The sequence below is a fragment of the Tumidithrix elongata BACA0141 genome, from assembly GCF_036349135.1.
In the GTDB taxonomy this organism is placed as follows: Bacteria; Cyanobacteriota; Cyanobacteriia; order Pseudanabaenales; family Pseudanabaenaceae; genus Tumidithrix; species Tumidithrix elongata.
Window position 1 is genome coordinate 1 of sequence record NZ_JAZBJZ010000020.1, and the last position, 57671, is coordinate 57671.

Here is a 57671-nt window from a genome sequence, read left to right on the forward strand (position 1 = left end):
TTTCATTTAGCTCACCTTCTATAGGGTAGCCCTATTTCCGCCCTGCTGTACTAGGTTTGCGTTCTGCTTGGTAGCGCTCCCAAGCTAAGGGAATGTTGAAATTCATTGCAGCGGAGACGATTCGCAAAGTCTTTAACTCAGGGATATTGGGATTTAATGCGATGGCTTTCTCCAAAGCTGCTTCGGCTGCCTGAGGCTGAAAGTTATAGAGATGCACAAACCCTAAATAAGCCCAACCCCATGCATTGGTGGGATCGGCAACTTGAGTGATTCGGGTGAAGGTGGCGATCGCTTGTGGTGCTTTACGTTGCAAAATATAGCTAAATGCCAGATTGTATAGCGAAGTAAGACTGTTGGAGTCAGAAGCTGAGATTTGCTGCAAACGGTAGGCTAAACTTTGTTCTGCCTGTAAGACATAGTTCTGATCGGGATCGTATTGATTGATAATCGCCAGTTGCTTAAATACTGGATCGATTTTTCCCAATGGAAGTTGCATGGACAACTGGCGCAGTTGTGTCAGCAGATCGAGCTCTGGCATAGGGGATGCTTTTGCCATAGCTGAAATCTGGGTTTGAACTGAACGTTGAGTTTGCCCTGAAAGCTGAATTGGAACCGATGAAATTGTTAGGGGCGAAGCGGCTCCTGTTTGACGATCTAAAACTGTCGCCTTGAGCAGATACATCCCATCGGGAAGCGACTTGGGCGGCAGCATAGCCGTGCTTTCGACCACACGAAATTCTCCCGTCAACGGCTCGGCTTTTAAGTTTTGCTGAAGATTACCAAAAGCGATCGCATGGTCGTGAATCCAATAGGCAGTACCATTTTGCTGTTGCCATGTCAGTAAAACGATGCTGTTTTTCAGGGTTTTCCAATTCCCTTGCCATGTGTAAGTGATAGGAATCGGCTGACCGCTTTGTGCCTGCTGCGGAACATTGACAGATATCAATTGCAATTGTGCGCTCTCAGGATTCCCCTGCAAAGGCGTAACGGTAATGGGTAGTTGCGATCGTCGATGTAAGCGTAACTGACTGCCATCAGGTAATTTCCACTGCTGCACAATTTGGAGATCTGAACTGCGCTCCAGTTTTTCTTTGAGCGCAACCTGTCCTGCTTCGATGCTGCCATAGGCTCCCTGATCTTCCGTTTTGGTAACATACCAATTGAGCGATCGCGCATCTTGTTCTGCTTGCTCGGGGTGAAAACCAATCTGTCTACCATAGACCTGAAATCCCATCGATGCCCCAAAAAAATCAAAATTCATCGGGTTCAGCTCCGCAGTATTCGTCAAAACGCCCAATGTCGAACGGAGATAGGGCTGCTGTTGTTGAATCGTGCGAATGACTTCCGCATTGGGATAGGCTGCTCCTGTATAGGGAAAATGGGTTTGACCAACGATGCCCAAACCAGCGGAGATGGGAAATTGATGGATAAATACCGATAAGGTGGCAAGAGCCACAGAGAGCCAGCGAAAACCCCGCCACCATATCCCTACCCCCAAGGTAAACCCATAGGCTAAAACGATCGCGAGAATGGGTAAGTAAGGTAAGAGTAGCCTTGGCTGCTTATTTGCGCCAAGACTACCCAACAGATAAGTACCAAGAACCAGAACTGCCAGCCATCGCCAAGTTCTTCTTTTTGGGCTTGCTGGTTGGATAGCTTCTAATGCTGTGGCATCTTTTGACTCATCTTCGATCGCAGGTTTTGATAGAGGAAACTTCTGCCAAACCCAACGCCCCAAGAAAATACCCCAACATCCCAGGCAAGCAAAGAATAATACGGGAGAGAACATTTCAGGGAGTACTTGAGCGTAGTAGATCCAACCAGACAGGCTATTTGCTTGAGGATCGTTGCGGTAAATTTTTCCATGGGCATTCGACTCCACAGTTGTGCTAACAATCGTCAGCCAGTTAGTTGTAAACCAACCGCTAATCGTCCACCAAGCGATCGCAAACAATAGCAGTAACTGCAAGCAACGTCCCCACTGTCGCCGCCAGATTGTCCCCCCCACCAGCCAAAGCAGAGGAATTACCACAAAAAGTATGCTGGAGGTTCGAGTCAGCAAGCAACAACCCAAGGCAACACCTGCGATCGCAGTCCATAACCAGCGCTGCCAATGGCGATCGGCATCTCGCCATTTGGTGAAACTCAAGTAAGTAAATGTGACAACTGCAGCGAGTGGATAGTCGAGTAAATAGTCGGTGCGCAAAAAGACCATAATCGGCGCGATCGCACAAAAAATTGCTGCCCAAACACCCACTTTAGATGAGAAGAAATGCTTGCCCAAGAAATAGACCGAAACGAGCAAGATTCCTGTAAACAGAAAATTCACACAGGTCGCAATGGGAAAACTTTGTCCAATCCATTGCAAAATTGGAACTGTGAATAAATAGACAAGAGGAGCGCGTTGGGTGGGAGCCTGCTGCCAGAGTTCTGTCCACCATGTCGGTGAAAAGCGATCTGTAGATTGCCAGACTCGCCAAAAATTCATCGCTTTTGTGAGGTGATCGCCTTGATCCCAAGCAGGGGGAGCATTGTGCAGAGAAAACCAAGCAAGATCGCCGCTCACCACCAGTAAATACAGCAGGCACAGGATGCAACCTGAAGATAAGAACCAAGCGAACCAACGATTTGCAGGCTTTAACATGTGAATTTTTACTTTACTTGATTGCAGAGCGAAAGGCTGGATAGGGAAAGAGTGCTTTAAAATCGGATTGGCGCTGAGCGATCGCTTCTGGGCCGTAGTCCCAAAGACTCTTGTAGTAAAAAAAGGAAATCCCTAGACCGCGCTCTTGAGCAGCACGAACCTGCGAAAAGATTTGTGGCATTGAAGTGGGACTATTCCTTAAACCCGTGAGAATCCCAACACCTGTGGAAATCTTTTTCTGTGATTCTTGAAGTTCAGGTAGGGTAATCTGTTCCAAAAAACTGTAGAAATCGTTCCGATATACCTGCATTACAATCTCATCTACAGCATTTTGTCGTACCCAATCTGGCCAGTCCTGTAGATATTCATTGTAGGCTTGGACATAGTGGTTGGGTGAGACAGAAAAAATCGCTTGGGGCTTCTTCGCTTTCACAGCTTTGCTGAGTTTCACCATAAATGCTGTAAGTTTATTCGCCCGCCACTTTACCCATGCTAGATCGCTGGGATTCGCTGGAGCATTTTTATGCGTTTCTTGGTTGTACAAAGCGAGCGTGTAGCGATCGTAGCCAAATTCTTTGGGTAGAGCCATGTGATCGTCAAACTGAACACCATCGGCATCATATTGGGTAATCGTCTCCAGTACGAGGTCAGTCATAAACTGTTGCACCTCTGGATGAAATGGATTGAGCCACATCACTTCACCAGCACCACTGATGGATGTGTTGGTACCATCTCGCTTTTGGGTAAACCAGTTGGGATGCTGCTCGACCAGTTCGGACGTTGGTGGAGCCATAAATCCATACTCAAACCAAGGAATTACCAGCAGATCTTGGCGATGCCCCAATGCGATCGCTTCTGCAAGAATATCCTGCCCATCTGTGCCGCGATAGACAAAGGGCTGATTGCCAACACGTTGCGCCACCGCGCTGGGATACATGACATAGCCACTATTCCAAACCACAGGATAGATGGTGTTGAAATTTAGCTGCCGCAATTGGGTCACGGCTTCCTGTAATTTGGTGCGATCGGTTAAAACATCAAAGTCATTTGTGGTCAGCCAAACACCGCGAATTTCTTGACGAGGAGCCTGTGCAAAAGCTGGAAAGCGATCCTGCACAAGTGGTGCAAAACTACTCGTCAGCAATACAGCAATGAAGGATAAAAGGAAAAGCAAGAGCAGAAAAGGTTTAAGCGGTTGCCTCAGACGGACTAGGCTTTTATGCAAGATTTCCCGAGCATCCATAAAGACAGGTAGACTAATTTTGCTCATTCTGGCACACGATCGCGATGAAGCAAAGAGCGATCGTGTGCGAAAACGACAACTTTTATAGCTTGACATCGGAAAAAATTACATCAAATGAGTTGCGATCGCTAATTTGAACGAGGCTTTTTGGGAAGTTCCAGTCCGTACAAAAACAAATGTAGAATCTCAAGTGGAGTCATTGGAGGACTATGAATCATAATGTCGTCACTACTCGGATGCGCATGGAAACGCATTTGTCGTTCCTCGTTGTCGTGTCCAGGTAGGTTTAGATCGAATCTTAGGAAAGAAGCAGAGCAACTTTCGGGGAAGCGAATTTCAAAGTCAAATCCAATAATCTGAGCAGGAGATTTCGTTTCGTCAATCGTAATTGCGAAATCAAACCAACAGCCATCATGTCGTTTAAAGTGTGGAATATTGCGATCGCGGTGAAAATTCTTGTCCCCTCCCATAATCTCAAAATAGCCTTTGCTTGGAATTTCACTAGACTCCCGCAATTTGAGTAATCTCTCAATGTCATGCAATTTGGCAGTCAGAATCCCCTCATTGCTAGCCATTGTAAGACATTTTAGAATCTCAGCCCGTAGGCGTTTTGAGCTTTTTATTTCTAGACATATAGCGCTTTGGGAACGCTGTTGAATTTCTGCACAAAATTTCTCCCAACTATTTTTGCCGCTCAAGCAATTCCCCCCGATTTAACAAAATCAACCATTCTCCATATTCAGGATCGGTAGGGAGTATTTGGTTCTCTGCCATTGCAATCACCTCTGCATCTGACTTTCCAGCCCATTCACGTAGAGCAACAAGCCTCTTTTCTCCTTCTTCCTGCGTCAATATTTCTACATCCTTAGCAAAATCATAGATGTTAGCCCCCAGCCAACTGACAAAGTTCGGAGCATTCGCAAGCATAGTTTTAGCAGTATCTAAAGAGAGAACTAGCAAGCCTCCTTTTTTCCCTTTATCAAGACGACTTCTCAATGCATCAAAAGCTCTCCATTCCTCAGGTTGCCACATTTCTAACTGCCAGAACAACAGATAGTCTTGTGTAGCATCAACAACGCGATCGATCAATTCACGCGCACCATTTTCACCAGAGATAATTCCTGTTTCGCATTCAGTAAAAATCTCTATCGTGTCTTGCAAATCATCAACTGCTACTTGAATATCTTTTGAATCAACGACAAGCGCAATCCAGATATTACTGTCAGATAGAGAACCAACCCTTTGCAAAAATTCCCCTAAAGAGACAGGCTTAAGAAGCAACATGGGAAGCACTTGAAGTTAAATTTTGAATTACTGGCACTAGAATTGGATGAATTACAAAACCTCGCTTTGGATATCTATACTCAAGAATATGACCAGTTAGTAATAACTGAAAAGCTTCTTTTGTCCTAGGATAAAATACTACATCTTGCATAACTTGCTGCAAGATTTCTAAGCTCGGATCAGATAAACCAAGTATTTTCGATCTAGCAAGTGACGAGGCTGCATTGGTAATATGTTTTTCTTCAATGGAGTCTGAACTATCTACATAGGCTTCCTGAATAGCAGCCTGTGTTAAAGACATTAAATCGCGCAAGACACCACCTGATGATGTGATGAGAAGTTCTCTAGCTTCTGGAGTAATAACGCCCTCTGGATCTCGAACTGTAAAAATATTCTCAAAAAACTGTTTTGCTTCAATATCTTCAGTTACATTTAGGTATGACAAATAGTATGAATGACTTGCAAAACGTTCAATATTCTCTCTATCTTGACTGTAAACTGTGGGGGTAGACCCAACGACAATCACTCCAACACCATCTTTTGCAAGTTCGAGAACATCATTCAAAGCAGAATGAAGAAAGGTTTGTGTATTATTTAATCGATCTAGTCCATCAAAGATAAAAACTATTTCCCCTAATCTTTGTGAAGCAGCATTCTTTAGATGTAAGAAAGCTTGCAAGAGTCTGCTATCTGTTTCGCGCTTTTCGGTAGAAAGTAACCCTTTATGATGAATAAGTTGTTCGCCTCCATTAATTACCAAAGATAACGAACTAGTTATTGAGTTAATAAAACGAGTTTCCTTATATCCATACGCTCTTTTTTCAATTATTTGCCTACTTTCCTGCAATTCTGGATCGCTATTCGCTCCTAAAAGTTGGGCAATTTCTAGTCCAGCGATTACAACTAAAGCTCTAGGTTGAAGATCTGAAATATCAGTGTAGAGACTAACATCAATATATATGGCATGAATGTCTTCTATTTCATTGAGGCGATCGCGCACGACAAGCAGTTGGGTTGTTTTGCCAGAGCCAATACCACCAAATAGTAAATGTGCGGAAGAAGGACGAAGCGCACAGCGTCCAGCAATTTCTTCGGCAATCAAATTATGCGGTGGTGCAATATAATAGCCCTTTTCGATCGCACGACGAGGATCGGCAGTGCCTTCAAAGGCTGCCATCAGCTTGCGAAAAAACTTCAGGCGTTCAGACATAACAGATTTAGAGTAAGGTGCAATAGCTTTATCTTAACCAAAGAATCAATCGCGAGATCCTAAAATTCTATAAATCTAAAAAACTAGCAGTTTCTTGCCAGATATAGCCCAGCATCTCGCCACCAAGGCTATGATCGCTTTCCACCAGCCGCAGGGTCACATCTGGATGAGACTCTGCAAAGGCTTGACTGAGTTGAAATGGAATCACCTCATCCTGCAAGCCGTGAATAATTAAAATAGGGATATTACGGTTCAGAGTCTTACCAGCATAGGTTTGAGCATCGGCAAAAAACTCATACTTCAGGGGAAGTTGGCGATTTAAACTATAGTGAAAGAAGTCTCGACTCCCAGTTGCTTGCCATTGCGCGATCGCTTCTGCACCCAAGCCCTCCGCTAGTCGTTGCCCAAACTCAAAGGCAGGGGCGAGTAAAACCAACTTCTCAATCTGGGGATTCGCAATCGCCATTTGTAAAGCTAAAAAACCGCCTAAACTCGATCCGATCGCAATCAGTGGGCGATCGCCAAACTCTCGATTTAAATATTGCAACTGCGCTGAGAGCGTGATTTGGGTAAAATCCCCCAGATTCAGATCGGGGACAGGCAGGGTCAGACCGATTTTGGCGAACTGGTTCTGCAAAAACTTAGCTTTTTGAGATTGTGGTCCCGAAGCGAAGCCATGTAAATAGAGATAGTTCATGCTTAAACAAATAATGGCAACTAGTAATGACAACTAGAATAAAGGCGAAGTAGAAATCAAGATCAGTAACCCCAATAACACGATCGCCGAACTCAGGATGTTATTCCAAAATTGATGATAGCTAGTCAGCGAGTTGCGTTCTTGTTTTTGTTCTCCCAAAATCGGCTGCAAAATTGACAGATCGACAATCGGCATACTACCGCGCCGAAACCAACCCGAAGCAATCACAGACTGATCGATCAAGGTTTCCATTTTCTGAATCATCAGTTTGTCACTCGAAAACATAGAGCGGAAATTGGGTAGATAGTGAATGTACATCATCCCGCCCTGATCTTCTAATTTGAGCGCGTAACCGATATAGTTCTCATCGGAGCTATAGCCAATCAGTTCTCCAGGAACTTGTACGGGTAACCCATGCAGGGAACTGGCATAGGGATCGATCAGCAAACTCACCAGATCGGTATCGACGACCCGCCGAAAGTTGGGATATCTAAGACTGCCTTGAAACATCCATCCCAAGCCCAGCCCGATCGCAGGGAAACTCAGCACTAGCCAGTTGTTGTACACCCACCAATAGAGGAGCTTGGCGGCAATCAGGCCCACAGTAACCCCTGTATAGGGAGCCGTTTGAATGAAGAGGTCGCGGGCAAAGTTACGATAGAGTCTGCCTTTATCCAATTTGCTGCCTTCTTTGAGCAATTGGGGGAAATCATATTCGCTAATCAATCCTAACTGTTTGGTGTAACCAGTCAGCACCTTAATCCGCCGCCCAATCAAAGGATGCGTAGAATGGAATTCTATCCACCGACTCCAAGGATTAAACAATTCCCATAAAAATACACGGTAGACATTTTGATCCGATTGGCCTGAATGTAGAATCTCTTGCGCGATTCCGATCGCTGTCGTGGTTTGATAGTCACAAACACCTAAAGCTCTGGTGGATTCTAACAAGCGATTGGGGGGCTTACCGAGTTGATTTTGTTGGACCAGACCACCCGCAATTTTGGTCAAGGCGCGGGATAGAGCATTGGGATTGCCAGTGACCTCAGCAGCAAAGCGATCGCAGGGATATGTACTGCTCTTGGTGATAAACAGAAGTAAATAGGTGCTGCAAGCATGGATGAAACTGGCGATCGCTGCCAGCACCTTAAAGACATTCTTAGCTCGTTTGGCTTGATAACTCTTGCGGCTGAGCGCCACATAAATCAAATAGAGAATCTGGATTGGTGCAGAGGCAAAGGTAATGACAGAGAAGCTCCAATTTTGGATATGTGCGAGCTGCTGGGCATAGACTGTGGCAATCTCATCGTCATCGAGATTGAGAAACAGACCGCGACTGACAACAAGCCGAGCTGAGTTAGGCAGAATGCCATAGGTAAAAGCCACAGGGCTATCGTCTTCAATCCATCCCAGTCTCGGTACGAGAATATTCTTAGTTTCGCAGAACTTCTCAATGATTTCTACCGCTTCAGGACTCTTGAGATCGAGGTCAGCCAAGGTAATCCATTGGGTGCGTTGATACTGCTTTTGGGTAATCTCGATAATCCAAGGCGACATGAAAAACAGCAAAATGCCCATGACGCCAGTACCGATACCAGCAACCATCCACCAACCCGACGTAATCGTCAGGCTAATGAGGCTAATGCCCCATAACCAAGCACCCAAGATCAGACCAAATACCAGCAGCACTGTCACAAACATTGCTAGGATAAAGATGTAGGTCGCCTTGCGATCGAAGGCAAGGGTAACGTTGGTTTTACGATAGCGACTGGCACTGGATTTAACCACCGAGGCAACATCATAATTGCGCTCCAGACGATCTTCGGGCATGGCTTCGAGTTGAGATCGCAGGGTGACAATCGATTTCTTTGACCACTGTTGTAGCTGTGGATCGGGATTGTCTTCAAATTGTTCGCAAATCGCGATCGCTTTATCGGCTCTGCCTGATTTCTGATAGGCTTTGACCATCCACATCTGCGCTTGGATGTAATCTTTGGCAGTGCGATCGGGGTGACCATGACAATATTCTGAGAGGATCGCGATCGCCTCGGTGTAGCGCTTCCGTAATAGTGCTTCTTTTCCTGCTTTGAGTGACATAGTGATTTCCTAGCCCCTTGCTATTAGGCTATATTTTGCCACCGATCGCTTGAATAGTTTCTTTACAGTTACAAACTGACTTACTTATGGCTTCAGTTCGACTTCGCTCGCTGACCGATACCGAAGTTACAATCCAATAAGATACTTACGCCATTCTTGATGACCGCCACTGCGCAAATATTTCGTTACCTCAAAATAAAGGCCGCTATGAGGGCGGCGCGGAGCTTTACGTAAAGGCATGGAGGCTTCTTTGGGCGTGCGATTGCCTTTTTTGACATTGCAGCGCACACAGGCAGTCACGATGTTGTCCCATGTTTCACCACCACGGCGCGACTTGGGAATGACATGATCGAGGGTCAGGTCATCACCCGTATAGCCACAATATTGGCAAGAATGATTATCGCGGTGCAAAATATTGCGGCGGGTCAGCGGCACTTCTTTATAAGGAAGCGTGATGTAGTGCAGCAGCCGAATCACAGTGGGTAAGGGGAAGTCTGGATAGAGCATTTTGCCATTGTGCTCGACTTGCTCTGCTTTACCCTTAATTAATAAGACCACAGCCCTTTGCCAGCTAGTAATGTTTAGCGGCTCGTAGGAAGCATTGAGTACCAAGACCTTAGCCATTGCGTAATCTCAAACAGGCTTTTCAAAAGATGCTAGCACAGGAAATCAAAATCATCCACAAATAAGTTTACTTTTCATGTCGTTTTGTGAAGACAAGGTTCAATGCTAAACTCTAGGAAATCAGAAAATTTTCAGGAGTCAGTGTGGGCATTCTTAGTTCTTGGTTTTCTAAGTCAGGGAAGCAACAACCAGCCTCAAGCGCTAGTCCCTCTCCAACCACCAGCAGCCACCCTTCGGCTGCACAAACTTCATCAAATTCTCCAGCCCCCAGTCCTGCCCCGATCGCCCCAACCTTAGCTCAGTTGGAAGCAGAACTCCAGCAAGCATCCGCATCACAAGTAAAAAACACCAAGCCAATTCCTAAATCTAGCCATAAGTGGCTAAATAAGCTGATCTGGACAGGAGTTTTGCTCGGAATTCCTGCGGGTGCGATCGCGATCGCCAACTTACCCTACCCTGCAATTCGCCAGCCTGTGGCAAAAAATGCTCCAATTTTGCTAGTGCCCAGCTACATGGAGATCGAGGCAAACTATAAAAAAGCCCTAGCAAACATTGAAGAAGCAAGACAACTGATTGAATCCCCTACAAGTCCACAGGATCTAGATCGTGGTTCTGAAAAGTTAAAAGAGGGAAAAACGGCTCTAGATGCAATTCCACTATGGTTTGTGGCTGATTGGGCAGAATATTCTAGTACCTATCGATGGGTAGGATATGATTGGCGGTTTAGTCCCGCAGGATTGCAATCAGCCCGTGTCAAGGTAGGTCAACTAGAAGCAAAAGTATTTCAAGAGCAAAATGCTCAGCAAACATTGGTGACCGCCGATCGAGGTTTAACAACTGCTAAATCCCAGTATCAACAGACACAATCAGCAACAGATAGAAAGATTGCAGTTCAAGCATGGCAGGCGGCGATCGACCAGTTAGCCCAAATTCCTTCTACTACCTTGGCAGGTAAAATTGCCCAACAGAAAGTTGTTTCTGCCAAGCGTGAGTTTCAAGAAATTGCTGGTTTGTTGGCAGGTAACGAACGCACAAATGCTTATCTCACGGCTGGTTTAGAGTTATCCACTAAAGCGGCTGAACTTGGGCGCAATCCACCACATAGTGCTGATAGATGGCGCGAAATTTCCACATTATGGGAGCAATCTATTCGACAACTTGAACAAATTACCCCTCAAGATCCTGATGGATATAAAGAAGCCCAAAGATTACTGTCTGAATATCGTGCCAGTTTAATCGAAGTCCGAATTCGCATAAAAAATGAAGAGGAGGCAATAAGGGCAGTTGAGTCAGCAAATCGACAAATTGCCGATCTTTGGAGAAACTTCCCCACTAAGCTCAGCCCAGAAAATCGTAATCGCGCGATCGCGTCATTGTTCTCGATTAATGCCGAACTGGAAAAAGTGAAAAGCGGGACAACCATTTACTTAAAAGCGCGTGAACTACAATTAGATGTCCAGCAAAAGCTAAAAGAGTTACAAAAAGCGCCATGATCGCTCTTTCTTTACGATATCGAGATTGGGTCTGGCGAGGATGGCAGACGCGATATACATTTCAACGGGCTGAAGTCCTTACCCCCCATACAGTGCCGATTCTTTTGCTCCACGGGTTTGGTGCATCGGGCGATCACTGGCGCAATAATATGCCCACTTTAGCTCAGCATCACAGTGTCTATGCCCTTGATTTGGTGGGATTTGGTGCTTCCGAAAAGCCCCCCACGGACTACAGCATTTACCTCTGGGTAGAACAAGTCGCTGATTTTTGGCAGACCTTTATCAATCGCCCTACAATTCTTGTCGGTAACTCCATTGGCTCTTTGGTGGCAGCGATCGCTGCCCATACCCATCCCGAAATCGCCAAAGGCGTCGTCACGATCAGTTTGCCCGACATCGAAGCCCTACAGGCAATGGTTCCCAAGCCAGTACGCCCGATCAAAAGTGCTTTAGAAGCTTTCGCCTCGGCTATTTTTGCCAAGCCAATGTTTCAGATTATTCGCCAACCATCCGTGATTCGATTTGTGTTGGGTCAAATTGCCTACCGCGATCGCACCCATATTGATGACGAGCTGGTAGAAATCATCGCCAAGCCCGCCCGCGATCCGCAAGCCGCCGAAGCCTTTGTCAGACTAGGGCAGAGCTTAAATCGTCCAGGATATTCTCCGAGCTTAACCCAAGCGCTCACCGAGTTAGAAATTCCCATACTCATGCTTTGGGGCACGCAAGATAAAGCCATCCCCCCCTCAGAAGGGGCACGACTGGTGCAATATTCCAATTTTGCCCACTTAGTCTATCTAGACGATATGGGGCATTGCGCCCACGACGAAGCCCCAGAAAGAGTCAATCAAGAAATTTTGACTTGGATCGCCGCGATCGGGTCGTAAGGCTCAGACATCCATATCTAGGGAGAAATTCTCTATATGTCTTTAATTGCCTCGTTCGATGCCCCCTTGAACGGGTGTCACTCCAGAGGAAGGCGTATCTGTCCAATTAAAATCGCTAATCCGAATCACAAACTCACCAATCCCCTGATTGGGGTTATAGCGCACGATCACAGCATAGGTGCGACGGTCATATTGCAGGGTATAAACCGAGTCAAACAACTGACCAGTGCCCACGTTCCAACTTTGCTGAATCCCAAACCGAATCGGTCCATAGATCTGTTGTAAGAACCCTAGGGTAACCACTTGAGTATCTGCTACCCGATCGAACAGGAAAGGTGACTGACCGCTGACAAGCGCTTGGGTATAGCTAAAATTAAGCCCTGTATAGTCAAAAAACTCTTTGGAGAAATTGCCAAGAACTGCCGATAGACCAACCGTACCAGATAAAGATCCCTGATTAGCCCCATTGGAATAGAGGGAATATACGCCAGAAACGCTGACATAGGCATCTAAACCGGGAACAATGGGTCGAGCTGAATATTTTAAGCCCGTATCTCGCTCCTCAGGTAGGGCAGTTCCACGTAAAAGAGGAATCGATTTGCTCAATACGGCGGCACTTTGTACTCGCCCCAAGGTATCAACCGTATTGGGCTGCAAGTCTCCACGCGTAGCACTAATAAGTTGCGCCCCAACTTGATAGTTGAGCACAACCCCAGTATCTCCAATCACGCGATCGGGAGAAAATAAATTGACACTCAACGAATTATTGACATCCTGAAAACCAAGCGAGCCATTAAACAAGCGATCGCGATAGGCATATTGAGCAATGAGCGTGTGATCTCCCAAAACTTGAGCTTGATACCTTGCATTTGCCCGCAATTGGTTTTGTAGATCGGAGAAATCTAAACCCGACAAATTTGCGTTTGCCGAAAAGGACTGTCCCTCACCTAGATTTGTTTGCAAATTTGCCACCAAACCGATTGCGTCAAAGGCTAAGAGTCCTCGCTGGCTGCTAAAGGCTTTTTGGATCAGCAGTTGCGGCGCTAGTGTCAAACTAACATCGGGCTGAGCCACCACATTAAAGCTTTGCTGATAAAATAGCCCGCCTCGATCTTGGCGATCGAAACCAAACAAAGCTGGAGCAGGTCTTTGAAAGCGATCGAGCACCACGCTATTAACAGGAAGTGGTAGCGAAAACACACCATCAAACAACAGAGTCGGAGATTCTGCCTCTAGTCGATCCTGGGTGGGTGAAATCGGCTTGAGTGTGGCACGGCTGGTAACGAGTTGCAGTTCGGGGGGTGTAAATGGATCGTTGGTAATGCTAAGGTTCTCGGCTACCCAAGTATCATTTTCTAGAATAATGCGTTCGGCAATAAACCCAACGCGACGCACTTCCCCTTGCACTCCCTGCGACGAACCAAGCACATTTACCACTGCCGAACCTGAGGCTCGATCGGAGGGCAAACGACCAGCATCCCCACGACTGAGTGTCCCTAGGTTGACTGAGCCTGAAGCCTTGAGTAAAACGCCCTTGACTGTTCCATAGTTATAGTCTAGGCGCGTGCCACGCAATTTTTGATCGCCGCGTGTAAAAAAAACATTACCGTCAGCCGTAGTATCCTGGGTATTCACATTCACTTGAACGCGATCGGCTCTCAGTTCTGACTGTTTGTAGCGAACAATCACATTGCCTGTGGCAACAAATACCTGCGTGTTGATGTTGTATTCTTGCTTGTCGGCTGTGACGCTAATCAGATCGCCTTTGGGGGGCAATGGGGGCGGTGGTAGTTTATCGGTAGGTTTGGGTAAAGGCAACCCACCGGGCTTTAATATGCCCCTTTGAGCGATGAGGTTGTTAGGATTTAGCTCGATCGCAGGCAGCGATCGCATGAAAACTTGCAACTCTTCATATACATGCGGCGGAATCTTAGATGAGTCGGAGGGTGAAACAGATGCTAACCGCAAATCTGTCGCCTTCTGTCGAAGCGGCTGTGGTGATGGTATTTGCCTTACATCTTCGTAAGAGACCTGATGCAAAGGCGGTGCAGGTTGTGGTGGAAGATAGGGCATATAAACAATTCTAGAACGAAGTCTATGCTTTTAAAACCTTTTGAAGTCACAAGTATTTAAAAGCCTGACGCATAAACCCATAAAAAGTTACAACTAAGGACTCAAATCGATCCTGTTTGGTATGGCTTACAACCTATCCTTGCAGTAAATCACGTTAAGTCACTAAAACTTCGATTTTTGCCAGTACATCTCTAATAATTTCATCACTTGCCCTTTCGATAAAGGTGGAATTTCTTATACGCAAATCTAAGCTTTTGATTCGATCGGTTAAAATTACGCCGCCTGTCTGCAAACCAACTAATTTCACCTCAAAACGCCAACCCTTACTTTTACTAGTGACGGGACAAGCGATCGCCAGATGAGAAATCTTGTTATATGCTTGGGGAGATACAACAAAAGCGGGTCGATGGCCTGATTGTTCTTTACCTGCCTGCGGATTGAAATCCAACCAAATAATATCACCGCGATCGGGAATGTATAGCTTCACCATTCCTCATTGCCTACAATTGCACCTGTAGAAATTTCACCATGCAGGTTCTCTTCAGTCATACCCTCCAGTAATTCATTCAGGGAATATCGCTTGCGAGGTTCTGGTGTAAGCACGATCGCTCCATCAATTACTTGAAACCTCATATATGTTCCTTCATGAATCTCAGCTAGCTCGGCAACTGCTTTGGGAATACGAACTGCTAGGCTGTTACCCCACTTTGTAATTTGTACGGTCATGATGATACCTTAATGCCCTTAAATGTATCTACAAAGAGTATACACAAGTCCAGAGAGCTCCATCACGAGCATAGTAGATCGTAACTCCTAACCAAATTAATTGCGAATTTGTACGGGCATGATCAGGTAGCTCATTTTCACACCGCCGATGGGCACGAGGACAACAGGTGTCGTCGCAGAGTTGAGTTGAATTTGAATTTCATTACTGGGTAATGCCTTTAACCCATCCATCAGGTATTTGGTGTTAAAGGCAATTTCTAGATCGTCACCCGAAACTTGAGCGGGGAGAGATTCTTTACCATTGGCTAGATCGGGTGCTTCTACAGACAGGGCAATTTCTTGACTCGTGGCATTAATCGAGATTTTGACAATGTTGTTTTTTTGGTCGGCTAGCACCGAAATTCGATCGAGGGCAGAGATTAAGGCTTTGCGTTCTACCGTGACTTGGCGCTCAAACTGGGTGGGGATAAGTTGGCGATAGTTGGGGTAGCCCCCATCGAGCAAGCGCGAGGTTAACACCTGATTGGCGCACTGAAAAATCATCTGAGATTGGTCAAATCGTACCGCGATCGCACCTTCAGTCTGTTGGTTCAAAATTCGCTCTAGTTCTCGCAAGGCTCTGGCAGGAATGGTTACCTCTAGATTGGTTTTAATATCGCTACCAACGGGCACATCATCGACATCTAGAAACTTAGTCTGAATCACGGACAGGCGATGCCCATCGGTGGCAGCAAACTCTAAGCGATCGGCATTGGCGGTAACATGCACCCCCGTCAAGACACGCTTGGTTTCGTCGCTAGAAGTCGCAAACAGAGAAGCATTCAAACCATCAATCAACGATTGCACGGGTAGGTATGCAGTTTCGCCATCCTCAGCAATCTGTGGCAGTTCGGGAAACTCTTCAACCGACAAGCCGTGCAACTGATAGCGACCAGAACCACAGGTAATCATTGCCATCGTCTTCCCTGGGTCAACCATCAAGGTCACCTCTTCATCGGGCAGGCGGGACACAATGTCGTTGAGTAGCTTAGCTGGGAGGGTAATCGAACCAGCCTCGATCACTTGAGCAGGAAATCCGACTTGAATCCCCAAATTGAGGTCAAAGGCAATTAAACCTAGCATCTGCGACTTGTGGTCGGCATCAATCCGAATGTTGCCTAGTACTGGGTGTGTGGGGCGTGAGGCGACAGCACGGCTAACAAGTGAAAGGTTGGCGGTAAGTTGGCTTTGTGAACAGACAAGTCGCATAGCTAAAGGGTTTGTGATGAATTTGTAGAAGTTTGACCTGTGGGAGCCAATCTTAACATTGTTGTTTTGAGGTGACTACAGGTTTTTTAGGGATTTAGTGCTTTACATTTTTTTTGCATCGCTCTATTATTCCGATCAAATTTTATAAATTCTCTTGGTAGTAGTAGTAGGGGCTGTGGAAATTGTGGAAAACTTTCTGGGATCAATATAGAGTCAACTAAACCCCGTTTTTTGCCTGTGGATAACCCTGTGGATAACTAAGGGAGTTTTCCACAGGGTATAAATACCTATAAAAGCTTTTCCACAGAAGAGCCTATTTTTTCCACAGAAAAAGTAGGGTTTTCCACAGAAAAAGCGGGGTTTTCCACAGGTTTCCCACAAGCTAATCCATACTTACTATGGATAGTAATAAATCTTTACTTAAAATTGTATAAAAAATTAATACTTTCTTGGCATTTGTTTAGTAATCCCAAGACCTATATATAGGAAAAAATGTTTGACCTGCAAATTTTTTAGGCTAGGTTATTAGGCTAGGTTATAGAGGGTATGGCTACTAGATATTTTCAGGTTTGGGAATTTCCCTGTAGTTGCCCCAGACATTTTTAGGTTTTAGGTATGGGCAGCACTCCAGTGCCTGACCCAATACATTTACAGTTTGCCTAGCTCATTGGATATAATCAATTATCTTGTAAAGCTGACAAGGCAACTCCTTAGCCTCAGACACAACGGCTTAAACCTAAAGAAAAAGGCGATAAAGCTAAGGGTCTAGCGAGAACTTGGTTAGAATCCTGATTGTATCTATCCAAATAAACACTATTCAGGCTAGTCACCTATGGTTCAGCTATTAGAGAATCCTTTACGAGTTGGCTTACAGCAAGAGAGGACACCTGAGCCGCTAATCTTAGTAATCTTTGGGGCATCAGGCGATTTGACGATGCGAAAGCTGGTACCAGCTATTTACCATCTAAAACAGCAGCGACGATTACCGCCAGAACTGACAATTGTAGGTGTAGCAAGACGACCTTGGAGTCACGACTTTTTTCGAGAGCAGATGCGCGAGGGCGTCGAGCAGTTTTCAAGTGGGATTGGTGCAAAGGAAATCTGGGATAACTTTGCCGAAGGTCTGTACTACTGCCCTGTGGATATGGGCAATCTGGATGATTATTTTAAACTCGATCAACTCCTGACGCAAATAGACTCTGAGCGAGGTACGAGAGGCAATCGCGTTTTCTATTTAGCTGTCTCTCCTAACTTTTTCCCAGAGGCGATTGCTAAGCTCGGTGAAGCAGGCATGATCAAAGACCCTGTGAAAACGCGATTGGTAATCGAGAAACCCTTTGGACGAGACCTTGCCTCTTGCCAAGAGCTAAACCGTGCCGTACAAAAAGCCTGCGATGAGCGTCAGGTCTATCGTATCGATCACTACTTAGGCAAAGAGACGGTTCAAAATTTATTGGTGCTGAGATTTGCTAATGCGATTTTTGAGCCTTTATGGAATCGTCAATTTGTCGATCACGTGCAAATAACGGTTGCTGAAACTGTGGGCGTAGAGGATCGAGCAGGATATTACGAGAACTCAGGCGCATTGCGGGACATGGTGCAAAATCACCTGATGCAACTCTTTTGTCTGACCGCGATGGAACCTCCTAACGCGATGGATGCAGATTCCCTGCGCACGGAAAAAGTAAAAGTGATTCAAGCAACGCGGTTAGCGGATACGCGCAATCTTGATTTATCCAGTATTAGAGCGCAATATAGTTCGGGTTGGATGAAGGGCAAAGAGATTCCTGGATATCGCCAAGAACCGAATGTCAATCCAGTTTCCACAGTTCCTACCTATGTAGCCATGAAATTTTTGGTGGATAACTGGCGTTGGCAGGGTGTTCCCTTTTATTTGCGCACAGGGAAACGCATGCCCAAAAAAGTGAGTGAAATTGCCATTCAGTTTCGTGAAGTGCCTTACCTACTGTTTCAATCGGCTGCTAAGCAAGTGAGTCCCAATGTCTTGGCTCTACGCATTCAACCGAATGAGGGGATTGCGTTGCGATTTGAAGCCAAAATGCCTGGGCCTGACCTGCGATCGCGATCGGTGGAAATGGACTTTGGCTATGGCAAAACCTTTGGAATTGAGGGCTCCGATGCTTACGATCGGCTTTTGTTAGACTGTATGTTAGGCGATCAAACCCTCTTTACTCGCGGCGATGAAGTGGAAGCAGCTTGGAAAGTGGTAACCCCCGCACTTAGCGTATGGGAAGCTCCTAGCGATCCTCTGCTTGTACCGCAGTATGAAGCGGGCACTTGGGGACCAACGGCATCTGAAGCTCTGATCAATAACGATGGACGGCAATGGAGGAGACTGTAGGTTAGCTAAATGCTATTGGCTTTTAGCTTTTAGCTTTTGGATGATATGTAGGATTACCATTCCTTTAAGACAATCCCTTAGCTTTCAAATTCGCCAACCGCTAATCACTAACTGCTAACCGCTACCTGCCTTCTGATAACTGATAACCGATAACCGATAACTGATTCATCCTTATGACCAACACACAAGCACCCCCAGTCGTATCTTTGCAGGCTCCTAAAGATGTTTCGATTTCTCAAGTGGAATTGGAACTCAGTAAGATTTGGCAGGCCTATGGCGAAAATGCTGCCGCCCGCGCGACCACGTTTAACCTGTTGATTTACGAACCAGAAGAACTGACATCCCTAGAGAGGATGGCTTCGATTGATGCGATCGCCTCTCAAAGTCCCTGTCGCGTCATCGATTTACTCCCCATTCATGGCGAAGATGAGGGGATTACTGCCCAAGTTGCTGCCTATTGCCCAATTCAAAAAACACGCAGTTCGCTCGTCTGTGGTGAATATATTACGTTGCAAGGGACAAAGGATGCGTTTAACCGCGTCCATGCGCTGATTGCCGATTTGATTATTCCCGACCTACCCGTATTCCTCTGGTGGAAAGATAGCCCCGCACCAAACACCAAGATGTTTGAACGCTTGATTAACCTCAGCGATCGCCTGATTTTTGACTCGGCTGTGTTTACGGATTCCGAAACGAGTCTGGTGAAAAAGCACGAGATGATCCATGCTGGTGCGCAGGTGGCCGATCTCAACTGGCAAAGGCTAGCTCCTTGGCAAGAGCTGACAGCACAGGCATTTGACCCCCCCGATCGCCGTGCGGCAATCTGGGATGTCGATGGCATCACGATTGACTACGAACGAGGCAATAGTACCCAAGCCCTGATGTTTTTAGGTTGGATTGCCAGTCGCCTTGATTGGAAACCGGTCGCAAGATTTAAGGAAGGTGGTGACTACGATATTCAACGTATTACCTTTACGGGTAAGAACGATCTAAAGGTGGAGGCAGAACTGGCGGCGATTCCAACGGCGGATCCTGGGGAGGTGGTGGGAGACTTGATTGGGTTGCGACTCACCTCAACCAATCTCAATGCAGATGCTTGTAATGTCTTCTGTTCGGAATCCACGGGTTGTATGCGCATGGAAGCTGCGGGCGGTGCGCAAGCTTGTCATATTCATCAGGTGACACCTCTGTCCGATCAGAGCGCAGACACTTTGATGGGGCAACAACTTCAACGGTGGGGACGAGATATGCTTTACGAAGAAAGCCTGACTGTGACTGCACAGATTTTGAGCTTGTAAAGATAGCGATCGCTTTTCCCAGTATGCCTATAGATATTCCTATGTAGTAGGGGCAATTCATGAATTGCCCCTACTACTCTTTTTGAATTCCTATAGAAAGATTCGGTTAGAAGGAAAAGACTGTACGCAGCGAACCAACCCAGATCGGATCGCCATTTCGATCTGGGTTGGTAACGACAAAGATATCGGGCATGATACTAATATTTTTCGTCAATCGATAATTGTAGAAAACTTCTACATGGATAGGAGTATCGAGATCTTGGCGCAGCGCTCTTGTCAGACTATCGATGTAATTGCTGCTGGTGACCTTGGGTGGAACGCCAACAATCAATCCACCAACACTACCTTCACTGAATAAGTCGATAAACGCCAGATTGAGCGCTCCGTTTAAAATTGTGGCACTACTGTTCCCACGACTTAATTGGTTTGCGCTTGTGTAACCAAACCATCCCCCAAAATGGATATTAGGGCTTAACTTCCAGCTAAATTCCACACTGAAATTATCAGCGGAAGTGGCATTTTGGTCGAAGGGAGTGAGCGCATAGATGCTACCCGTTGTACTCTGAAGGTTAACGGTATTTGCTGTAAAGTATTTGTGCGTGTAGGTAAGGGCTGCCTCAAATTCGCGACTGGCTGTAAAGGTGAGCTGGGCAATAATGCCATTATTTCCATTAAAAAGACCATTACCCCCTGTAGGAATACTGGCTTGATCGCTGTTCCCGAAATAGCCTGCATGTACCTGTAACCAATCGTTAAAACGATAGGCAGCTCCGATTCCAGTGGCAAGAAACCCTAAGCGATAGGATGCGGGATTCCATAGAGAAAAGCGAGAATTGGGATAGACAACTAAAGAAATTAATGGATTGACGACTGGAACCCAGTCATAGGGTTGTAATCCCGAAGCCACGATCCAGACTGTGGCGCGATCGCCGATGGGGAACTTATAGTCTAGGCGATCGAGTCGAATTGAATTTGGCGAAACCGGTGGATCGAATAACAGATTGGAGGTAAAGCTTCCTGTGGCGGTAGCAACACTAGGGGTGTTGGTGCCAACGAGACGAACGTTGAGCATGTCTTTCCCAGTAAAGCTGGTTTGAAAATTAAGACTGGCATAGGATTGAAAGACTGTGTTGCTACCCCTAGGTGGACGTTCGCCAAAGGTATCGCCAATCAAGAAGGCAATAATGGTTCTTAATTTCGTGATGGGAGAGAATTGTTGGTTTTCGACGATCGCAGTGCGCTTCTCTAAAGAATCCACGCTTCCGCGCAGGGTAGTGAGTTCTTGGGAAAATTCTGCTTGCAACTTTTGGAGAATGGCTAGGTCTGACTGGCTCACTTTATCGGCAAGCCCAGCCGCAGTCAGGGCATTTACTTTATCCAATACTGTATTTAAGCCTGCGGCAAACTCATAGCGAGTTAAGGCGCGATCGCCGCGAAACTGACGATCGGGATAACCTGCGATCGCACCATATCTTTCTACGAGGGACTGTAATGCCTGAAATGCCCAATCGGTCGATTTAACATCCGATAATTGTGAAACTGATGTGACAGGTTCCATTCCTGCGATCTGATTGCTAGGAATGTTGAGAGAATTCTGAGGAATGGCAAGATCTTGAAGTGGAGGAACGGCTGGGACTGCTTTGCTTACGCGCACTGCTTCTGGGACAGCAAGTTGTGTATTCCAGTCGCGATCGCGTTTGGGTCGCATTGAGTTAGTCGGGGAAGACTTTGGCTGTAAAGTTTCAGCGAGGGCAAGATTGGGGGCAGCGATCGCTGGAATGATGCACAGGCAGGTGCTGCACCACAGCCACAAAGTGGGACTAAAGCTCCATAAGGATTTTGGTGTCATTAACGTTAACTTCACACTCCCACGAGACAAATTAAGCAAAGGTTTAGCAGTCTTCAAACTATAGCTTTGAATGTCACATAGTGAATCAGTTGGTATAATCAACTCACGAAAATTTATTAAATTGCAAAGTAAAGTGTTATGTAACTTGAAGTCAAAACAACGGTGTTGCTGTTTGTCATAAAAATCTTAGGTTCACCAACAGAGCTTTAGAGAGATACCCGACCTAATTTTGAGCCATAAAGTATGACTTGGCTGTTAAGTAGCTTTTGATGAAAAATAAATCGTTAACCAAACGCTTTGCTTTCGATAACATCTCTCTGCGATGGGTGTTGGTGGTTCCTTTTGTGGTGCAAATTGTGGGGGCAGTAGGATTGGTGGGCTATCTTTCCTATCGCAGCGGACAGGTTGCCGTAGAAAATTTGGCAAATCAGGTGATGCGAGAAACAGGCGATCGCATCGATCAAAACCTGAGTAGCTATTTACGCAAACCCATAGAAATCAGTCAGAATAATGCCGTCGCTCTCAAACTCGGACTTCTGGACTGGCAAAATTTAGCAACGGTAGAGCGATATTATTGGCAGCAATCGCAAATCTATACGGATGTGTCGGCGCTAGCGATCGCAACGGAACAGAAAGATATTTTAATCGTAGAGAAATTAGATGATGGTTCCCGTGCGATTCGACTGAGGGATAAAACCACAAATTACAATTGGGATAATTACCTTGCAGATAGTGAAGGCAATCGCGTCCAACTCCTGTGGCGATCGACCACCTACGACCCTCATAATGACCCGCCAAATAACCCTTGGTACGGTCGCACAAAACGAGCAGGGCGATCGATCTGGCAGATCAGTGTTTCGCTAGGTAACCCTAACAAACCTGCATTGGTTGCGGTGAATTTCCTACCATTTTTCGATCGCCAAAATACCTTCCAAGGGGTTGTGGGAACGGCAGTTTCTTTGAATCAATTGGGTGATTTTCTCCGAAAGTTAAAAATCGGCAAAACAGGACAAGCCTTTATTGTCGAGCGTAACGGTCTCATGATTGGAACTTCAACAGGAGAAATCCCTTTTCGCCAAGGTTTACTTGCTCCCCTGACCTCAGAGAATGTTGTTAAGAATGTCGATCCTACAAATCGCAGGCTCAGCATTGTCAGTAGTCAGAATTCCTTGACCCAAATCATTGCCCAGAAACTGATAGAGCGCTTTGGTAGCTTAGCCTCTATTAAAGAAGAGCTTCAGTTTCGGGTTGAAAGCAGCGGTCAAAGCTATTTTGTGCGTATTTTCCCTCTCAAAAGGGAGCCAGACGATCGAGAATTAGACTGGTTAGCAGTTGTGGTTATCCCTGAATCTGACTTTATGGCAGAAATTCAGGCAAATGCAAACTGGACAATTCTCTTTAGTGGAATTACGCTTTTCATTGCTTCGGGAATTGGTTTGCTAACGGCGCGATGGATTGCGCGTCCGATTTTGCGCTTGAGTCGTGCCAGTCAAGATTTAGTCAGCGGACATTTAGGGCGAGAATTACCTGAGAGCAGTGCGATCGCAGAGCTAAACGCCCTTTTGGACTCCTTTGCCCAGATGGCAAAAACACTCAAGGGGACGTTGCACGAATCTGAAGAAAAATTTGCCAAAGTATTTCGCGCGAGCCCCGATCCGATCTCGATTGTTAGTCTTGCGGATGGTACTTATCTCGATGTCAACGATGAATATTTAGCGTTCACGGGCTATGCGCGTGAGGAGATTGTCGGACGGACGGCGCGCGAAATCAAACTAGTCAAAGATCCCGCGCAAGTTCAGGAAATAATTGACTTGTTACAAGCGCATCAATCGATTCGGGACTTTGAAATTGAAGGTTGTGTCAAGTCTGGAGAAGCGATCGCGGGTCTGGTGTCTTTAGAAGTTCTAGAGCTAAACGGACAGCCCTGCGTTCTTTCTGTATTTAAAAATATTAGCGATCGCAAACGGGCAGAGGCTTCACTGCGCCAAAGCGAGTCTAGAAATCGCGCGATTTTATCAGCAATACCTGACTTGATGTTTCAGGTCAGTGCTGAAGGTATCTATTTAGACTGTTTTCCTTCCAGTACAGTCAAGGATTTGATCGTAGTTGATACCAACCCAGTTGGAAAACAGCTAAAAGAAGTATTGCCACTCGAACTTGCCGAACGCAAACTGAGCTATATCCAGCAGGCATTAACAACTGGAGAAATTCAACTCTACGAGCAGCAACTGCAAATCGATGGCAGCATTCAATATGAAGAGGTAAGGATTTTCAAGATTAACGAGCGAGAAGTCCTGACTATGATCAGAAATGTTACCGATCGCAAGCAGACCGAAGCTCAACTGAAGCATAGCGAAGCAACCAATCGTGCCATTCTAAATGCGATTCCAGACCTTCTTTTGAGAATTGGACGGGATGGTTCTTGCTATGACTTGATTTTACCTGTAAACGATGCCTCTGGAACGTATCTCCCCATCGTAAGTCACCTCTCAGAAGTGTTATCGCCAGACTTGCTTAATTTTGAATTACAACAAATTGAACGAGCACTTTCCACGGGGGAGTTACAGATCTGGGAACATCAAATTCTCAAGTATGGGAAACCCTGTGATGAAGAGGTGCGGGTGTCTCCCTTTAGTGACGATGAATGCTTGGTAATTGTCAGAGATGTCAGCGATCGCAAGCAGGCAGAGGCTTCACTCCGTCAAAGCGAGTCCAGAAATCGGGCGATTTTAGAGGCAATACCCGACTTGATGTTTCATATTGGTGATGCTGGGGTCTATCTCGACTATTTCCCGACAAATCAATCGAAAGATCTGATCATGTTGGGGTCAGATCTGATTGGCAAACATCTTTCAGAAGTTTTGCCCTTAGAACTTGCCGAACTTAGAATGAGCTATATCCAGCAGGCATTAATCACCGGGGAAATCCAAATCTACGAGCATCAACTTCCAATTGCAGATCGGCTTCAATATGAAGAAACAAGGATTGTCAAGATTAAAGAGCGTGAAGTCTTGGTGATGGTTCGGAATATTAGCGATCGCAAACAAGCTGAACTGGCTTTACAACAAGAGTTACTGCGGCGATCCACAATCTTCAATGCGTCTTCAGATGGTATCCACATTTTAGACTTAGAAGGCGATTTGCTTGAATCTAATGACAGATTTGCACAAATGCTAGGCTACACACCTGCTGAAGTTGTTAACTTTAATGCTGCTGACTGGGATGCCCAATGGACTCGTGAAGAACTTCGCCAAATCATCAGGACACCTTCCTTTGATGATAATGCGTTTGAAACCCTGCATCGCCGCAAAGATGGTTCGATATTTCCTGTTGAAATTTCTCGACGAGAGATGGAGTGGCAAGGCAAATCTGCTCTCGTTTGTATTTCGCGTGATATCAGCGATCGCAAACAGGCAGAATTAGCCCTGAGAGAAAGTGAAGCCAAGCTCAGAGAGGCTTATGCCGAGGATAACGCTCTGTTTGCGGCGATGAGCGATGTGGTATTGGTACGTAATGCAGAAGGACGTTGCCTCAAAATCGCAACTCAAAATCCCACAAATTTATTAGGAAAATCTGAAGAGGTACTCGCGAAGTCTATCTATGAAGAGCTACCAAAACAACAAGCGGACATTATTCTTAGTGCCATTTGCCAGGCTTTAGAGACAAGACAAACTATAAATTGTGACTACTGCTTAGCAATAAGTGGTAAAGAAGTTTGGTTTACTGCCAGTATCTCTGCGATCGCGGAGGATAGGGTAATCCAGATTGCTCGAGATATTACGGAACGCAAGCAAGCAGAATTTGCCTTAGCAAAAGCGAAGGAAGCCGCAGAGGCAGCAACCAAAGCTAAGAGCGAGTTTCTTGCCAATATGAGTCATGAAATCCGTACACCGATGAATGGCGTGTTAGGAATGGCACAATTGCTGGCTCACACCGATTTGACAGAAGAGCAACAGGACTTTGTGCAGACAATCCAAGATAGTGGTGATGCACTGCTTGCGATCATTAACGATATTCTTGACTTCTCTAAAATTGAGTCAGGTAAGTTTGAGATCGAAGCCTGTGAGTTTGTGCTTACAGACTTGGTGCAATCGGTCTGTAATCTCTTGAGCAGACAGGCAAGCGATAAAAATATTATCTTAAATTATTCGATCGATTCCGATCTACCTAAAGCCTTTGTGGCAGATGCTGCACGTATCCGCCAAGTCCTCTTAAACTTGGTGGGTAATGCGATCAAATTTACCAAAACAGGAAATGTGGGAATAGAGGTTAGCTATCAGTTCGGCGATCTATCAAGCAACCAGTTAGAAGATGGAGGAGGAGATTTCTTACACTTTGCGATTCAAGATACGGGTATTGGGATTGACCGCGATCGCATCGATAAATTATTTCAACCATTCACCCAGGCTGATGCTTCCATTAGTCGTAAATATGGAGGCACAGGTTTAGGCTTAGCGATTAGCATGCGTCTGGTCGAGTTAATGGGAGGCACAATTTGGGTAGAGAGTCGGGGGGCAGTCGGAGGCAATCCTCCAGTAGATTGGATCGTAGACCCCGCGAAAACCAATAGTCAAGGTTCTCAAGGTTCTATTTTCCACTTTGCGATCGCGGTGCAATCTAATTTTTTAGGGATGCAACCGATACAAGATTATTTATCTACAGGCGATCGCGCATCTACACTAGATGACACGATGGCAAAAAGAATGCCTCTGCGAATTTTGCTCGCTGAAGATAGTCGCCTCAACCAAAAGCTTACCTGCATTGTGTTACGAAAACTTGGCTATGCTGTCGATGTCGCGAACAATGGACGCGAGGCTCTAGAGATGCTCTACGACCGAAATTATGATGTGGTTTTGATGGACTTGCAAATGCCAGAAATGGATGGTTTAACGGCGACTCAAGTGATTCGCAAAGATTTTCGCGATTCCCCCAATGGCGATGCATCTCGCTCTGTTCAGCCTTGGATTATTGCGATGACTGCCAATGCCCTACCAGAAGATCGTCAAATCTGTTTGGATGCAGGAATGAATGACTATATCAGTAAACCGATTCAGATCGAAGAAGTGATTGATGTGCTGATGCGATCGTTTCAACAGCTCAACGTGCAAAATATTCCAATACCTCAAACTGAAAGCTAAACTTCTTGAGATGCGACAGGTCTAGCTCTCCTTATTCCTTAATGTGAATTTGGGTTAATGATTTTGGAACAAAGCAAGCTAACCTGTTGAAAATAATAGCTCGATCCCTTTGTTTTTCGGGAAGTCATGTCGAGGCTACAAAAGAGAGGTTTTGTATTATAAAGATTCAAAATTAGTAGTAAATCCTTCAAATTTGGTGCAATCTTCCTGAAAGGACTCAGAATCACAAAGAGCTTCAATTTTGTAAGACATGATGCGAGTGTCATCTGGCATTTTTTTTGAACCAATTAATTCGGCTTGATAGGTCTCTGCTAACTTTGCAAAGTCTACTCCACAGAGCTTCCATGCTTCTCCAGAACAGGTGATATTGACTTGCCACATAGTTAACTCGTTATGATGATTGCGCTATCATCCCATAAGTCCTAACATTTTCAAAAAAGCTTCCTTTTCGAAAGACCGTGCATAGCACGGAACTCAAATCTCGAGCTGTTGCAATTTCAATTGAAATTGGTATGAGCGATCTGGTGAGATATTGTTTAAACTTGGAAAACAGTATCTTTTTTGTTGATGGGCAATGTAATTTATTCACATGTCTTTGCATAACGCAGCCAAACGCTCAGTTGTCGATCGCATCTCTCTCAGGTGGGTGCTGATCGTTCCGTTTGTGGTGCAGATTGTTGGGGCAGTAGGTTTGGTAGGCTATCTTTCCTATCGCAGCGGACAGGCAGCCGTAGAAAATTTAGCAGATCGGGTGATGGATCAAGCAACCAATCGGATTCGAGATCGCCTCGACACATCTTTGCAAACGTCACAACAAGCGGTGGTAGTTAATCAGCTTGCTGCTCATCAGGGGCGTCTTGACCTTAAGAACTTTGATCGATTGCAAGAAAACCTTTGGCAGCAGATCCAGCTATCGCCGTCATTGCCCTCTACGTTCTTTGCCAATGAGCAAGGAGAGGAGGTTGGTTACACGAGGTTGCTTAGTCGCGAGATGGTGGAGCAAGCCAAAAAGGCATCGGGGGAAAATTTAGAGATTGGGACGTTGCTTCTAGGTGAAATTAAACCTGCTCATTCTGCCCAACGGAAATATTATCTGGTTGACGATCGAGGCAGAGCTAAGAAGTTGATTTATACGCTGACCATCGATAATCGAACAACGCCGTGGTACCAGACTGGAATAACCGCTCAAAAACAAGCTTGGTCGCCTATTTTTGTTTTCCGAGCTGTGCCAAGTTTAGGCATTACCGCTGTGGTATCTGTCCATGGTGCAACGGGAAAGTTTGAGGGTATGTTTGGTACTAGTGTGGCTTTGTCTGATATTGGGACTTTTTTAAGCAAATTGAATTTTTCGCCCTCGGAGCAAACATTTATTCTGGAGCGCTCTGGCGATCTAGTTGCAACTTCCACGCTAGAAATTCCTTATATCAAGCTAGAAAAGGGACAGCCGATCCGCTTGCCAGCTACCCAGAGTCAAGATGCGCGTACAAGTGCGATCGCTACCCAACTCAAGCAGCAATATGGCGATCTGCGTCAAATTCAATCTCATCAACGCTTTACAGTCGTGGTTGAGGGACAAAAGCTGTTCGCACAAGTCAATCCTTACCAGGATAAATACGGTCTAGATTGGTTGCTCTTGACCGTAATCCCAGAGTCTGACTTTATGTCAGAAATTCAGGCAAATACCAACCAGACCATTTTCTTAAGTGGAATCACGCTGTTGATTGCAACGGGAATTGGGCTGTTAACTGCACGTTGGATTGCTGCTCCCATGCAACGTCTGAGTAAAGCCAGTCAAGACTTAGCGGATGGAAAGTTTGGGCAGACATTACCAGAAAATCATGCGATCGCTGAGTTACAAGTGCTGACGCGATCGTTCAATCAAATGTCAGAGCAATTGCAAACATCTTTGGAGAGTAAAATTGCCAAGGAGGCATTAGAGCAAGCGGATGCACAATATCGTTCCTTATTGGCATTGATTCCCGTTGGTATTTTTCGAGACGATATTGAAGGTAAATGTATTTACGCCAACGAAAAGACCTTACAACTGTCTGGTGTGTCTTTAGAAGGTTACTTGGGTTTTGCTTGGCTTGAAAGGTTGCATCCGAACGATCGAGAGTTAATAAAGACCAAATGGGATACCTTTGTCGAACAGGCCAAGGTCGATCCCCAGGCGTTCTATCAATTGGAAAGCCGCAGGCAGCGACCAGATGGTTCCTTTACTTGGGTTCTGTCTCAGGCTGTAGCAGAGAGAAATCAAGCAAGTGAAGTCACAGGCTATCTTGGCACAGTTACGGATATTACCGATCGCAAGCAAGCAGAAATAGACCTCCGCGAATCGGAAACTAGATTTTCGACCATTTTTCATACTAGCCCCGATCCTGTATGGATTGCTACGCTCGCAGACGGGCTGTGTTTGGATGTGAATGAAAGTTTGTGCCAATTCTTACATGCTACTCGTGAAGAGATTGTCGGAAAAACCTGTGTAGAATTTGGCCTGTGGGAAAATCTGGAGAATCTGCATCACTTTAGACAAACGTTGATTTTGCAGAAGATGATCCAAAATTTTGAGGTGAAGGTTCGCACGCGATCGAATCAATTGAAGACTGTTTTGATGTCGGCGAGAGCAGAATGGCTGGATGGGCAAGATTGCGTAATTGGCATGATGAAGGATATCAGCGATCGCAAACAAGCTGAAGAGGCACTCACTGAATCTGAGAACCAACTTCGCAATCTATTTGCTGGTATGAAGGATTTTATCTTTGTCCTAAATAGCGAAGGTAGGTATCTCAAAGTTGCTCCTACCCAATCCAATATTGAAAGCAATGGTTTCGATAAGATTAATCAGACTTTGCAGGAGCACTTCCCTCCCTCTACAGCCGATCTCTTTTTAGAAACTATTCAGCAAGTCCTGAAGACCCAGGAAAGTAAAGAGCTTGAATATTCTATAGAACTACAGGGTAGAGAATTATGGTTCTCTACCATTGTGTCACCTTTAAGCTATGAATCTGTATTGTGGGTCGCTCGTAATATTAGCGATCGCAAGCAAGCAGAAGCAGCATTAGATAAGTCTGAAACACAACTCCGAGATGCTTATGCCGAACTGAATGCCTTGTTTACTTCCATGAGCGATATGGTATTGGTTCGTAATGCTGAAGGGCGTTGTCTCAAGATCGCACCGACCGACTTGACTAATTTGATCGGAAAGCCCGAAGAAATTATCGGGCAGTCAATTTATAAAGAACTTCCCCAAAAGTCAGCAGATATTATTTTACAGAACTTGAAGCAGTCGCTTGCGCAAAAAAAGACTGTGAATTGTGACTACAGTTTAGAAGTCGATGGGAAAGAGAAATGGTTTGCAGCGAGTATTTCTCCAATTTCTGAAGATACTGCGATCCAGATTTCACGGGACATTACCGATCGCAAACAAGCAGAGATTGCCTTAGCGCAAGCCAAAGAAGCTGCAGAGGTTGCCAATAGAGCCAAGAGTGAATTTCTAGCTAATATGAGCCACGAAATTCGCACGCCGATGAATGGGGTCTTAGGTATGGCAGAACTACTTTCCTATACAGATCTTACCGACGAACAGCAAGATTTCGTGCAAACCATTCGAGACAGTGGCTCAGCACTTCTCTCCATCATTAATGACATTCTTGACTTCTCAAAAATTGAAGCAGGAAAATTTGAAATTGAGGAAAACCCATTTAAGCTGTCCGATCTAGTGCAATCAGTCTGTAATTTGTTGAACGGTCAAGCAAAGCAAAAAGAAATTGATTTGCAATATGCGATCGCCTCTGAAATCCCTGCTGCTTTAATTGGGGATGAAAATCGCTTGCGCCAGGTATTGATTAATCTAGTGGGTAATGCGATCAAATTTACAAACAGTGGCGAAGTGCTTGTAGAAGTTAGCTATCAGCAAGAATTCTCTAGCGATCGGCAGTCAGCGATCGGCAGCCAGCAAAATGGAAAACCTGATAGTTCTTTGCAGGGAGTGAAAGGTTTCTTACAATTTATGATTCAAGATAGTGGGATCGGCATTGAACCCGATCGCATAGACCAGTTATTTCAAGCCTTTACCCAAGCCGATGCATCCTTTAGTCGCAAATATGGCGGTACAGGACTAGGATTGGCAATCAGCAAAAGTTTAGTCGCTTTGATGGGAGGCACAATTTGGGTGGAGAGTTACGGTCATGTGGGAGGGGAGCCTCCTTTAAATTGGAAATCCGATCGCAATACCCAAGGCTCAAATTTCTATTTTACGGTCGCGGCGTCTGAAAATTTGCAACCGATAGAGCCTAATGCTCTGATGCGCGATCGCATGATAATCGATGCGACGATGGCAGAGAGATTTCCCCTACAAATTTTGTTAGTAGAAGATACCCCCCTCAATCAAAAGCTAGCCTGCTATATCTTAAAAAAGCTTGGTTATGACATTGAGGTTGCCCAGAATGGACGCGAGGGTATCAAAAAACTAAAGGAGAGCAATTACGAAGTCATTCTCATGGATATGCAAATGCCAGAGATGGATGGTTTAACAGCTACGAAAGAGATACGCAAACAAGGAACACATACCACTCAACCTTGGATCGTTGCCATGACTGCCAATGCATTGCCAGAAGACAGACAAAAATGTATTGCCGCAGGGATGAATGACTATATCAGTAAGCCTATTCGGATTGAAGAAGTTCTTCGTGTACTGATGCAATATGCGGAAATTAAAAAAGTCGAAAGATCTCAACTTGAAGGTCAAGATTCTTTGGTGTCTACGGTTCTATCTAACTTTAACCAACCTCCTAATTTTGCCACACCCACCCTTGACATGTCTTATTTCCAAGACTTGTATGCGATCGATCGCAATCAGAAACGTTCTGCGATTGAGATGCAAGAGATTCTTGGCTTAATTCTTGAGGATGTGGGTATTGAATTCCAATCGATTCAAACTGCAAGGATTCAAAACGATGCCGTTCAGATATCGCGCAAAGTTCATGCACTCAAAAATTTGGCAGTCCTGTTTCATGAGACTGTATTGGTAAACTTATGTGTTGAGCTAGAGATTATGTCAAAATCAGGGGAGATCTTATTGTCCATTGAGTGGTGGCAAAATTTTGTGACTGAGTACCAACAATTTGTTCTGAAGCTTAAACAAGAGCATCAGAGTTATTAGATTGATTTTGGAAATTTTTTATATAAAATATCTTTTTTGCTAGACTCATCATGTATAACGTATTTACATGTCTTCTCATAAATCAGCCAAACGCTTTCCATTAAATAGCATCTCCCTGCACTGGGTGCTGGTAGTTCCGTTTGTGCTACAAATTGTGGGGGCAGTGGGTCTGGTGGGCTATTTTTCCTATCGTAGTGGACAGGTGGCTGTAGAAAATATGGCGATCCCTTTGATGGCAGAAGTGGGCGATCGCATTGACCAAAATTTAGATCGTTACCTTCAAACCCCCACAGAAATTACAAGGAATAATGCTGCTGCAATTAAACTAGGGATCCTCGACTGGCGAGATATGTCAGCATTAGAGCGCTATTTTTGGCAGCAGTCTCAGATCTTTGATGGTGTAACCACCGTGGCGATCGCCACCGAGCAAAAAGAGATTTTGATTGTCGGAAAGCAAGATGATGGCTCCCATGTGATTCGATTACGGGATGCATCAACCAATTACAACTGGGACAATTTCCTTGCCGATGCTCAAGGGAATCGGATCCGCTTACTGAGACGGTCAACCACCTACGATCCTCATAACGATCCTCCTGGTAACCCTTGGTATCAGGAAGCTAAAACGACGCAGCGATCGTTCTGGCGATTGGTGGTTTCAAGAGCCGAAGAAAATAAGCCCAACCTTCATGTTGTGAATTTTTTACCCTTCTACGATCGCAATGACATTTTTCAGGGGGTTTTAGCTTCTTCGGTATCTTTGGTTGGGTTGGGTGATTATCTTAAGGGCTTAAAGATTGGGAAAACTGGGCAAGCTTTTGTCGTTGAGAAAAATGGATTATTCATTGGGACTTCAACAGGAGAAACGCCATTTCGGCAGGGGGCACTGCTTCCGCCAGTGGCAAGTAACGATCGGCAAAACCTCGATCCAGTCAAGCGCAGGTTAGACGCTGTAAACAGTAGCAATTCCATCACCCAAAAAGCAACGCAATATCTCATCGATCGCTTTGGTACGCTCGATCGCATTCGAGATCGACAGCAAGTTAACGTTGAAGTCGATGGTCAGCGCTACTTTGTGCAGGTAGTTCCATTACAGAGCAAACAAGATTTAAAGTGGCTGACGATTGTCGTAATTCCAGAGTCTGACTTTACGGCAGAAATTCAGACGAATAACAATTGGACAATTCTTTTATGCGGAATCACGCTTTTGGTCGCAACGGGAATTGGTTTGTTAACTGCCCGCTGGATTGTGACGCCAATTTTGCAATTGAGCCGAGCTAGTAAAGCGATCGCAGAGGGTTTGTGGCAAGTGTCTTTACCTGAAGATTCCAAAATCACCGAACTGAAGGTACTGTCAGAATCATTTAACTTGATGTCCGCTCAGTTGCACCAATCTTTGGATCTTGTAGAGTTTGCCCTTAAAGAGTCGCAAGAGAAGTATCAAACGCTATTTCAGATCTTGCCTATTGGGATCTCGATCACGGATATCGAAGGGCATATGATTGAAGGGAATCCTGCCGCAGAGAACATACTGGGAGTCACTTCCAAAGATCGTGCAAACCTAAATGATGGTCTGGGCTATGAAATTTTTCGCCCTGATGGTTCCCCGATGCCAGAGGAGGAATATCCCTGCGTTCGAGCTTTGCGAGATAACAGCTTTGTTCATCATGTCGAAATGGATATTGTGCGTGCCGATGGCAGCACCCGATCGCTGAGTGTCAGCGCCGCTCCCATCCCTTTAGAAAAATATGGGGCGGCGATCGCCTATATAGATATTACCAATCGCAAGCAAGCAGAAACCGCGCTCAAAGCCAGTGAGGCAAGGTTTCAGAGAATTGCGGCATCGTCACCTGGGGCAATCTACATTGCCATTCAGCGAACAGATGGTTCCGCTTTTTTTGAATTTATGAGTTCGGCGGGTGAGGAGATCTTTGAAGTGAGCAACGATCGCATCCTGCAAAATGCCAATCTCTGCTTTGAGCAGTTTCATCCTGACGATCTGGCTGGCTATCAAGAAGCGATGGCACGTCATCTGGAAACCAAGGAAGCCTTTCGCCATGAGTGGCGTATTATTACGCCTTCGGGCAAACTGAAATGGATTAAAGCAAATTCTCGCCTTGAGCAGCGAGACAATGGCGAGATTGCTTGGTATGGCATTATTTTAGATGTTAGCGCTCGCAAACTGGCGGAGCAGGAACTCATTCACAGTCGAGATTTGCGAGAAGAAGTTTTTAACGAGTCTGCGGATGCCATCTTTTTAGTCGATCACCAAACCCTACTCACCGTCGATTGCAATCGGCGGGCGGTGGAGCTGTTTGGTGCAGTTGATAAAGCTGAACTGATTGGCATTAAGGGGAAAACACTGCATCGCCATCAATTTTCTACCGATGAATCGAAGGGCATTCTTGCAGAAATACAAGCGCGAGGGGTTTGGAGTCGAGAAATAGAATATGTCACCCTTCAAGGTAGTGTCTTTTGGGGGAACATTGCTCTCAAACTGATTACGCTTGCTGGTCGCACGATGCAATTGGTGCGGATAACCGATATCAGCGATCGCAAGCAGATGGAAGTTGAGTTGATCGAAAGCAATCGCTTCATTCAAAACATTGCAGATTATTCGGCGCAGATTCTTTATATTTTGAATCCAGTAACTTGGACAAACCTATACGTCAATCGACAGTCCGTTGAGATTTTAGGCTATACACCTGAGGAGTTTCAACTAGGAGGTTCCCAATTTTTTCTAGACATCCTGCATCCCGATGATTTACCTTTAATGTCTCGAAATATTGAGTTCTGGGAAAATGCCCGTGATGGCGAAATTTTAACGACTGAATACCGAATGCGGCATAAAAATGGCTCTTGGTGTTGGCTGCGATCGCAAGAAGTCGTCTTTGCTAGAGATGAAAATAACCAAGTGGTCAAAGTTCTTGGTACTGCCCAGGATATCAGCGATCGCAAACATATCGAAAATATCCTGCAAGAGAGAGAAGCCCGCATTCGTGGCATTCTGCTGGCTATTCCCGATATCATTAATCTGATCGATGCGAATGGCATCTACCTTGAGTCAATTAGCTCTAGTACGCTCGTAGACATCATTCCCCAAAATATAGATCCAATCGGTAAACCTCTTGCAGAGTTAGTTCCTTCTGAGATTGCTTCATCTCAGCTTCAAGCAATTCAGACAGCATTATCTACGCACGAGCAGCAGATTCAAGAGCAGCAGATATTAGTAGGCGATCGCATCCAATATGAAGAAGTGCGAGTGGTTCCTATTCGAGATGATGCTGCCTTAGTTATGATTCGCGATATCAGCGATCGCAAGCAAATAGAGATTGCCTTGGCACAAGCCAAAGAAGAGGCTGAGGCAGCAACAAGGGCAAAGAGCGAGTTTCTCGCGAATATGAGTCATGAGATCCGTACTCCCATGAACGGCGTACTCGGCATGGCGCAATTGCTCTCTACCACTAATCTCACAGACGAACAAAAGGACTTCGTTCAAACAATCCAAGATAGTGGTGATGCCCTTCTCATTCTGATTAATGACATTCTAGATTTATCTAAAATCGAATCTGGTAAGTTGGAACTCGTAGAAGAAACTATTTTCCTGGAAGATGTCCTCAAATCTGTGTGCAATCTTTTAAACAGTCATGCACAAGACAAAGAGATCGATCTGCACTACTCGATCGATCCCAATCTACCCGTAGCGATCGCAGGAGATGGTTCTCGTCTGCGTCAAATTTTGCTGAATTTGGTGGGGAATGCGATTAAATTTACCCAACAGGGTAGTGTTTCTATCTCAGTTAGCAGTCGATCGCTTCCTGACGATTGTAATCAATGCGAACTGATGTTTTTGGTTAGTGATAGCGGTATTGGGATTGAGCGCGATCGCCTCGATAAACTATTCCAACCATTTACTCAGGCAGATGCTTCCATTAGCCGTAAATATGGCGGTACAGGTTTAGGGTTGGCGATCAGTAGGAGCTTGGTCGATCTGATGGGAGGCACAATTTGGGTAGAGAGCCGTGGTCATGTGGGGGGCAACCCTCCGTTAAATTGGAAATCTCATCAAAATACACAGGGCTCAATGTTCTATTTCACGATCGTAGCATCTGTAATCTCAGCGATCGAACAATCCCCCAAAGTCAGTAATAGTCTGTCGCTGATCGACCCTACCATGGCTCAGAGATTGCCCTTACAGATTTTGCTTGTAGAAGACAGCCAAATCAATCAAAAGTTGGCTGCTTATCTGTTCAAAAAGCTAGGCTATCGTCTCGATCTAGCCCATAATGGCTTCGAATGCATCCAAATGCTGAAAAAGCAAAGTTATGAAGTGATTTTGATGGATATGCAAATGCCAGTGATGGATGGTTTAACGGCGACAGAGGTCATACGCGAACAGCTAAAGCATCCCAGTCAACCTTGGATTATTGCCATGACTGCCAATGCTTTACCAGAAGATCGGCAAAAATGTATGGATGCAGGCATGAATGACTATATCAGCAAGCCCATTCGGGTTGAAGAAATTATTCGTGCACTGACACAATCTTTCCAGAATATAGATAAGAGCAATCTAGCTAAATCGCAAATTGAAATGCAAACCCAACAGGTAGTCAAAGCTCCATCTTCTGAATTCGCTTTCTATACGATTGACATGTCCTATTTTAATACTCTGTATGCGATCGATAAAAAAGATAATCTTTCCATTGCCGAGATTCATGAGATTCTTGGCCTAATCATTCGTGATGCAAGTGCTTCATTCCAGTCGCTCCAATCTGCAATTACTCAACTGGATGCCGCTCAAATTTCCTTTCATACGCATTCCCTCAAGAGTCTGAGTGCGATGTTTCGTGCGATCGCTCTGGTAAAACTCTGTGTCGAGCTAGAGACGATGGCAAAATCAGGCGAAGTCACACTTACAGTGGATTGGCGGCAAAATTTTGTCACAGAGTACGAGCAATTTATTGGAGCTCTCAACCAGGAGTATCAGAAACATCTATAATTTTGATTTTTTATGTAAGCGCACCTTAGCGGGGCATATTAATTGGGCGATCGCTCACAGTATTTATCGGTAGTCCTGTCATGCTAATACTGACTCAGGGGCAATTCCCAAAAACTAAATCTTGACTAACTCGGGGGCAATAGATAGAACGGATAGACGATACTACGCAGATCGTGGCTATCTTTAGGATAATAGAAAATCTTGAGGTCGAGTCTTCCTTTGATCGGATCTGAATCTGCATAAACTCCATCGACCTTAATCCGAGGTTCCCATTTTGTTAGGGCTTCCTTAACATAGATTCTTGCTAACAAAAGCGTTTGTGCATTCATCGGAGCAAAGGTCAGCTCTGATAAACGACTGCCAAAATCGGGTCGGTAAACCCTTTCGCCCAACTTGGTTGCTAGAATAATCTCGATCGATTCTTCAAGATTTCTCTCGGCTGCACTAAGTTTGAGCCCCCCTTGTAGTGTTGTATGAATTGGGAAGGCAATCCCTTTACCCAAGTAAGCCCGTTGTAGATCGTAAGGATTATCTGACATAGCAAAGCATTACATTTTAGTATGGTGGACAGCCAATTTCCTAACTACTTCAGATCTTAAACTTTCTGTAGCGCGATCTAAGGAAAAGTTTGGCAAATCTTCCATTACACTCAAGAAACGTTCAAAATTTACCCTTATCCTATGCCAAGCCTGTGCGCGATCGCTCTGGGAAGTAATCTAGGCGATTCATCTGCAACTGTCAATGCAGCACTCGATCGTCTTCATGCTAGTCCACAGGTGCATATTGTGCGGCGATCGCGCTGGTATCGCACAAAAGCGATTACGATGCCAGATAGCCCTCCCCAAGCCGATTACATTAATGGTTGCGCTATTCTCTCTACAGACCTGACTCCCTATGCCCTGTTGCAATTTTTGCTCGATACTGAGATTCAGTTTGGTCGAGAACGACGGGAACGTTGGGGCGCAAGGACTTTAGATTTAGACCTATTGCTCTATGGCGATCGTATTCTGGATACGGCAAACTTGGTCGTGCCCCATCCTCGCATGTGCGATCGCGCCTTTGTCCTGATTCCCCTCGCTGAAATCGCCCCCGACTGGATTCATCCCATCAATGGCTGCGCGATCGCCAAACTTGCCCTCGATCCCCCCGATCTGCCTTTTAGCTGCCCAGAACCGATTGAGCATTTACCTTGAGAATTTAACTTGAGAATTTGTCCTAGACTAGAAACTGACAAGTCTTCATCCCCAACCCTATGCTGCCTCCTGCAATTCTGCTAGATCCCTTAATTTCAAGCTGGTTACGCGAAGATATTGGTTGGGGCGATCGCACCACGTCGGGTATTTTTCCCACCTCTGCCCCAGAGGGTAAAGCGGTATGGATCGCAAAAGCCGAGGGTGCGATCGCAGGGCTACCGATCGCCGAGCGCGTATTTACCACCTTAGATCCCTCAGTGAAATTTATGGCGATCGCTCCTGAAGGCAGCAAAGTCCGATCGGGTGACAAGATTGCCAGCATCGAAGGTAGTCTCGCCACACTGCTTACAGGGGAAAGGGTTGCCCTCAATGTGGTGATGCGACTATCGGGGATCGCCACCCTGACGCACCAATATGTAGAAGCGATCGCCGATGCCCCCGCACAGTTGGTGGATACGCGCAAAACCACACCGGGTTTGCGGTTGTTAGAGAAATATGCCACCCAAGTTGGCGGTGCGATCAATCATCGCTTTGGGCTGGATGATGCGGTGATGATTAAAGATAACCATATTGCCGCTGCAGGAAGTATTGCCGAGGCAGTCAAACGGGTACGAGCCGCGATTCCCTTTACCACTTCGATCGAAGTGGAAACGGAAACCCTCGATCACGTCAAAGAAGCAGCAGCCTTGGCAATCGATGTAATTATGCTGGACAACATGAGCCTTGACCTGATGCGAGAAGCGATCGCCTGGATTCGCAGCCACAGCCCCAATACCAAAATTGAGGCATCAGGCAACATCACCCTTAGCACCATTAGAGAAATTGCCCAATTGGGAATGGACTATATTTCCACTAGTGCTATGGTGACGCGATCGCCTTGGCTCGATATTAGTATGCGGATTCTTTAACTAGCTGTTTTAACTGCCAGTTTCTGTTCGCGCATGGTATTGACAAACCGCTCAAATAAATAGTCAGCATCGTGAGGGCCGGGGCTAGCTTCGGGGTGATATTGCACCGAGAAAATGGGGAGCGTCTTGTGTTCTAGTCCCGCCACCGTGCGATCGTTCAGATTGAGATGCGTCACCTGAGCCACCGAATTGGTTAAAGAGTCGCCATCAAGGGCGAAACCATGGTTTTGACTGGTAATCTCTACCCTTTGGTCGGAGGTCGGTAGCTGATTTTTAGCGGGTTGATTTAAGCCGCGATGGCCAAACTTGAGCTTAAAGGTATCGCCACCCATAGACAAACCGAGAATTTGGTGTCCGAGACAGATGCCGAATAGGGGTTTGTCTGCCCCTAGTAAAGCCGTTGCTGTTTCGATGCCTGTCTTAACTGCCGCAGGGTCACCGGGACCATTCGACAAAAAGATGCCATCGGGTTTAAATTCCATGATTTTCTCTGGAGGCGTATCGGCAGGAACGACAATCACGCGGCAACCATAGCTGACCAATCGCCGCAAAATATTTCGCTTGACGCCAAAATCGATCGCAACCACGGTCAGAGGATTGGCAACATCAGGCGTTGCCTCCATAAATTCCCATTCTGAGGGGGTTGGTTCTGTCCACTCATAAACGCGCGGTGTTGTCACTGTTTGCGCCAGATTGAGTCCCTGCATGGAGGGGGCTGCTTTCACTTTTTCTAACAACTGTTGCGGATCGAGCACTTCGGTAGAAATGCCACCATTCATCGCGCCAAGAGAACGTAACTTGCGGGTGAGGGCGCGGGTGTCAATGCCAGCAATGCCGACGACGTTATTGGCTTTGAGGTAATCAGGTAAAGACTGTCGCGATCGCCAGTTGCTAGGAATGTAGGTAATGTTGCGTGCGATCGCACCTTTCACCTGCGGGCGGTCTGATTCTTCATCTTCAGGGGTAACACCCGTATTACCCAGTTCGGGATAGGTAAATGTGACGATTTGTCCGCGATAGCTTGGATCGGTTAAAACCTCTTGATAGCCAGTCATCCCAGTATTAAAAACCACTTCCCCGATCGCGGTTCCTGTGGCTCCAAAGGCATAACCTTGGTAGCAACTCCCATCTGCTAAAACTAGAATCGCTGGTTGTTTTGTCATAATCTGCTGCGTTTAACTCTGAATTTAAGGCTAGTTGAACTTGCGTTTATCCCTGATTAGTTAATTTTGGGCAACATGGTGAATTTTAACGGTTACGGTTGAAACAATATAGCAATTCGCAATTTGTCGTCGCGCCAATTTCATGGGGAGATCCATCTACGACGATAGCACGGGACAAAATTGAAGAGTGACAGGCGATCGCCCTATACAATCAAAATGTAAACCCATCAAAATGTCTTACAGATCGTTTAAAAGATCGAATCATCCAAACGCTGAAGTGAATGTCTAAAAACTATAAAATCACCCTACTCTCAGGCGACGGTATTGGCCCAGAAATTATGCAAGTGGCGGTTTCTGTGCTCCAAGCGATCGCACCTAAATTTAACCTTACCTTTGCTTTTGAAGCAGCCTTAGCAGGTGGATCGGCGTTTGATGCCACTGGGCATCCCCTCCCTGCTGAAACCCTAGCGCTCTGCCAAAGCAGCGATGCAGTCTTACTTGCCGCCGTAGGTGGTGAAAAATGGGATACGCTACCCTCCCATCTGCGCCCCGAGCAAGCCTTATTGGGTCTAAGAGCTGGTTTGGGCTTATTTGCCAATCTACGACCTGCCAAAATCTTGCCCCAACTAATTGATGCTTCGACCCTCAAACGCGAAGTCATTGAAGGCGTCGATATTCTGGTCGTGCGCGAGCTGACAGGGGGGATTTACTTTGGTTTGCCCAAGGGCATTTTTACCGATGAAAATGGCGTTCGGCGCGGTGTGAATACGATGGCATACACAGAGCCTGAGGTCGATCGCATTGGGCGGGTGGCGTTTGAGTCCGCTCGTAAGCGTCAGAGTACGCTCTGCTCGGTCGATAAGGCAAATGTACTGGATGTATCGCAGTTATGGCGCGAACGAATTACAAAATTGGGCGCTGAGTATCCTGATGTCAAGCTCTCGCATATGTATGTCGATAATGCTGCCATGCAACTCCTGCGCTATCCCAAGCAGTTTGATGTGATTGTCACGGGCAATCTCTTTGGGGACATCCTCTCGGATGCCGCCGCCATGCTCACAGGCAGCATTGGGATGTTGCCCTCGGCAAGTTTGGGCGAACCTGGCAAACCAGGCGTGTTTGAGCCCGTTCATGGTTCTGCTCCTGATATTGCGGGTAAAGATCTGGCGAATCCCTTAGCACAGGTGCTTAGTGCCGCCATGATGCTGCGTTATGGTTTAAATGAATCTGCTGCTGCGGACTATATCGAACAAGCCGTTACCAAGGTACTCGACTCAGGCAAGCGTACTGGAGACATTATGGCTTCGGGGTGCGAGCAACTGGGCTGTAAGGCAATGGGTGAGGCATTACTCGCGGCGTTAGCTGTTTAAGGGAATAATTTCTAAGGAACTACTTCTAAGCGGGCTTTGAGTAGCTCAAAAATTTGGGGCGGAATCTGCGCGTGCAGCGATCGCCCCAAGCGATTTTTTTTCTGGGCTTGTTGCAAACATTGCAAATTGGGGCAGATATAAGCCGATCGCCCCATGCCTTTGTCCAATCCGATCTCTGGATTAGTTGCAGAAGCTTCGGGCGAATCAGAATGCAGGCGCACGACTCGCCAAAACTCACTTTTGGGGGCGATTTTTCGACAGCTTACGCAGCAACGCTGAAGTTTAATCTGAGATTTAAGCTGAGGTTCTAAGGGCACAAGCGCTTTAATTTTCTGCTATCTCCTCTTCAAGGTTTTCCTCTAGATTTTCTTCAGAATCTTCATATTCCTCGGGCTCAGCTTCTACAGCCATCCGCGCTCTTGCCTCTGCCAATCTTGCTGCCTCATCTCTGGCTTTTTGATCTTCGGCATCATAGTCATACCTAGAAGCATCTTTGATATCAATTTTCCAGCCCGTCAGCCTTGCAGCCAACCGCACATTTTGCCCCTCTTTGCCGATCGCTAAACTGAGCTGATCGTCTGGAACTAGCACATGGGCTTGGCGATCGTCGGCATTAATGAGGCGAACTTCTTTAATCCGAGCGGGGCTGAGAGAATTGGCAATATAGGTGGAAGGATCGGGCGACCACTTAATCACATCAATCTTCTCGCCGCGCAGCTCGTTGACTACGGCTTGAATTCTCGCGCCTCTAGCACCAATACAGGCTCCCACAGGATCGACATCCCGTTCGTCTGAGACTACGGCAATTTTGGTGCGAGGTCCCACAGAATGAGAGGGTGGGTTTGCTTCTCTAGCTACAGCCACAATTCGGACGATCTCGTCTTCAATTTCAGGGACTTCATTCGCAAATAAATAGACGACTAAGCCAGCATCAGCGCGTGACACCGTCAGTTGAGGCCCGCGCTTCGAACCTTCATGGACTTTCTTTAAGTAAACCTTAAACGTAGAGTTAGGGCGATAGGGACGTTCGCTGGGTAACTGCTCGCGTTTAGGCAATTCCGCCTCAACTTCGGGCTGACCAAAGTTACTGGTAATCGCCATAATTACTGAGCTATTTTCAAACCTTAATACCCGACCCTGGAGTACCGTACCTTCAAGATCTTGGAATTCTTCTTGAATCAGGCGACGCTGTTGATCGCGTAACTTTTGGGCTAAGACTTGCTTGGTCTGAATCGCTGCCATGCGACCAAAATCATTTTGTTCGGGTGTGACATCGACCACAACAGTACCACCCGCTTGGGCTTCGGGGGCAACTTCTCGCACTTCCGCTAAAGATATTTCATGATCGGAGCTTTCTACTTGCTCGACAATGGTTTTGGTTGCTAAGACGCGAAAGCCTTCCTGCTCGATATCTAGCTCTACATCGAAATTATCAAAATATTCTTCTTCAAAGTTGCCGCCATCAGAACGATAGGTTTTGCGAAAACGTTCGTATCCTTTTAAGAGGGCTTCGCGCAAGGCATTTTGTACTGCATGTTTGGGCAGATTTCGCTCTTTACTAATTACCTCTACCATGCCACCCAGTCCGGGTAAGTTAAGTATTGACATACTGACAAATCTCTCCTTGCTCTGTTGAAAAGCTGTATTAAAAATCTCTGCGAAAAACTTGTGTTGGAATTTTGCGGCGAAAATTACCAGAAAAAGTAAAAATTGGGGTGTGACTTGGACTACGACAATTCCACCCGATGCACGAGTTCGCGGGGAATGTTGATTATTTTCCCCTTGAGGCTAAGCGTGACATGGTCTAGATCGCGGCTAACAAGATGCCCTGTCCAGCTTTCTTTCCCTTCATAGGGAGCATTGGCGCTTGCCGTAACCATAAAGCCACGGAAGGCGATAAACTCGCGATCGCTTTGCAATTGCCGATCTGTACCGGGGCTAGAAACCTCTAGGACGTAAGCAAAGGAAATCAGCTCTGCTTGATCGAGCGCAGCTTCTAGGGCATGACTCATGCGTTCGCAATCTTCTAACCCAGTATTTTGCTCGAGATTGCGAATATCAACTCTCAAGATTGCTGGGTTTTTATGGGTTTGTAGCACTGTATCTACCACCTCTAAGCCAAGTGGTGTAGCGATCGCCTCCGCTATTTGCAAAATTTGGGGAATCAAGGGATGACTCATAACTCAACAGAAATTAGGGGTAAAAAAACAAAAAAGTGGGTATGACCCACTCCTTCTGCAATGTTTATCGGTACACGCCTTAGTAGCGCTTAGTTCTTGCTACCTCAGAGCCCACCTTAGCCTGAAAAAACGCAGGCACGTAAGCATTCAAATCGGTTAAATTCTGGCGATCGGATGCTGTAGAAGCAAATTCTATTCGCTAAATCCAGAGCTTAACGTTGACTGTCGATCCAGCCCTTAACTAAAGAAATATCAATGTAAAGACTTGTCAACATCGAGAATGCTCAACAAAGCCAAAACACAGACGCTATCCTAGCATGCTTACAACTCGAACTGAGGTGATATCCCTGAAAAATCAAACGTAAATTATCGTAATCGTTAACGCTCGACTCGAAAACCAAACCTTTTGTCCTACGCCATCACTAGTCATAGCGAATGTTTTAGCATTTTTATGCTTAATTTAGCTCTTCATTCATTATAGACTTTCTGCTTTTGTGCTTGACCCGTTGGGTATTTACGCTCTAGAACGTATTCCGTAATTTGTAGGCTTAAAAAAGGTCACTAAGGACTGTGTTTTTGTAGCTCAGGTCTTTCTTCGGGCAAAACAGCTCCCTGTACGGGGCAAACCTCTAAACATACGCCGCAGTCAATACAGGTTGAGAAATCGATCCAGTACCAAGCCGTACCTCTAAGATTGGCTCCAGAACCTTGATGGATGCAGGCAACGGGGCAAGCTGGAGCGCAGGCAGCAACGCCCTCACAAACATCCGTAACAATGGTGAAAGACATAGATAAATAGTTACCGAGAATTTTTTAAGCTTTCTAAGGCTTCCGCAGATTTGAATATCTTAGCAATTCTTAATCTGTATTTACATTCCCTCCACCGATCCCCACTAGCACATGAATGAGGTCTTCTCATCGTTTGCAGAAAAGAAAAAACTTGAATGCGTCACTACTCAATTTTTTATTTATATGGGCTACTTTAGTGGGGCAAAAGATTAGGAAGATAAAGAACCTGCGATCGCGATCGCTAAAGTCTATAAAAGTAGAAAATAGCTAACTAAAGTTATTCGGGGATCGGTACTTGGGGATCAATTTAATAGAATTTTAACAATTTTACGAGTCAAAAAAATGGCTCAAATCTGTCAAGTTATTGATAGGACTAGATCTGAGTATTCGTAAAAACATTATTAAGTTAATTTTTTATTCGGGATCGCTGAATTTCTCTCCCAGAGAGGAATTCAGTATGATAATTCTGTCTGTTTGCATACCCGATAATACGGACATTAATAAACTTGGCAACCTGCCTACATTAAGATGAATTCTTTAGTCAAGCCAGTCACTTCATGTCGTTTTTGCAGACATTACGACCATGAGGGTAGAAGAGGGGGGAATTGCAACAAACTGCAGGTTCATGTCAGTGCGAGTTGGTCAGCTTGCTCTTATGCTGTTGCTCCATTTGCACCTTCGTGGGAATATGTGGGCGATCTATCTACACTTTTTCACGATCGCGTTGCGGTTTCAGAGCGCCAAAATGAAAAGTTTCTAGAACCAATAATTCAACGCAGAAAATCATTTTCACTGTCAAGTTTTCATGAAGCTTAGGCTTGAAATCTGACAAGTTGGCTTGCTTTGTTCCGAAATCCTGATCCCGAACTCGCACCTCGCAGGCGATTTAGGATGGCTATATCGAGGGCAGAGTCCCTCATGCTGATGGGGATAATGATTAAAATTGTGAACCTCAATACATCAACTGATACGGCGTTGCTGTAAATCAAGCACATCGTCTATTTTGAGGTTCCATGTCTACCTTGCTTGTCAAGAATATCCAAACCTTAGTCACTATGGATGCTGCTAGACGGGAGATCCGTAATGCGGCGCTGTTTGTGCGAGACCATATCATCGAGCAGGTTGGAACAACGCAAGAGTTGCCCCAGATAGCTGACGAGATTTTGGATTTACGAGGTCGGCATGTTGTACTTCCTGGACTTGTAAATACCCATCACCATTTTTTTCAGACCCTCACGCGTGCTGTCCCAGCGGCTCAGAACTGCGATTTATTTAACTGGCTGCAAGCGCTGTATCCAATTTGGGCAAACCTGACGCCAGAAGCTATCTATATCAGCGCCCAAATGGCTTCAGCCGAGTTAATGCTATCGGGCTGTACGACGGCTAGCGATCATCTCTATATTTTTCCCAATGGCAGCAAACTAGATGATGAAATTCAAGCTGTGGAGGCGATCGGGCTACGGTTCCATGCCAGTCGGGGCAGCATGAGTGTAGGGCAAAGTTTGGGGGGACTTCCTCCTGATTCGGTAGTTGAAAAGGAAGTCGATATTTTGAAAGACAGCCAAAGACTGATTGAGCAATATCATGACAATGCTCGTCATGCCATGCTACGCATTACCCTCGCTCCCTGTTCGCCTTTTACTGTATCTCAAGACTTGATGCGGGAATCAGCAAAATTAGCGAGATCGCATCTTGGAATTAGGTTACATACGCATTTAGCAGAAAACAAGTCGGATGTTGCTTACAGCATCACGAACTTTGGTGTCACACCTGGGGACTATGTGGAATCGGTTGGTTGGCTGGGAGAGGATGTCTGGCATGCCCATTGCGTCCAGTTGGACGATCGCGCGATTCAAAAGTTTGGCAAAACAGGGACAGGTGTAGCCCATTGCCCCTGTAGTAATATGCGGCTCGCCAGCGGTATGGCACCCATTCGTAAAATGCTAAATCATCAAGTACCTGTAGGTTTAGGCGTAGATGGATCGGCATCGAATGACTCCTCAAATTTATTGAATGAAGTCCGTACGGCTTTTCTGATGGCACGAGTTCGCGAATTGGATGCTAATGCGATGACGGCGAGAGATGTACTGGAGTTGGCGACGCTGGGAGGGGCAAAAGTTTTAGGGCGAGACGATATTGGGTATCTTGCACCCGGCATGTCTGCGGATTTCATTGCGATCGACCTAGATCGCATAGAATTGGCAGGATCTCATCACGACCCAGTCGCTTCGGTTGTTTTCTGCCAAGTCAACAAAGTGGACTACAGTTTTATCAATGGTCGCAAGGTCGTCGATCGCGGACGATTAACCACGATTGAACTAGAAACCTTGATTGAAAAACATCATAAACTGGCACATCAACTGATTGACGGATAGATTATAAAAAAGCTTTGTGCCATTTCAGTGTCGAAAGAATCAACACTTTGTTAAGCAAGGTGAAAAAATACTTAAAACCCTCAAATAAAACGATTGAGAATTGAAAGCGTGCCAAACCCGATCAAAATTATCCCACTCGTCCAATTTAACCAGCCTGACCAGCGTCGCATCGATAACAATCCTGTCATCATGCCTGCAAACGTACCTGCGAGCATCAACGGTAATACTGAACCCAAGGCATAAATTAGCAATAGCCCCGCACCCAGCAAGATGTTTCCAGTACTAGATACCCATGTCAGTAGGGTAATCAAAACAGGTGTGCTACAGGGCGAAGCCACCAGTCCAAAGGTCAGACCAACCAGATAGGAACGCATACCACTGGGTAATTGGCGTGAAATTTCTACATTGCCCCAGTTCGGCAAGCGCATGGGCAAAATTTCGAGCAGTTGCAATCCCATCGCGATCGCAACAACACCCATGACGATTGACCAACCCCAACCTGTCTGTCCGTAAATTTTCCCAAGAAATGCAGCAGCTAAACCAAACCCTGTCAAGGTTGTGGCAAAGCCTAAGGCAAACCAAGCAGACTGTAAAGCCGCAGCAAAAGTAGATTTCGACTCAAACCCACCGATATAACCAATAGTTAAAGGCATCATCGAGAGGGTACAGGGGGTCAAACTCGTGACCAAGCCTGCCAAAAAAACTAGACCCATACTCAGCACCGAGAAATGATCGAGCTGGTTGAGCACGATCGCGTTTGACCAACGATCTACTTCATAAAGCCAAGAATTGAGTGAATCTAGCATGTACGGAACTTGAGCATAAAACTTACCTCTAGTGTAAGCATAGTCAGGATATTTGTAGTGGTTATCATTTAGTCGTACAGATTCCTAGATCCTCGACTTTTTCTGATTGGTACGAAAAAATCTATAAAACTTGCCCCAAAAGTCGAGGTCTCTGCTGCGGATTCATACCATCACACAAAAAAGAGGCTAGCCATAGGAGCTAGCCTGCAATTTTGAAGTTCAAGCATTCGTGATGTAATTACTGCACCACAAGTTTGACATTAGCGTTATTGAGTCCAGGACGCTTCACTTCGTTGAGGGTCTTGTTAACTGCATATTTTTGGTTGATCGAGTTGATCAGCTCGGTTTGGTTGTGCTTTTTGGCAACTCCCCAAAGATCGGCAATCAGGTCAAAAGAGCCATCAGCATTACGCGACCAGCCTAGATCGTAGTCACCTTCGAGGGTTGCTACGATGTCAGAGCGTAGGCGCTGCCCATTGTAGCCACGAACATCAGCATCAGTTTTGACGGTGATACCTAGATCGCGCAGGGAAGATTTTAAGATTTCGGCGTCAGTAATTTTTGTGCGAAGTGTGCTGAAGTGAGACATAATAGATTTACTCCTGTAAATAATTGTTAATCGAGGGAGAGTACCGTTGGCGCGGTACAGTTAGTTGACTTCGGACTGCTAGACTACTGGTTGCTTTGGGAATAGCTCCTTACAGTCTAGCCTTTACCCAGTTAAAAACTGGGAAAGCTTCTTAAAACTCCATACGCTGATATTCAGCGACGGTAGTGGCGGCGGGGCGTGCCCGCAACCTTGCCCAATCACGTAGAGCAGAGACCTGCTCTGTCATCGTGCGCGATAAAGGAGTTGTAGACTTAACCGCAGAGATAATGTCTAACTGAGTAAACTCCCGATCTTGGGCAAAAGCTTCATACATCGCAGCAACGATGCCTTGTTCGATTTCGGCTCCTGAAAAGCCATCGCTCACGTTAGAGAGCTGACCGAAATCAAATCGCGTAATATCAGATCTGCGCTTGCTGAGATGAATTTCAAAAATTTGTTTGCGCTCTTCAAAGTTGGGCAAGTCCACAAAAAACAACTCGTCAAAGCGACCCTTACGTAAAAACTCACCAGGTAAGCGATCGACGCGGTTTGCAGTTGCCATGACAAACACGGGCGACTTTTTCTCTTGCATCCATGTCAAGAAAGTCCCAAAGATGCGAGAAGAGGTACCACCGTCTGAGTCTGCTGAGCCAGCACTACCCGCAAAGGCTTTATCTAACTCATCAATAAACAGAATCATGGGGGAGATCGATTCGGCAACCTTGAGTGCGCTGCGCAAGTTAGCTTCTGAGCGTCCCACTGTTGAGCCGTCATAGACTCTGCCCATGTCGAGACGAACTAAGGGCAAAGACCAAAGCCTCGCTGTTGTTTTGGCGATGAGAGACTTGCCACAACCCGGTACGCCCAAAATCAACATGCCCTTCGGCTGTGGCAAACCATATTCTCTGGCTCTTTGGCTAAATGCATTAGAACGCTGACGCAACCAGTGCTTTAACTCTTCTAGTCCACCTACCGCAGAGATGCCTTCATCTTCTTCGATGTATTCTAAAATTCCATTGCGTCGAATGAGCTGTTGCTTTTCTGAGAGTACGATGCCAACTTCTTCTTCGGTGAGGCGACCTGTTGTGACTTGGGCTTTACGGTAGACCTTTTCTGCTTCATCGTGGGTCAAACCAAGCGTTGCACGCAATAATTTTTCTTTGGTTTCGGGTGCAAGTTTTTTGATGCGAGACGCGCCGATTTGCTGAGCCAAAACATCTTCTAGCTCTTCAATTTTAGGAAGGGGGAAATCTAGGACAATAACTTCTTTTTCAAGCTCAATGGGAATGACTTGAACTGGAGACATCAAGATGATGGACTTTTGCGTGCCCTTAAAATTGGCAATCACGTCACGCAGACATCTGACAATTACGGGATTATCGAAAAGAGGATGTAAATCTTTAAATACATAGATCGCAGGCTCTTTTTGATCGGAGCGAATAATCCACTTCAGGGCGGCTTCGGGAGACTCAGTGTTGTGCTGACTGCCACCACCCGCTTGCCCATATTCAACGATGCCGTTGGTTATCGTCCAAGTGAAGATGCGTCTGGCTGGTTTGACTTGGGCAACTAAAGCGATCGCGCGTTCGGCTCTTTCTTCCTCAGGAGTGTTGAGGTAGATCAAGGGGTATTGAGCTTGAATAAGGATACTAAGTTCTTCTTGCATATTCGTAAAGAGGATTAACCCTCTTGCCTCACCTTGATGTCTAAACTTTTTAAGCCTCAAACCTGAGCAAGAGCTTATGTTTGAATTTAATTTACTGGTGGATGACTTACTGAGTTAGATAGCAAGCATTCACCTATACTTGTTTGAACCTATTTTTTGAACTTAATTTCGTTTGAAATTGTGCTTGAACTTTGTGTTTGATCTGTGTTTTGAGCCTATTGACAAACGACAAGTTCTTCATCTTGGCTATCAGCTTTATCAGCCTCAGTCTTGGTCGTACAGTTATGACTGCCACCAATGGCTAAAAGCTCACCACTTCGTACCACTACTGCTTGGGAACATTCAGGGCAGTTATAGACTTGGTGCGTGTGACCAATGCCCGAAGCTTCCACAATCTCAGCATGGGATAAGTAGAAACTGATAGCTCTTTCAGCTAGATCGGACATGGGCTCTTGGTCGATCGCCGAACGAATTTTTAACTGTCTGTGTAAGTCTGCTGATAGATACAGAGTGACTTTTTGCTTGTCCTGCATAATATTTGATTAGGTGGAATACCCGGGTATTGAAGCAATATACTTGCCTACCCATATGCTGTCAAGATACTTTGCTGGCTTGACGTCAATATCGTTACATTTGTTTACACTGGAACAACTTAATTTTGAGATTCGTCCTATGTGTCATGGGTGAACGTGATATGGATGTAATGATAAATACATCGCAACGACACGAGATCGATTCATCCAGAAATGAATTTGTACTGAAGGCTAAGAGCTAAAAATTAATTCAAGTGTTTTTACGTTACAGATCGAATTTAAAAAGACAGTATTAAATGGAGATGATGGTCATGCAAGGGCGAAAGGGGGCTAGTTGGTTCGGTTTGATTGGATTCGTGGCAGCAGTTTCTATGGCTGCGGCTCCTGTGAGTTTGGCACAAAGCGAGTCGATCGCTCTGTCACACAACTTTAGACCCGACCCAATTAAACTAGGTGGCAACACGGGCGGCAATGTGAGTTTGGCGAGTTTGGCAGGTATTGATGCTAGCTGTCGAGGCTTTGCGCAAGCGCAGCCCAACCATGTGATTACGCTAAATGAAAGCTTTCCGTTACTAGATTTTTTGGTATATACAGGTGGCATCAATAACGATCCTACAATGTTGATCAAAGGACCAGGAGGTCTTGTGGTTTGTGCGGATGACGAGTCCCAAGGACGTAATCCTCAAATCTCAAGACGGCTCCCCCCAGGAACCTATCAGGTTTGGGTGGGTTCTAAAGATGCCAATCAATCCTTTCGATATACCCTTTCGTTGAGTGAAATTCGCCAAAGATGAAGTCAAAGATGAAATGGATGCGATCGCCTAAACAGCTTTTTATCTCAGTGGGTCTCTTAATCGGGTTAGTCTTGCCTAATTCTTTGCTTTGGACGCCGCTAGCCAATAGCCAAGAGGCAATGAAGCCGCTTTCCCCCAGATTTAGCCCTGACCCACAGGTGTATAGCGGCACAACCAGTGGCTCAACCTCTTTGCAATCCCTTGCAGGTTTGACACAGGTGAATGGGGCATGCCAAGGTATGGCAAATCAAACTGCAAACTATGTACTTGTTACCGAAAAACCTTTTGGTTTTCTGAGTTTAAAGGTAATTGCCAGTGGCAAAGCTACTTTGCTGGTTAAGGGGCCCGATGGCATTTATTGCCGTGATAGCTCTAAGCCTTCTCTTGAGGGCACATGGGCAGCAGGAAGATACGAAATTTGGGTAGGCTCCCAAACGGGCGAGTCAATTCCTTTTCAGCTATCGATTAGCGAGACAAGCCAATAAATCAAACCTCAAAAGAGAACTACCTAGAGACGCTCATGGGTCTCTAGGTAGTTTTTTGCTAGATGAAATTTAGAGCCCCAGACTGTACTGCAAGCGTGGCAGGGCAAGGTTTCTTTGGTGCAGCAGCAGGAAAGATGGCACTAAATCTGGCCCGTGAATATCCCCTGTTAATGCCGCCCGTAAGGGCTTCATCACCATGCCTTTTTTGATGCCTTGCGCTTTGGTCACTGTTTGAATCAGCGCACCTGCACTCTCAGCCGTTAGCTCAGGTGTTTGATGTAAGGCTTCGAGCAATCCAGATAGGATTGGCTTTACGGCTTCTGGGCTTAACACCGCGATCGCTTCATCGGTGTAAGTTGGGGTATCGACAAACAAATAGCGAGCCATCTCCACGGCATCGGCAAGCAGGGTGAGGCTAGGTGCGATGAGTTTCACTACTTCTAGCAGCCAAGCACGATCTAGATCGCAATTAAAGCCTGCTTTTTGCCAAAAGGGCATCAAGCGATCGCATAGATCGTCTGTGGGCATGCTGTGCAGGTACTGACTGTTGAGCCAGTTGAGTTTATCCCAGTCAAATTTTGCCCCAGCTTTGTTGACGCGGTTAAAATCAAACACCTGAGCGACTTCTTCGAGTTTAAAGATCTCATTACCATCTGGTGGCGACCACCCCAACAGCACCATATAGTTGTTAAAGGCTTCGGGTACATAGCCCATGGCTTGAAACTCTGCCACAGAGGTAGCCCCATCCCGTTTTGAGATCTTGGCACCCTGGGTATTGAGAATGAGTGGGGTATGTCCAAACTCAGGGGGAATTGCGCCTAAAGCTTCGTAAATCAAAATTTGCTTTGCTGTGTTGGCAATGTGATCTTCGCCCCGAATCACATGGGTGATCTCCATGTCGATATCGTCAATCACCACCGCAAAGTTATAAAGGGGTAAAGCAATATTGCCTTGCTCGTCTACTCTAGCAATGACCATATCGCCGCCGAGGTCGCGGGTATTCCATGTGACCTCACCTCGTACCATGTCAAACCATGACACCTCAAGCGGCTCCTCAATTTTGAACCGAATTACAGGTTTGCGCCCCTCAGCTTCAAAGGCTTGACGTTGCTGTTTGGTCAGATTGCGGTGGCGATTGTCATAACGGGGGGCCTGTTTCTTAGCCTTTTGCTCTTCCCGCATCTGCTCTAGCTCTGCCTCGGTGCAATAGCACCGATAGGCAAGATCTTGATCGAGCAAAATATGGACGGCTGCAATGTATTGCTCTAGGCGTTTGGTTTGAAAAAATGGTCCTAGATCGTAATCAATCTTTAGCCATGCCAGCCCATCCAGAATATTTTGGGTGTATTCATCTTTAGAGCGTTCTCGGTCAGTATCCTCAATGCGCAGGATAAATTCCCCCTTATGACGGCGGGCATATAGCCAATTAAATAAAGCAGTCCTTGCTGTGCCAATATGCAGGTTGCCAGTGGGACTAGGAGCAATACGAACTCGAACGGTCATTGGTTAGTCAGGGATTCAGTGATCGGTTATCAGTTGTCAGCGATTCAATTCGTTAAATTCAATTAGTGAATCAGTTGTCAGGAGTTCGTAGTTAACGTAACGGTGGTGTAACGGGAACGATAGACAGCAAATTCAGTTAACTAAAATCTCGTAGCATTTTTCGCAATTCGAGATTGTGCATTTCTTCATGCCCAATCATGGTGCGTGCAAACTCTTCTAGATAGATGCTACGGTCTTTAACAATCTCTAGCAAAGACTTGTACAGCTTAACAGCATTTCTCTCATGATAGAGACTCTCCGCCAAAATATCCTTGACTGTATGGTTATTAGTTTCCTCGATGGGGGCGATGCGCAGGCTGGGATGCCCCTCTAAGCCTGTGAGGATTTCCCCCACTTGTTGGGCATGGAGTAGTGATTCGTTGGCTTGTGTTTTCAAAAACTGGACGATCGGTATGCGGTTAGGGCCTGTAACCATCAATGCATAGTGGGTATAACGCACTACTCCTGCTAATTCAAACTCAAGAATCGAGTTTAACCTTTCAATTGTGGCTTCCAAGTCAAGTTCTTTCATGCCCAAGTAATCGTGTGAGTAAAGTACCGAGATTTAACTACTATCTTATCGTAACCTACGCCAGAAGTGCACCTCAGCCATTTTAGAGTTTAAGGATTGGTATTATAATGTAGGGGTATGGTGTTAGCTAAAGCGACTTAGATAACTGCCTATGACGTCATTAGGGTTTAGTTTGTGTCGCGATCGCATAGGAGAAAAGGAGAAAAATGAAAATGTCAGAAACTGAGCCAAATCAGGTGAATGTCCCTACGGAGCCTGCCAAGATTACGCTTTGGGGAGAAATTGTCAAAGGTTGGCAGTGGGTTGTTTTTTCTTGGAAAACCTTGAGTCGTTTGGGTGGTTTTAAAGAAATTGTTCGAGCGCTTTTCTCAGCTTTGGTCTTGTTAATTCGACGCGGGTTATCTCAGTCGCAAACCAAACAATAAACGTAAGCCTTGCTCAGCTTAATTTGAACAGTTACTATTCAAATTTTGTGCGATCGACATTATTTTTGTCATTGCTTCAAAGCTTTTCTCTGTAATATGCAGAGCTATTTTTTTGCATCAATTTACTTTTGATTTTAGATAAATCTTTAACAGGGTTTACCAAGATAGATTGATTTGCTCTGCGATGCTAACGAGTAACTACATAAAAATTTAAGGCAGGTATTCTACTATATCAGTGTTACCATTGCCAGATATATAACTAAAGAAAAAGTCAAAAGTAGAAGAGCAAATAATGACCGCAGTAGAGAAGACAATTTCTTTCTATGGCAGAGAGATCAAACTCAGAATAGGTTTATTAGCACCCCAAGCAGGTGGGTCAGTGTTAATGCAATGTGGTGAAACGGCTGTACTGATTACGGCTACAAGAGGGCCGGGCCGCGAAGGGATCGATTTTTTACCCTTACTGGTGGACTACGAAGAACGTTTGTATGCAGCCGGTCGCATTCCGGGTGGCTTTTTACGGCGTGAAGGTCGTCCCCCAGAAAAGGCGATTTTGACTTGTCGGTTGATCGATCGCCCCTTACGTCCTTTGTTTCCTGGTTGGCTGCGCGATGATATTCAGGTGATTGCGACCACGATGGCGTTAGATGAAAAAGTCCCCCCTGATGTGTTGTGCGTGACGGGAGCCTCGATCGCAGTACAACTGGCAGGTTTACCCTTTAATGGGCCCATGGCAGGCGTGCGCGTTGGTTTGGTGGGTGATGAATTTATCATTAACCCTACCTACGCTGAGATCGAAGCTGGCGATCTCGATTTGGTCGTGGCTGGAACCCCCGAAGGCATCATCATGGTGGAAGCAGGTGCAAAGCAATTGCCTGAAAAAGACATGATCGAAGCGATCGAGTTTGGCTATGAGGCCGTTCAAGAGCTAATTCTTGCCCAAAAGAATTTAATGGCAGAGCTAGGAATTTCCCCTGCGGATGTCACTGCCCCCGTGGTGGATACGTCTTTGCACGAATTTATCACCGCCAAATCTGGCGACCAAATCAAACAAGTGGTTGCTAGCTTAGAAAAAGATCGAAAGGTGCGAGATGCTGCTTTAGATGCGATCAAAGCCGAGCTAGCTGAAGCGATCGCAGCATTGCCTGAGGAAGATCCAATTAAGGTGGCAGCAACGGATAAAGTTGTGAGTGCTACGTTTAAAGATCTCACCAAAAAGCTGATGCGCCGTCAGGTGATTGAAGATAGCGTCCGCATTGATGGTCGTAAGCTTGATGAAGTTCGCCCCGTCTCTGCTGAAGTTTCGCTTTTGCCTCGCGTACATGGTAGTGGTTTATTTAATCGCGGCTTGACCCAGGTGCTATCGATCGCAACATTAGGCACGCCCTCAGATGCCCAAGAGCTTGACGATCTGCACCCCGACGAGAAGAAACGCTATCTGCATCACTACAATATGCCTCCCTATTCTGTGGGAGAGGTCAAACCCATGCGATCGCCCGGTCGTAGAGAAGTTGGACATGGGGCATTGGCTGAAAGAGCGATCGAGCCAGTGCTGCCTTCTGCCAGTGAGTTTCCCTACGTTTTGCGCGTAGTTTCGGAAGTTCTATCCTCCAATGGTTCCACTTCTATGGGTTCTGTCTGCGCCTCGACCTTAGCGCTGATGGATGCGGGTGTTCCCATTTCTAAGCCCGTCAGTGGGGTAGCCATGGGTCTGATCCAAGAAGGCGATCAAGTGCGCGTGCTCACAGACATTCAAGGGATCGAAGATTTCTTGGGTGACATGGACTTTAAGGTTGCAGGAACCGATGCGGGTATCACAGCCTTGCAAATGGACATGAAGATTACAGGGATTGCGATGGATACCATTCGCGATGCGATTAATCAGGCTAAAGCAGGTCGCGCCCATATTTTAGGCAAGATGTTGGAAGTGCTACCGAAGTCTAAAACGGAGCTGTCTCCCTATGCACCTCGCCTGCTCACGATCAGCATCAATCCCGATCAAATTGGTTTGGTGATTGGCCCCGGTGGTAGAAATATCAAAGGGATTACCGAAGAAACTGGAGCCAAAATTGATATTGAAGATGATGGTACGGTGACGATCTCTTCTAATGATGGCGAAGGTGCCAAGCGGGCCAGACAAATCATTGAAGGCATGACTCGTCGTGTCAGTATGGGAGATGTCTATGTGGGTAAGGTTTCACGCATAATTCCGATTGGTGCGTTTGTGGAATTTCTACCTGGTAAAGAAGGGATGGTTCATATCTCTCAACTGGCTGAAGGTCGTGTCGGTAAGGTTGAAGACGAAGTTGCCGTCGGCGATGAAGTGATTATCAAAATTCGCGAGATCGATCAACGCGGACGCTATAACCTCACACGCTTGGGAATTCATCCTGATGAAGCGGCAGCAGCTCGTGCGGCGGCTGGTTCGTAGTCTAGTTTCGCTTGGTGAAGGCGATCGCTTCTCAAACAATCGAGAAGCGATCACCTATGGGAAAGTCGGTTTTGAGACAACATCCTGCATTTTTCTGAATAACAAGCTTCTAATGGATAATAGTGAGCTACAAAAAAGGCACTTTGCTGCTCTTAGTGAGAAATACCGAGTAGGTGTGTATAAAAGTGTTGGATTTGATAGTTTTCTATATCTAATACTGAGAAAAGCTGAACTAGGCATTCAGATCACAAGCCTAGAATTTCAATGGTTAGCAGAGAATCGCTTTTTCAGAACTATTGAAATTATTTCCTTGCAGCAATACCAAGCAAAGGATTTTAAAAGACTAGAAGTTGAATTTTTAAATCTACGACTTAAATACAAAATTCCAGAAGATTTAGAGCTTCCGATTGCCAGCCCAGTTTATTCAATACTTTGGAAATTAGAGGCTGGAGGTTTTCCCACAGACTCAGAACTTGAGTTATTAAATAGTCATAATCTTGTAGCAACAAATAATCTAATTCGAGACATTCTGAACTTTTCAAAACTGAAAATTAGCTACAAAGCAACTAAGCATCTAGATCATTTTCCTGAAGAGCCTCTCTACTCAATTCTGAAACAGCTTGATGTGAGAGAGCCGCTGTCTGAATTTGAGGCTGATTGGCTCTTGGAACATGATTTTGCAGAAACACTACAAATTCATTCGCGGCAGGAGGATGAGAGGAAAGCTATCGTTGAGTTTTTAGACTTGAGAGCAAAATATCATTTTGATTCCTTCCCAGACACGTCTATTTCTAGCCCACTTTATGGCATTTTAAAGAAAATAAAAGAAAAACAAGATCTTGAAAATAGTGAATGCGAGT

General features: G+C 45.7%; 42 protein-coding genes (1 of these 42 running past the window's edge). 16 read left to right on the forward strand and 26 right to left on the reverse strand.

Annotated features, from left to right (window positions below; genetic code table 11):
• Positions 1–31: 31 nt before the first annotated feature.
• The 8 genes from V2H45_RS06990 to V2H45_RS07025 form a co-directional block, all read right to left on the reverse strand.
• Positions 32–2644, reverse strand: a complete 2613-nt coding sequence (locus V2H45_RS06990; protein WP_330482906.1) for a phospholipid carrier-dependent glycosyltransferase — start codon at positions 2642–2644, stop codon at positions 32–34.
• Between the two features lie 13 nt (positions 2645–2657).
• A complete protein-coding gene (locus V2H45_RS06995; protein ID WP_408648746.1) occupies positions 2658–3887 on the reverse strand; it encodes a family 10 glycosylhydrolase in 1230 nt (409 codons plus the stop codon).
• A gap of 128 nt (positions 3888–4015) precedes the next feature.
• Positions 4016–4462 carry a hypothetical protein gene (locus tag V2H45_RS07000; protein ID WP_330482908.1) on the reverse strand — a complete coding sequence of 149 codons (447 nt, stop codon included), beginning with the start codon at positions 4460–4462 and terminating at the stop codon, positions 4016–4018.
• Positions 4463–4568: 106 nt separating this feature from the next.
• Entirely contained in the window at positions 4569–5171 is a 603-nt protein-coding gene (locus V2H45_RS07005) for an ABC transporter permease (RefSeq protein ID WP_330482909.1), read from the reverse strand.
• A complete protein-coding gene (locus tag V2H45_RS07010) occupies positions 5158–6381 on the reverse strand; it encodes a hypothetical protein (protein WP_330482910.1) in 1224 nt (407 codons plus the stop codon). Before V2H45_RS07010 ends, V2H45_RS07005 begins: the two co-directional genes overlap by 14 nt.
• 67 nt (positions 6382–6448) lie before the next feature.
• Positions 6449–7078, reverse strand: a complete 630-nt coding sequence (locus V2H45_RS07015) for a YqiA/YcfP family alpha/beta fold hydrolase (protein WP_330482911.1) — start codon at positions 7076–7078, stop codon at positions 6449–6451.
• Positions 7079–7111: 33 nt separating this feature from the next.
• Positions 7112–9175, reverse strand: coding sequence for a zinc metalloprotease HtpX (locus tag V2H45_RS07020; protein WP_330482912.1), 2064 nt, complete (start codon positions 9173–9175; stop codon positions 7112–7114).
• Positions 9176–9301: 126 nt separating this feature from the next.
• Entirely contained in the window at positions 9302–9799 is a 498-nt protein-coding gene (locus V2H45_RS07025; RefSeq protein WP_330482913.1) for an HNH endonuclease, read from the reverse strand.
• A 143-nt stretch (positions 9800–9942) separates the two neighbouring features.
• Between V2H45_RS07025 and V2H45_RS07030 the strand changes: the two genes are divergently transcribed.
• Both V2H45_RS07030 and V2H45_RS07035 read left to right on the forward strand, forming a co-directional pair.
• Positions 9943–11292, forward strand: a complete 1350-nt coding sequence (locus tag V2H45_RS07030) for a hypothetical protein (RefSeq protein WP_330482914.1) — start codon at positions 9943–9945, stop codon at positions 11290–11292.
• Positions 11289–12179: an alpha/beta fold hydrolase gene (locus tag V2H45_RS07035; RefSeq protein WP_330482915.1), complete on the forward strand. Its 891-nt coding sequence runs from the start codon at positions 11289–11291 to the stop codon at positions 12177–12179. Before V2H45_RS07030 ends, V2H45_RS07035 begins: the two co-directional genes overlap by 4 nt.
• A 42-nt stretch (positions 12180–12221) precedes the next feature.
• Here the strand turns inward: V2H45_RS07035 and V2H45_RS07040 are convergent, their stop codons facing one another.
• The 4 genes from V2H45_RS07040 to dnaN form a co-directional block, all read right to left on the reverse strand.
• Positions 12222–14252 (reverse strand): DUF3769 domain-containing protein, encoded by a 2031-nt coding sequence (locus V2H45_RS07040; protein ID WP_330482916.1) that lies wholly within the window; start codon positions 14250–14252, stop codon positions 12222–12224.
• A 154-nt stretch (positions 14253–14406) separates the two neighbouring features.
• Complete coding sequence (gene mazF / locus V2H45_RS07045; protein WP_330482917.1) at positions 14407–14742, reverse strand: endoribonuclease MazF; 336 nt, start codon at positions 14740–14742, stop codon at positions 14407–14409.
• Positions 14736–14978, reverse strand: a complete 243-nt coding sequence (locus V2H45_RS07050) for an AbrB/MazE/SpoVT family DNA-binding domain-containing protein (protein ID WP_330482918.1) — start codon at positions 14976–14978, stop codon at positions 14736–14738. The genes mazF and V2H45_RS07050 overlap by 7 nt, the downstream gene beginning before the upstream one ends.
• 96 nt (positions 14979–15074) lie before the next feature.
• Positions 15075–16226 (reverse strand): DNA polymerase III subunit beta, encoded by a 1152-nt coding sequence (gene dnaN, locus V2H45_RS07055; RefSeq protein ID WP_330482919.1) that lies wholly within the window; start codon positions 16224–16226, stop codon positions 15075–15077.
• A gap of 832 nt (positions 16227–17058) precedes the next feature.
• Here dnaN and zwf point away from each other — a divergent pair.
• Both zwf and opcA read left to right on the forward strand, forming a co-directional pair.
• Entirely contained in the window at positions 17059–18588 is a 1530-nt protein-coding gene (gene zwf, locus V2H45_RS07060; protein ID WP_330482920.1) for a glucose-6-phosphate dehydrogenase, read from the forward strand.
• A 173-nt stretch (positions 18589–18761) separates the two neighbouring features.
• Positions 18762–19886 carry a glucose-6-phosphate dehydrogenase assembly protein OpcA gene (gene opcA, locus V2H45_RS07065; RefSeq protein WP_330482921.1) on the forward strand — a complete coding sequence of 375 codons (1125 nt, stop codon included), beginning with the start codon at positions 18762–18764 and terminating at the stop codon, positions 19884–19886.
• Between the two features lie 106 nt (positions 19887–19992).
• Here opcA and V2H45_RS07070 read toward each other — a convergent pair whose 3' ends face one another.
• The gene (locus V2H45_RS07070; RefSeq protein ID WP_330482922.1) at positions 19993–21735 is read right to left on the reverse strand and encodes an iron uptake porin; all 1743 of its coding nucleotides are present in this window, start codon (positions 21733–21735) and stop codon (positions 19993–19995) included.
• Positions 21736–22004: 269 nt separating this feature from the next.
• Between V2H45_RS07070 and V2H45_RS07075 the strand changes: the two genes are divergently transcribed.
• Positions 22005–26873: a PAS domain S-box protein gene (locus tag V2H45_RS07075; RefSeq protein WP_330482923.1), complete on the forward strand. Its 4869-nt coding sequence runs from the start codon at positions 22005–22007 to the stop codon at positions 26871–26873.
• 156 nt (positions 26874–27029) lie between these two features.
• On the opposite strand, the gene V2H45_RS07080 is transcribed toward V2H45_RS07075, so the two are convergent.
• Positions 27030–27254, reverse strand: a complete 225-nt coding sequence (locus V2H45_RS07080) for a hypothetical protein (protein ID WP_330482924.1) — start codon at positions 27252–27254, stop codon at positions 27030–27032.
• 208 nt (positions 27255–27462) lie between these two features.
• Between V2H45_RS07080 and V2H45_RS07085 the strand changes: the two genes are divergently transcribed.
• Together V2H45_RS07085 and V2H45_RS07090 are read left to right on the forward strand one after the other, a co-directional pair.
• Complete coding sequence (locus V2H45_RS07085) at positions 27463–32034, forward strand: PAS domain S-box protein (protein ID WP_330482925.1); 4572 nt, start codon at positions 27463–27465, stop codon at positions 32032–32034.
• A gap of 67 nt (positions 32035–32101) precedes the next feature.
• Entirely contained in the window at positions 32102–37030 is a 4929-nt protein-coding gene (locus V2H45_RS07090; protein ID WP_330482926.1) for a PAS domain S-box protein, read from the forward strand.
• 125 nt (positions 37031–37155) lie between these two features.
• Here V2H45_RS07090 and V2H45_RS07095 read toward each other — a convergent pair whose 3' ends face one another.
• Positions 37156–37569 carry a GPW/gp25 family protein gene (locus tag V2H45_RS07095; RefSeq protein ID WP_330482927.1) on the reverse strand — a complete coding sequence of 138 codons (414 nt, stop codon included), beginning with the start codon at positions 37567–37569 and terminating at the stop codon, positions 37156–37158.
• 141 nt (positions 37570–37710) lie between these two features.
• Here V2H45_RS07095 and folK point away from each other — a divergent pair, with 141 nt between their 5' ends.
• Both folK and nadC read left to right on the forward strand, forming a co-directional pair.
• Entirely contained in the window at positions 37711–38223 is a 513-nt protein-coding gene (gene folK / locus V2H45_RS07100) for a 2-amino-4-hydroxy-6-hydroxymethyldihydropteridine diphosphokinase (RefSeq protein ID WP_330482928.1), read from the forward strand.
• A 59-nt stretch (positions 38224–38282) separates the two neighbouring features.
• Entirely contained in the window at positions 38283–39131 is an 849-nt protein-coding gene (nadC, locus tag V2H45_RS07105) for a carboxylating nicotinate-nucleotide diphosphorylase (RefSeq protein WP_330482929.1), read from the forward strand.
• Here the strand turns inward: nadC and carA are convergent.
• Positions 39128–40294: a glutamine-hydrolyzing carbamoyl-phosphate synthase small subunit gene (carA, locus tag V2H45_RS07110; protein ID WP_330482930.1), complete on the reverse strand. Its 1167-nt coding sequence runs from the start codon at positions 40292–40294 to the stop codon at positions 39128–39130. The two genes, nadC and carA, sit on opposite strands and share 4 nt — an antisense overlap.
• A gap of 281 nt (positions 40295–40575) precedes the next feature.
• Between carA and leuB the strand changes: the two genes are divergently transcribed.
• The gene (leuB, locus tag V2H45_RS07115) at positions 40576–41664 is read left to right on the forward strand and encodes a 3-isopropylmalate dehydrogenase (RefSeq protein WP_330482931.1); all 1089 of its coding nucleotides are present in this window, start codon (positions 40576–40578) and stop codon (positions 41662–41664) included.
• A gap of 11 nt (positions 41665–41675) precedes the next feature.
• On the opposite strand, the gene V2H45_RS07120 is transcribed toward leuB, so the two are convergent.
• The 4 genes from V2H45_RS07120 to V2H45_RS07135 all read right to left on the reverse strand — a co-directional run bounded on the left by V2H45_RS07120 (position 41676) and on the right by V2H45_RS07135 (position 44633).
• Positions 41676–41981: a YlxR family protein gene (locus V2H45_RS07120; protein WP_330482932.1), complete on the reverse strand. Its 306-nt coding sequence runs from the start codon at positions 41979–41981 to the stop codon at positions 41676–41678.
• A gap of 7 nt (positions 41982–41988) precedes the next feature.
• A complete protein-coding gene (gene nusA, locus V2H45_RS07125) occupies positions 41989–43272 on the reverse strand; it encodes a transcription termination factor NusA (protein ID WP_330482933.1) in 1284 nt (427 codons plus the stop codon).
• A 119-nt stretch (positions 43273–43391) separates the two neighbouring features.
• Complete coding sequence (gene rimP, locus V2H45_RS07130; protein WP_330482934.1) at positions 43392–43844, reverse strand: ribosome maturation factor RimP; 453 nt, start codon at positions 43842–43844, stop codon at positions 43392–43394.
• Between the two features lie 561 nt (positions 43845–44405).
• Positions 44406–44633 carry a 4Fe-4S dicluster domain-containing protein gene (locus V2H45_RS07135; RefSeq protein ID WP_330482935.1) on the reverse strand — a complete coding sequence of 76 codons (228 nt, stop codon included), beginning with the start codon at positions 44631–44633 and terminating at the stop codon, positions 44406–44408.
• A gap of 1013 nt (positions 44634–45646) precedes the next feature.
• On the opposite strand from V2H45_RS07135, the gene V2H45_RS07140 reads away from it, so the two are divergent.
• Positions 45647–47008 carry an 8-oxoguanine deaminase gene (locus V2H45_RS07140; RefSeq protein WP_330482936.1) on the forward strand — a complete coding sequence of 454 codons (1362 nt, stop codon included), beginning with the start codon at positions 45647–45649 and terminating at the stop codon, positions 47006–47008.
• Between the two features lie 80 nt (positions 47009–47088).
• On the opposite strand, the gene V2H45_RS07145 is transcribed toward V2H45_RS07140, so the two are convergent.
• The 4 genes from V2H45_RS07145 to V2H45_RS07160 form a co-directional block, all read right to left on the reverse strand.
• Entirely contained in the window at positions 47089–47814 is a 726-nt protein-coding gene (locus tag V2H45_RS07145) for a cytochrome c biogenesis protein CcdA (RefSeq protein ID WP_330482937.1), read from the reverse strand.
• Positions 47815–48052: 238 nt separating this feature from the next.
• The gene (locus V2H45_RS07150; RefSeq protein WP_330482938.1) at positions 48053–48403 is read right to left on the reverse strand and encodes a DUF1257 domain-containing protein; all 351 of its coding nucleotides are present in this window, start codon (positions 48401–48403) and stop codon (positions 48053–48055) included.
• A gap of 151 nt (positions 48404–48554) precedes the next feature.
• The gene (gene ycf46 / locus V2H45_RS07155) at positions 48555–50069 is read right to left on the reverse strand and encodes a stress-responsive protein Ycf46 (protein ID WP_330482939.1); all 1515 of its coding nucleotides are present in this window, start codon (positions 50067–50069) and stop codon (positions 48555–48557) included.
• A gap of 215 nt (positions 50070–50284) precedes the next feature.
• Positions 50285–50602, reverse strand: coding sequence for a hypothetical protein (locus tag V2H45_RS07160; RefSeq protein WP_330482940.1), 318 nt, complete (start codon positions 50600–50602; stop codon positions 50285–50287).
• Between the two features lie 311 nt (positions 50603–50913).
• Between V2H45_RS07160 and V2H45_RS07165 the strand changes: the two genes are divergently transcribed.
• Positions 50914–51396 (forward strand): hypothetical protein, encoded by a 483-nt coding sequence (locus V2H45_RS07165; RefSeq protein ID WP_330482941.1) that lies wholly within the window; start codon positions 50914–50916, stop codon positions 51394–51396.
• Complete coding sequence (locus V2H45_RS07170; RefSeq protein ID WP_330482942.1) at positions 51393–51881, forward strand: hypothetical protein; 489 nt, start codon at positions 51393–51395, stop codon at positions 51879–51881. The genes V2H45_RS07165 and V2H45_RS07170 overlap by 4 nt, the downstream gene beginning before the upstream one ends.
• Before the next feature lie 69 nt (positions 51882–51950).
• Here V2H45_RS07170 and gltX read toward each other — a convergent pair whose 3' ends face one another.
• Entirely contained in the window at positions 51951–53384 is a 1434-nt protein-coding gene (gene gltX / locus V2H45_RS07175) for a glutamate--tRNA ligase (RefSeq protein ID WP_330482943.1), read from the reverse strand.
• 136 nt (positions 53385–53520) lie between these two features.
• Positions 53521–53955 (reverse strand): ferritin-like domain-containing protein, encoded by a 435-nt coding sequence (locus V2H45_RS07180; protein WP_330482944.1) that lies wholly within the window; start codon positions 53953–53955, stop codon positions 53521–53523.
• 212 nt (positions 53956–54167) lie between these two features.
• On the opposite strand from V2H45_RS07180, the gene V2H45_RS07185 reads away from it, so the two are divergent.
• From V2H45_RS07185 to V2H45_RS07195, 3 genes are all read left to right on the forward strand, one after another.
• The gene (locus V2H45_RS07185; protein ID WP_330482945.1) at positions 54168–54380 is read left to right on the forward strand and encodes a hypothetical protein; all 213 of its coding nucleotides are present in this window, start codon (positions 54168–54170) and stop codon (positions 54378–54380) included.
• Between the two features lie 292 nt (positions 54381–54672).
• Positions 54673–56811: a polyribonucleotide nucleotidyltransferase gene (locus V2H45_RS07190; RefSeq protein WP_330482946.1), complete on the forward strand. Its 2139-nt coding sequence runs from the start codon at positions 54673–54675 to the stop codon at positions 56809–56811.
• On the forward strand, positions 56774–57671 hold the 5' portion of the coding sequence (locus V2H45_RS07195) for a hypothetical protein (protein ID WP_330482947.1). Its footprint extends 140 nt past the window's final position; the window shows 898 of its 1038 coding nt (coding positions 1–898); its start codon is at positions 56774–56776; its stop codon lies off the right edge, out of view. The genes V2H45_RS07190 and V2H45_RS07195 overlap by 38 nt, the downstream gene beginning before the upstream one ends.

Coding starts and splice junctions, on each gene's coding strand:
- V2H45_RS07150 (WP_330482938.1), bottom strand. CDS start 48,403: ATGTCTCACTTCAGCACACTTCGCACAAAAATTACTGACGCCGAAATC.
- V2H45_RS07160 (WP_330482940.1), bottom strand. CDS start 50,602: ATGCAGGACAAGCAAAAAGTCACTCTGTATCTATCAGCAGACTTACAC.
- gltX (WP_330482943.1), bottom strand. CDS start 53,384: ATGACCGTTCGAGTTCGTATTGCTCCTAGTCCCACTGGCAACCTGCAT.
- V2H45_RS07035 (WP_330482915.1), top strand. CDS start 11,289: ATGATCGCTCTTTCTTTACGATATCGAGATTGGGTCTGGCGAGGATGG.
- V2H45_RS07020 (WP_330482912.1), bottom strand. CDS start 9,175: ATGTCACTCAAAGCAGGAAAAGAAGCACTATTACGGAAGCGCTACACC.
- V2H45_RS07170 (WP_330482942.1), top strand. CDS start 51,393: ATGAAGTCAAAGATGAAATGGATGCGATCGCCTAAACAGCTTTTTATC.
- leuB (WP_330482931.1), top strand. CDS start 40,576: ATGTCTAAAAACTATAAAATCACCCTACTCTCAGGCGACGGTATTGGC.
- V2H45_RS07010 (WP_330482910.1), bottom strand. CDS start 6,381: ATGTCTGAACGCCTGAAGTTTTTTCGCAAGCTGATGGCAGCCTTTGAA.
- V2H45_RS06990 (WP_330482906.1), bottom strand. CDS start 2,644: ATGTTAAAGCCTGCAAATCGTTGGTTCGCTTGGTTCTTATCTTCAGGT.
- V2H45_RS07085 (WP_330482925.1), top strand. CDS start 27,463: ATGTCTTTGCATAACGCAGCCAAACGCTCAGTTGTCGATCGCATCTCT.
- V2H45_RS07070 (WP_330482922.1), bottom strand. CDS start 21,735: ATGACACCAAAATCCTTATGGAGCTTTAGTCCCACTTTGTGGCTGTGG.
- opcA (WP_330482921.1), top strand. CDS start 18,762: ATGACCAACACACAAGCACCCCCAGTCGTATCTTTGCAGGCTCCTAAA.
- V2H45_RS07095 (WP_330482927.1), bottom strand. CDS start 37,569: ATGTCAGATAATCCTTACGATCTACAACGGGCTTACTTGGGTAAAGGG.
- V2H45_RS07015 (WP_330482911.1), bottom strand. CDS start 7,078: ATGAACTATCTCTATTTACATGGCTTCGCTTCGGGACCACAATCTCAA.
- V2H45_RS07190 (WP_330482946.1), top strand. CDS start 54,673: ATGACCGCAGTAGAGAAGACAATTTCTTTCTATGGCAGAGAGATCAAA.
- nadC (WP_330482929.1), top strand. CDS start 38,283: ATGCTGCCTCCTGCAATTCTGCTAGATCCCTTAATTTCAAGCTGGTTA.
- V2H45_RS07090 (WP_330482926.1), top strand. CDS start 32,102: ATGTCTTCTCATAAATCAGCCAAACGCTTTCCATTAAATAGCATCTCC.
- folK (WP_330482928.1), top strand. CDS start 37,711: ATGCCAAGCCTGTGCGCGATCGCTCTGGGAAGTAATCTAGGCGATTCA.
- V2H45_RS07185 (WP_330482945.1), top strand. CDS start 54,168: ATGTCAGAAACTGAGCCAAATCAGGTGAATGTCCCTACGGAGCCTGCC.
- V2H45_RS07050 (WP_330482918.1), bottom strand. CDS start 14,978: ATGACCGTACAAATTACAAAGTGGGGTAACAGCCTAGCAGTTCGTATT.
- V2H45_RS06995 (WP_408648746.1), bottom strand. CDS start 3,887: ATGGATGCTCGGGAAATCTTGCATAAAAGCCTAGTCCGTCTGAGGCAA.
- V2H45_RS07135 (WP_330482935.1), bottom strand. CDS start 44,633: ATGTCTTTCACCATTGTTACGGATGTTTGTGAGGGCGTTGCTGCCTGC.
- dnaN (WP_330482919.1), bottom strand. CDS start 16,226: ATGCGACTTGTCTGTTCACAAAGCCAACTTACCGCCAACCTTTCACTT.
- ycf46 (WP_330482939.1), bottom strand. CDS start 50,069: ATGCAAGAAGAACTTAGTATCCTTATTCAAGCTCAATACCCCTTGATC.
- V2H45_RS07180 (WP_330482944.1), bottom strand. CDS start 53,955: ATGAAAGAACTTGACTTGGAAGCCACAATTGAAAGGTTAAACTCGATT.
- mazF (WP_330482917.1), bottom strand. CDS start 14,742: ATGGTGAAGCTATACATTCCCGATCGCGGTGATATTATTTGGTTGGAT.
- V2H45_RS07040 (WP_330482916.1), bottom strand. CDS start 14,252: ATGCCCTATCTTCCACCACAACCTGCACCGCCTTTGCATCAGGTCTCT.
- V2H45_RS07000 (WP_330482908.1), bottom strand. CDS start 4,462: ATGGCTAGCAATGAGGGGATTCTGACTGCCAAATTGCATGACATTGAG.
- rimP (WP_330482934.1), bottom strand. CDS start 43,844: ATGAGTCATCCCTTGATTCCCCAAATTTTGCAAATAGCGGAGGCGATC.
- V2H45_RS07140 (WP_330482936.1), top strand. CDS start 45,647: ATGTCTACCTTGCTTGTCAAGAATATCCAAACCTTAGTCACTATGGAT.
- V2H45_RS07145 (WP_330482937.1), bottom strand. CDS start 47,814: ATGCTAGATTCACTCAATTCTTGGCTTTATGAAGTAGATCGTTGGTCA.
- zwf (WP_330482920.1), top strand. CDS start 17,059: ATGGTTCAGCTATTAGAGAATCCTTTACGAGTTGGCTTACAGCAAGAG.
- V2H45_RS07025 (WP_330482913.1), bottom strand. CDS start 9,799: ATGGCTAAGGTCTTGGTACTCAATGCTTCCTACGAGCCGCTAAACATT.
- V2H45_RS07005 (WP_330482909.1), bottom strand. CDS start 5,171: ATGTTGCTTCTTAAGCCTGTCTCTTTAGGGGAATTTTTGCAAAGGGTT.
- V2H45_RS07080 (WP_330482924.1), bottom strand. CDS start 27,254: ATGTGGCAAGTCAATATCACCTGTTCTGGAGAAGCATGGAAGCTCTGT.
- V2H45_RS07165 (WP_330482941.1), top strand. CDS start 50,914: ATGCAAGGGCGAAAGGGGGCTAGTTGGTTCGGTTTGATTGGATTCGTG.
- nusA (WP_330482933.1), bottom strand. CDS start 43,272: ATGTCAATACTTAACTTACCCGGACTGGGTGGCATGGTAGAGGTAATT.
- carA (WP_330482930.1), bottom strand. CDS start 40,294: ATGACAAAACAACCAGCGATTCTAGTTTTAGCAGATGGGAGTTGCTAC.
- V2H45_RS07075 (WP_330482923.1), top strand. CDS start 22,005: ATGAAAAATAAATCGTTAACCAAACGCTTTGCTTTCGATAACATCTCT.